This window comes from Afipia felis ATCC 53690 (genome assembly GCF_000314735.2).
GTDB lineage: Bacteria > Pseudomonadota > Alphaproteobacteria > Rhizobiales > Xanthobacteraceae > Afipia > Afipia felis.
Window position 1 is genome coordinate 165,539 of the sequence record NZ_KB375270.1, and the last position, 51,985, is coordinate 217,523.

General features: G+C 61.2%; 66 protein-coding genes and 1 tRNA gene (2 of these 67 cut by a window edge). 32 read left to right on the forward strand and 35 right to left on the reverse strand.

Annotated features, from left to right (window positions below; genetic code table 11):
- Positions 1 to 181, forward strand: partial view of an EF-hand domain-containing protein gene (locus HMPREF9697_RS00800; protein ID WP_040308059.1) — the final stretch only. It extends 569 nt beyond the left edge of the window; only the last 181 of its 750 coding nucleotides appear in the window; its start codon lies off the left edge, out of view; the stop codon is at positions 179 to 181.
- Between the two features lie 157 nt (positions 182 to 338).
- Entirely contained in the window at positions 339 to 1,508 is a 1,170-nt protein-coding gene (locus HMPREF9697_RS00805; RefSeq protein ID WP_002715239.1) for an outer membrane beta-barrel protein, read from the forward strand.
- 46 nt (positions 1,509 to 1,554) lie between these two features.
- Here HMPREF9697_RS00805 and HMPREF9697_RS00810 read toward each other — a convergent pair whose 3' ends face one another.
- From HMPREF9697_RS00810 to HMPREF9697_RS00845, 8 genes are all read right to left on the reverse strand, one after another.
- Entirely contained in the window at positions 1,555 to 1,812 is a 258-nt protein-coding gene (locus HMPREF9697_RS00810; protein ID WP_002715240.1) for a hypothetical protein, read from the reverse strand.
- A 181-nt stretch (positions 1,813 to 1,993) separates the two neighbouring features.
- Entirely contained in the window at positions 1,994 to 2,212 is a 219-nt protein-coding gene (locus HMPREF9697_RS00815) for a KTSC domain-containing protein (RefSeq protein ID WP_002715241.1), read from the reverse strand.
- Positions 2,213 to 2,333: 121 nt separating this feature from the next.
- Positions 2,334 to 3,284 (reverse strand): multicopper oxidase domain-containing protein, encoded by a 951-nt coding sequence (locus HMPREF9697_RS00820; protein WP_002715242.1) that lies wholly within the window; start codon positions 3,282 to 3,284, stop codon positions 2,334 to 2,336.
- 50 nt (positions 3,285 to 3,334) lie between these two features.
- On the reverse strand, positions 3,335 to 3,736 hold the full coding sequence (locus HMPREF9697_RS00825) for a c-type cytochrome (protein WP_002715243.1): 402 nt from the start codon (positions 3,734 to 3,736) through the stop codon (positions 3,335 to 3,337).
- Positions 3,733 to 4,413, reverse strand: coding sequence for a c-type cytochrome (locus HMPREF9697_RS00830; protein ID WP_002715244.1), 681 nt, complete (start codon positions 4,411 to 4,413; stop codon positions 3,733 to 3,735). The genes HMPREF9697_RS00825 and HMPREF9697_RS00830 overlap by 4 nt, the downstream gene beginning before the upstream one ends.
- Positions 4,414 to 4,433: 20 nt before the next feature.
- Positions 4,434 to 5,489, reverse strand: coding sequence for a multicopper oxidase domain-containing protein (locus HMPREF9697_RS00835; RefSeq protein WP_002715245.1), 1,056 nt, complete (start codon positions 5,487 to 5,489; stop codon positions 4,434 to 4,436).
- 244 nt (positions 5,490 to 5,733) lie between these two features.
- A complete protein-coding gene (locus HMPREF9697_RS00840; RefSeq protein WP_002715246.1) occupies positions 5,734 to 6,369 on the reverse strand; it encodes a tetratricopeptide repeat protein in 636 nt (211 codons plus the stop codon).
- 131 nt (positions 6,370 to 6,500) lie between these two features.
- Entirely contained in the window at positions 6,501 to 7,502 is a 1,002-nt protein-coding gene (locus HMPREF9697_RS00845; protein WP_002715247.1) for a P1 family peptidase, read from the reverse strand.
- Between the two features lie 135 nt (positions 7,503 to 7,637).
- Here HMPREF9697_RS00845 and HMPREF9697_RS00850 point away from each other — a divergent pair, with 135 nt between their 5' ends.
- A complete protein-coding gene (locus HMPREF9697_RS00850) occupies positions 7,638 to 8,372 on the forward strand; it encodes a cytochrome c biogenesis CcdA family protein (protein WP_002715248.1) in 735 nt (244 codons plus the stop codon).
- A 35-nt stretch (positions 8,373 to 8,407) separates the two neighbouring features.
- Here HMPREF9697_RS00850 and HMPREF9697_RS00855 read toward each other — a convergent pair whose 3' ends face one another.
- From HMPREF9697_RS00855 to HMPREF9697_RS20770, 7 genes are all read right to left on the reverse strand, one after another.
- On the reverse strand, positions 8,408 to 9,520 hold the full coding sequence (locus tag HMPREF9697_RS00855; RefSeq protein ID WP_002715249.1) for a branched-chain amino acid ABC transporter substrate-binding protein: 1,113 nt from the start codon (positions 9,518 to 9,520) through the stop codon (positions 8,408 to 8,410).
- Positions 9,521 to 9,628: 108 nt separating this feature from the next.
- Positions 9,629 to 10,000 carry a DUF6867 family protein gene (locus HMPREF9697_RS00860; RefSeq protein ID WP_002715250.1) on the reverse strand — a complete coding sequence of 124 codons (372 nt, stop codon included), beginning with the start codon at positions 9,998 to 10,000 and terminating at the stop codon, positions 9,629 to 9,631.
- Positions 10,000 to 10,731 carry an ABC transporter ATP-binding protein gene (locus tag HMPREF9697_RS00865; RefSeq protein WP_002715251.1) on the reverse strand — a complete coding sequence of 244 codons (732 nt, stop codon included), beginning with the start codon at positions 10,729 to 10,731 and terminating at the stop codon, positions 10,000 to 10,002. The genes HMPREF9697_RS00860 and HMPREF9697_RS00865 overlap by 1 nt, the downstream gene beginning before the upstream one ends.
- On the reverse strand, positions 10,728 to 11,564 hold the full coding sequence (locus HMPREF9697_RS00870; protein WP_002715252.1) for an ABC transporter ATP-binding protein: 837 nt from the start codon (positions 11,562 to 11,564) through the stop codon (positions 10,728 to 10,730). Before HMPREF9697_RS00870 ends, HMPREF9697_RS00865 begins: the two co-directional genes overlap by 4 nt.
- On the reverse strand, positions 11,561 to 12,889 hold the full coding sequence (gene livM / locus HMPREF9697_RS00875; protein ID WP_002715253.1) for a high-affinity branched-chain amino acid ABC transporter permease LivM: 1,329 nt from the start codon (positions 12,887 to 12,889) through the stop codon (positions 11,561 to 11,563). Before livM ends, HMPREF9697_RS00870 begins: the two co-directional genes overlap by 4 nt.
- A gap of 8 nt (positions 12,890 to 12,897) precedes the next feature.
- On the reverse strand, positions 12,898 to 13,812 hold the full coding sequence (locus HMPREF9697_RS00880; RefSeq protein ID WP_002715254.1) for an ABC transporter permease subunit: 915 nt from the start codon (positions 13,810 to 13,812) through the stop codon (positions 12,898 to 12,900).
- Between the two features lie 213 nt (positions 13,813 to 14,025).
- Entirely contained in the window at positions 14,026 to 14,256 is a 231-nt protein-coding gene (locus HMPREF9697_RS20770) for a hypothetical protein (protein WP_157223238.1), read from the reverse strand.
- Between the two features lie 117 nt (positions 14,257 to 14,373).
- Here HMPREF9697_RS20770 and HMPREF9697_RS00885 point away from each other — a divergent pair, with 117 nt between their 5' ends.
- A complete protein-coding gene (locus tag HMPREF9697_RS00885) occupies positions 14,374 to 14,901 on the forward strand; it encodes a hypothetical protein (protein ID WP_002715256.1) in 528 nt (175 codons plus the stop codon).
- Here HMPREF9697_RS00885 and pcaD read toward each other — a convergent pair.
- The gene (pcaD, locus tag HMPREF9697_RS00890; protein WP_002715257.1) at positions 14,888 to 15,670 is read right to left on the reverse strand and encodes a 3-oxoadipate enol-lactonase; all 783 of its coding nucleotides are present in this window, start codon (positions 15,668 to 15,670) and stop codon (positions 14,888 to 14,890) included. The genes HMPREF9697_RS00885 and pcaD overlap by 14 nt on opposite strands.
- A gap of 153 nt (positions 15,671 to 15,823) precedes the next feature.
- Between pcaD and HMPREF9697_RS00895 the strand changes: the two genes are divergently transcribed.
- The 4 genes from HMPREF9697_RS00895 to HMPREF9697_RS00910 all read left to right on the forward strand — a co-directional run bounded on the left by HMPREF9697_RS00895 (position 15,824) and on the right by HMPREF9697_RS00910 (position 18,922).
- Positions 15,824 to 16,162, forward strand: a complete 339-nt coding sequence (locus tag HMPREF9697_RS00895; protein WP_002715258.1) for an XdhC family protein — start codon at positions 15,824 to 15,826, stop codon at positions 16,160 to 16,162.
- Positions 16,159 to 16,875 carry an XdhC family protein gene (locus HMPREF9697_RS00900; RefSeq protein WP_002715259.1) on the forward strand — a complete coding sequence of 239 codons (717 nt, stop codon included), beginning with the start codon at positions 16,159 to 16,161 and terminating at the stop codon, positions 16,873 to 16,875. The genes HMPREF9697_RS00895 and HMPREF9697_RS00900 overlap by 4 nt, the downstream gene beginning before the upstream one ends.
- Positions 16,872 to 18,479, forward strand: a complete 1,608-nt coding sequence (locus tag HMPREF9697_RS00905) for an NTP transferase domain-containing protein (RefSeq protein WP_002715260.1) — start codon at positions 16,872 to 16,874, stop codon at positions 18,477 to 18,479. The genes HMPREF9697_RS00900 and HMPREF9697_RS00905 overlap by 4 nt, the downstream gene beginning before the upstream one ends.
- A gap of 62 nt (positions 18,480 to 18,541) precedes the next feature.
- Entirely contained in the window at positions 18,542 to 18,922 is a 381-nt protein-coding gene (locus HMPREF9697_RS00910) for a DUF4189 domain-containing protein (protein ID WP_002715261.1), read from the forward strand.
- 6 nt (positions 18,923 to 18,928) lie between these two features.
- Here HMPREF9697_RS00910 and bcsS read toward each other — a convergent pair whose 3' ends face one another.
- From bcsS to HMPREF9697_RS00925, 3 genes are all read right to left on the reverse strand, one after another.
- Positions 18,929 to 19,681 carry a cellulose biosynthesis protein BcsS gene (gene bcsS, locus HMPREF9697_RS00915; RefSeq protein ID WP_002715262.1) on the reverse strand — a complete coding sequence of 251 codons (753 nt, stop codon included), beginning with the start codon at positions 19,679 to 19,681 and terminating at the stop codon, positions 18,929 to 18,931.
- A gap of 128 nt (positions 19,682 to 19,809) precedes the next feature.
- Entirely contained in the window at positions 19,810 to 20,271 is a 462-nt protein-coding gene (locus tag HMPREF9697_RS00920) for a DUF488 domain-containing protein (RefSeq protein WP_002715263.1), read from the reverse strand.
- Between the two features lie 12 nt (positions 20,272 to 20,283).
- Positions 20,284 to 21,090, reverse strand: coding sequence for a DUF72 domain-containing protein (locus tag HMPREF9697_RS00925; RefSeq protein ID WP_002715264.1), 807 nt, complete (start codon positions 21,088 to 21,090; stop codon positions 20,284 to 20,286).
- A 313-nt stretch (positions 21,091 to 21,403) separates the two neighbouring features.
- Here HMPREF9697_RS00925 and HMPREF9697_RS00930 point away from each other — a divergent pair, with 313 nt between their 5' ends.
- Positions 21,404 to 22,531: a glycosyltransferase gene (locus HMPREF9697_RS00930; protein WP_040307756.1), complete on the forward strand. Its 1,128-nt coding sequence runs from the start codon at positions 21,404 to 21,406 to the stop codon at positions 22,529 to 22,531.
- On the opposite strand, the gene HMPREF9697_RS00935 is transcribed toward HMPREF9697_RS00930, so the two are convergent.
- Complete coding sequence (locus tag HMPREF9697_RS00935) at positions 22,528 to 22,983, reverse strand: carboxymuconolactone decarboxylase family protein (RefSeq protein ID WP_002715266.1); 456 nt, start codon at positions 22,981 to 22,983, stop codon at positions 22,528 to 22,530. The genes HMPREF9697_RS00930 and HMPREF9697_RS00935 overlap by 4 nt on opposite strands.
- Positions 22,984 to 23,127: 144 nt before the next feature.
- Here HMPREF9697_RS00935 and HMPREF9697_RS00940 point away from each other — a divergent pair, with 144 nt between their 5' ends.
- Positions 23,128 to 23,451, forward strand: coding sequence for a hypothetical protein (locus HMPREF9697_RS00940; protein WP_002715267.1), 324 nt, complete (start codon positions 23,128 to 23,130; stop codon positions 23,449 to 23,451).
- A 73-nt stretch (positions 23,452 to 23,524) separates the two neighbouring features.
- On the opposite strand, the gene HMPREF9697_RS00945 is transcribed toward HMPREF9697_RS00940, so the two are convergent.
- Entirely contained in the window at positions 23,525 to 23,773 is a 249-nt protein-coding gene (locus HMPREF9697_RS00945) for a hypothetical protein (RefSeq protein WP_002715268.1), read from the reverse strand.
- 155 nt (positions 23,774 to 23,928) lie between these two features.
- Positions 23,929 to 24,999 carry an acyltransferase family protein gene (locus tag HMPREF9697_RS00950; RefSeq protein WP_002715269.1) on the reverse strand — a complete coding sequence of 357 codons (1,071 nt, stop codon included), beginning with the start codon at positions 24,997 to 24,999 and terminating at the stop codon, positions 23,929 to 23,931.
- A 182-nt stretch (positions 25,000 to 25,181) separates the two neighbouring features.
- Between HMPREF9697_RS00950 and HMPREF9697_RS00955 the strand changes: the two genes are divergently transcribed.
- The 3 genes from HMPREF9697_RS00955 to HMPREF9697_RS00965 all read left to right on the forward strand — a co-directional run bounded on the left by HMPREF9697_RS00955 (position 25,182) and on the right by HMPREF9697_RS00965 (position 27,507).
- Positions 25,182 to 25,604, forward strand: coding sequence for a hypothetical protein (locus HMPREF9697_RS00955; RefSeq protein WP_002715270.1), 423 nt, complete (start codon positions 25,182 to 25,184; stop codon positions 25,602 to 25,604).
- Positions 25,605 to 25,716: 112 nt separating this feature from the next.
- Positions 25,717 to 26,850, forward strand: coding sequence for a transporter substrate-binding domain-containing protein (locus HMPREF9697_RS00960; RefSeq protein WP_002715271.1), 1,134 nt, complete (start codon positions 25,717 to 25,719; stop codon positions 26,848 to 26,850).
- A 93-nt stretch (positions 26,851 to 26,943) separates the two neighbouring features.
- Entirely contained in the window at positions 26,944 to 27,507 is a 564-nt protein-coding gene (locus HMPREF9697_RS00965) for a GNAT family N-acetyltransferase (protein WP_002715272.1), read from the forward strand.
- A gap of 72 nt (positions 27,508 to 27,579) precedes the next feature.
- Here the strand turns inward: HMPREF9697_RS00965 and HMPREF9697_RS00970 are convergent, their stop codons facing one another.
- Complete coding sequence (locus HMPREF9697_RS00970; RefSeq protein WP_002715273.1) at positions 27,580 to 28,332, reverse strand: SDR family NAD(P)-dependent oxidoreductase; 753 nt, start codon at positions 28,330 to 28,332, stop codon at positions 27,580 to 27,582.
- Between the two features lie 83 nt (positions 28,333 to 28,415).
- Between HMPREF9697_RS00970 and HMPREF9697_RS00975 the strand changes: the two genes are divergently transcribed.
- The gene (locus tag HMPREF9697_RS00975) at positions 28,416 to 28,733 is read left to right on the forward strand and encodes an ArsR/SmtB family transcription factor (protein WP_002715274.1); all 318 of its coding nucleotides are present in this window, start codon (positions 28,416 to 28,418) and stop codon (positions 28,731 to 28,733) included.
- Between the two features lie 28 nt (positions 28,734 to 28,761).
- Here the strand turns inward: HMPREF9697_RS00975 and HMPREF9697_RS00980 are convergent, their stop codons facing one another.
- From HMPREF9697_RS00980 to HMPREF9697_RS01000, 6 genes are all read right to left on the reverse strand, one after another.
- The gene (locus HMPREF9697_RS00980; RefSeq protein ID WP_002715275.1) at positions 28,762 to 30,711 is read right to left on the reverse strand and encodes a DEAD/DEAH box helicase; all 1,950 of its coding nucleotides are present in this window, start codon (positions 30,709 to 30,711) and stop codon (positions 28,762 to 28,764) included.
- A gap of 1,017 nt (positions 30,712 to 31,728) precedes the next feature.
- Positions 31,729 to 32,553, reverse strand: a complete 825-nt coding sequence (locus tag HMPREF9697_RS00985) for a TIR domain-containing protein (RefSeq protein ID WP_002715278.1) — start codon at positions 32,551 to 32,553, stop codon at positions 31,729 to 31,731.
- Positions 32,550 to 32,786 carry a hypothetical protein gene (locus HMPREF9697_RS00990; protein ID WP_040307757.1) on the reverse strand — a complete coding sequence of 79 codons (237 nt, stop codon included), beginning with the start codon at positions 32,784 to 32,786 and terminating at the stop codon, positions 32,550 to 32,552. Before HMPREF9697_RS00990 ends, HMPREF9697_RS00985 begins: the two co-directional genes overlap by 4 nt.
- A 215-nt stretch (positions 32,787 to 33,001) precedes the next feature.
- Positions 33,002 to 33,244, reverse strand: coding sequence for a hypothetical protein (locus HMPREF9697_RS20775; RefSeq protein ID WP_002715279.1), 243 nt, complete (start codon positions 33,242 to 33,244; stop codon positions 33,002 to 33,004).
- A gap of 242 nt (positions 33,245 to 33,486) precedes the next feature.
- Complete coding sequence (groL, locus tag HMPREF9697_RS00995) at positions 33,487 to 35,124, reverse strand: chaperonin GroEL (protein ID WP_002715280.1); 1,638 nt, start codon at positions 35,122 to 35,124, stop codon at positions 33,487 to 33,489.
- Between the two features lie 33 nt (positions 35,125 to 35,157).
- Positions 35,158 to 35,472: a co-chaperone GroES gene (locus HMPREF9697_RS01000; protein ID WP_002715281.1), complete on the reverse strand. Its 315-nt coding sequence runs from the start codon at positions 35,470 to 35,472 to the stop codon at positions 35,158 to 35,160.
- A gap of 259 nt (positions 35,473 to 35,731) precedes the next feature.
- Here HMPREF9697_RS01000 and HMPREF9697_RS01005 point away from each other — a divergent pair, with 259 nt between their 5' ends.
- The 4 genes from HMPREF9697_RS01005 (at position 35,732) to HMPREF9697_RS01020 (ending at position 38,571) form a co-directional block, all read left to right on the forward strand.
- Positions 35,732 to 36,427, forward strand: coding sequence for a VIT1/CCC1 transporter family protein (locus HMPREF9697_RS01005; RefSeq protein WP_002715282.1), 696 nt, complete (start codon positions 35,732 to 35,734; stop codon positions 36,425 to 36,427).
- A gap of 242 nt (positions 36,428 to 36,669) precedes the next feature.
- Entirely contained in the window at positions 36,670 to 36,969 is a 300-nt protein-coding gene (locus HMPREF9697_RS01010) for an usg protein (RefSeq protein WP_002715283.1), read from the forward strand.
- Positions 36,970 to 37,160: 191 nt separating this feature from the next.
- Entirely contained in the window at positions 37,161 to 37,823 is a 663-nt protein-coding gene (locus HMPREF9697_RS01015) for a flavin reductase family protein (protein ID WP_002715284.1), read from the forward strand.
- 19 nt (positions 37,824 to 37,842) lie between these two features.
- A complete protein-coding gene (locus tag HMPREF9697_RS01020; RefSeq protein WP_002715285.1) occupies positions 37,843 to 38,571 on the forward strand; it encodes an ArsR/SmtB family transcription factor in 729 nt (242 codons plus the stop codon).
- 32 nt (positions 38,572 to 38,603) lie between these two features.
- Here HMPREF9697_RS01020 and HMPREF9697_RS01025 read toward each other — a convergent pair whose 3' ends face one another.
- Together HMPREF9697_RS01025 and HMPREF9697_RS01030 are read right to left on the reverse strand one after the other, a co-directional pair.
- Positions 38,604 to 39,356: an SDR family oxidoreductase gene (locus HMPREF9697_RS01025; protein ID WP_002715286.1), complete on the reverse strand. Its 753-nt coding sequence runs from the start codon at positions 39,354 to 39,356 to the stop codon at positions 38,604 to 38,606.
- 102 nt (positions 39,357 to 39,458) lie between these two features.
- The gene (locus HMPREF9697_RS01030) at positions 39,459 to 40,205 is read right to left on the reverse strand and encodes a proteasome-type protease (protein WP_002715287.1); all 747 of its coding nucleotides are present in this window, start codon (positions 40,203 to 40,205) and stop codon (positions 39,459 to 39,461) included.
- A gap of 91 nt (positions 40,206 to 40,296) precedes the next feature.
- Here HMPREF9697_RS01030 and HMPREF9697_RS21615 point away from each other — a divergent pair, with 91 nt between their 5' ends.
- The 8 genes from HMPREF9697_RS21615 to HMPREF9697_RS01065 all read left to right on the forward strand — a co-directional run bounded on the left by HMPREF9697_RS21615 (position 40,297) and on the right by HMPREF9697_RS01065 (position 44,145).
- A complete protein-coding gene (locus HMPREF9697_RS21615; RefSeq protein WP_283804937.1) occupies positions 40,297 to 40,428 on the forward strand; it encodes a hypothetical protein in 132 nt (43 codons plus the stop codon).
- Positions 40,425 to 41,171 carry a competence/damage-inducible protein A gene (locus tag HMPREF9697_RS01035; RefSeq protein WP_002715288.1) on the forward strand — a complete coding sequence of 249 codons (747 nt, stop codon included), beginning with the start codon at positions 40,425 to 40,427 and terminating at the stop codon, positions 41,169 to 41,171. The genes HMPREF9697_RS21615 and HMPREF9697_RS01035 overlap by 4 nt, the downstream gene beginning before the upstream one ends.
- A gap of 30 nt (positions 41,172 to 41,201) precedes the next feature.
- Complete coding sequence (gene gpt / locus HMPREF9697_RS01040) at positions 41,202 to 41,705, forward strand: xanthine phosphoribosyltransferase (RefSeq protein ID WP_002715289.1); 504 nt, start codon at positions 41,202 to 41,204, stop codon at positions 41,703 to 41,705.
- 173 nt (positions 41,706 to 41,878) lie between these two features.
- Positions 41,879 to 42,142 carry a PilZ domain-containing protein gene (locus HMPREF9697_RS01045; RefSeq protein ID WP_002715290.1) on the forward strand — a complete coding sequence of 88 codons (264 nt, stop codon included), beginning with the start codon at positions 41,879 to 41,881 and terminating at the stop codon, positions 42,140 to 42,142.
- Between the two features lie 95 nt (positions 42,143 to 42,237).
- Positions 42,238 to 42,324 (forward strand) — tRNA-Leu (locus HMPREF9697_RS01050).
- A gap of 1 nt (position 42,325) precedes the next feature.
- Positions 42,326 to 43,135, forward strand: coding sequence for a glycosyltransferase family 25 protein (locus HMPREF9697_RS01055; RefSeq protein WP_244600265.1), 810 nt, complete (start codon positions 42,326 to 42,328; stop codon positions 43,133 to 43,135).
- Positions 43,119 to 43,718 carry a GNAT family N-acetyltransferase gene (locus tag HMPREF9697_RS01060; protein WP_002715292.1) on the forward strand — a complete coding sequence of 200 codons (600 nt, stop codon included), beginning with the start codon at positions 43,119 to 43,121 and terminating at the stop codon, positions 43,716 to 43,718. Before HMPREF9697_RS01055 ends, HMPREF9697_RS01060 begins: the two co-directional genes overlap by 17 nt.
- 52 nt (positions 43,719 to 43,770) lie before the next feature.
- Entirely contained in the window at positions 43,771 to 44,145 is a 375-nt protein-coding gene (locus HMPREF9697_RS01065) for a hypothetical protein (RefSeq protein ID WP_002715293.1), read from the forward strand.
- A gap of 4 nt (positions 44,146 to 44,149) precedes the next feature.
- On the opposite strand, the gene HMPREF9697_RS01070 is transcribed toward HMPREF9697_RS01065, so the two are convergent.
- A complete protein-coding gene (locus tag HMPREF9697_RS01070) occupies positions 44,150 to 45,331 on the reverse strand; it encodes an FAD-dependent monooxygenase (RefSeq protein WP_002715294.1) in 1,182 nt (393 codons plus the stop codon).
- 6 nt (positions 45,332 to 45,337) lie between these two features.
- Entirely contained in the window at positions 45,338 to 45,583 is a 246-nt protein-coding gene (locus tag HMPREF9697_RS01075) for a zinc-finger domain-containing protein (RefSeq protein ID WP_002715295.1), read from the reverse strand.
- Between the two features lie 310 nt (positions 45,584 to 45,893).
- Between HMPREF9697_RS01075 and HMPREF9697_RS01080 the strand changes: the two genes are divergently transcribed.
- The 4 genes from HMPREF9697_RS01080 (at position 45,894) to HMPREF9697_RS01095 (ending at position 49,133) form a co-directional block, all read left to right on the forward strand.
- Complete coding sequence (locus tag HMPREF9697_RS01080; RefSeq protein ID WP_040308066.1) at positions 45,894 to 47,024, forward strand: hypothetical protein; 1,131 nt, start codon at positions 45,894 to 45,896, stop codon at positions 47,022 to 47,024.
- Positions 47,025 to 47,107: 83 nt separating this feature from the next.
- A complete protein-coding gene (locus tag HMPREF9697_RS01085) occupies positions 47,108 to 47,860 on the forward strand; it encodes an alpha/beta fold hydrolase (protein ID WP_002715297.1) in 753 nt (250 codons plus the stop codon).
- Positions 47,861 to 47,956: 96 nt separating this feature from the next.
- The gene (gene cysE / locus HMPREF9697_RS01090; protein WP_002715298.1) at positions 47,957 to 48,781 is read left to right on the forward strand and encodes a serine O-acetyltransferase; all 825 of its coding nucleotides are present in this window, start codon (positions 47,957 to 47,959) and stop codon (positions 48,779 to 48,781) included.
- 133 nt (positions 48,782 to 48,914) lie between these two features.
- Positions 48,915 to 49,133: a DUF3126 family protein gene (locus HMPREF9697_RS01095; RefSeq protein WP_002715299.1), complete on the forward strand. Its 219-nt coding sequence runs from the start codon at positions 48,915 to 48,917 to the stop codon at positions 49,131 to 49,133.
- Positions 49,134 to 49,194: 61 nt separating this feature from the next.
- Here the strand turns inward: HMPREF9697_RS01095 and HMPREF9697_RS01100 are convergent, their stop codons facing one another.
- Positions 49,195 to 49,899 (reverse strand): hypothetical protein, encoded by a 705-nt coding sequence (locus HMPREF9697_RS01100; protein WP_002715300.1) that lies wholly within the window; start codon positions 49,897 to 49,899, stop codon positions 49,195 to 49,197.
- Positions 49,900 to 50,128: 229 nt separating this feature from the next.
- Here HMPREF9697_RS01100 and HMPREF9697_RS01105 point away from each other — a divergent pair, with 229 nt between their 5' ends.
- Together HMPREF9697_RS01105 and HMPREF9697_RS01110 are read left to right on the forward strand one after the other, a co-directional pair.
- Entirely contained in the window at positions 50,129 to 50,458 is a 330-nt protein-coding gene (locus tag HMPREF9697_RS01105) for a DUF6949 family protein (RefSeq protein ID WP_002715301.1), read from the forward strand.
- Positions 50,459 to 50,531: 73 nt separating this feature from the next.
- Positions 50,532 to 51,062, forward strand: a complete 531-nt coding sequence (locus HMPREF9697_RS01110; protein WP_002715302.1) for a gamma carbonic anhydrase family protein — start codon at positions 50,532 to 50,534, stop codon at positions 51,060 to 51,062.
- Between the two features lie 22 nt (positions 51,063 to 51,084).
- On the opposite strand, the gene HMPREF9697_RS01115 is transcribed toward HMPREF9697_RS01110, so the two are convergent.
- A protein-coding gene (locus tag HMPREF9697_RS01115) for a glycosyltransferase family 9 protein (protein WP_002715303.1) crosses the window boundary here: on the reverse strand, positions 51,085 to 51,985 show its 3' portion. It continues 281 nt past the right edge of the window; only the last 901 of its 1,182 coding nucleotides appear in the window; its start codon lies beyond the right edge, outside the window; the stop codon is at positions 51,085 to 51,087.

Genomic DNA, 51,985 nt, shown 5'->3' on the forward strand with positions numbered 1-51,985 from the left:
TTCTGACGGTTCGACCACCACCACGCTGACCTATGCCGACGGCTCGAAGGTTACCTCGACCAGTGCGGCATCCAGTGCCGGTTCGTCCAGCGCCGCGTCATCCTATAATCTGATCGAAAAACTGATCCAGTCACAGTCTCAGGCGGTCTCCAACGCTTCGACCTCGTCTGTCAAAGTCTAGCGCGTAGAAAACGCGCCTAGCTCACTACCCCGTACGCACACACACGCGGTACCAGTGCGCCCGATGCTTACGTAGCAATACGTGACATCGGGCGATTTTCATATGTCGCTAACGATGCCGTCGCGTAATCGCCGTGAGGTTTGCGTGGCGGAGTGGCATGTTGCGGACGGCGTTGCTGTGCGGAAGTATGATAATGGCCGCGTTCCATCCTGCGTGGGCGGAGGATGAGTTCGTCGCTTCTTTGCGGCTGCGCGGCGGCTACGATTCCAATCCGCAGTTTTCGAACGGCAGCGGCATCGGCGGCTCCGCCTTCATCGGCACCGATGCGTCGATGGCGGCCGCTCACAAGGACGGCGATGCGAGCCTTGGGATCGCGGCGGAAGCGAGCCAGATTCAATACGCCAACCCGCAGGCGACACCGGCCCTGAACGGCAAGGTCATCATTCGCGGCATGCTGGGCAGCGACGATCTGAATGTCAGCTCGGTCACGACGATCTCCGACATCAGTACCTATAACCTGCGTTCGTCCGACCTAATCCAGTCGGTCAAGGGCGAAGCGAAAATTGGTTCATTCAAATTATTCGCGACGGCGGAGGGAGCGCGCTCGAGCCTCAATCAGACCAACGCGATCTTTCAGGATTTTTTGCCCGAGGCGCAGCAGTATCTGCGCGGCACGCTTATTCCCGGCGTCGCCTATGCCTGTGGAAAATTCGAGGTCGGGGCGTCGGTCAACCTGTCGATGCGGCGCTATGCGCAGGAGTTCGATGTGTTCGGTTATCGCCGTGACAATGAACGAATCCAGCCGTTCGTGTTCGCGAAATATGCCGACAAGGATTTCAGCGTCACAGGGTCGCTGTCGCAATTGCGCGGCACCTGGCACGATCCTGATTTCAGCAACGTGAAGGCGTTGCTTTACGAGGGGCATCTTCACTGGCGCCACGATGCCTGGACGCTCGATCTGACGGCGTGGAAACGCGCCAACGAGACCACCTTTCCAATTTCGCCGATCACGATCGATGCGGCCTATACCGGCAAGCTGTCATGGGCCGCGACGCCGCAACTGACGCTGAGTGCGGCGGCGGGTTACACCACGACGCGTTATCTCGAATCGCCGTTCGATGCGCAGACCGCGACGGTCGCGTTCGGCGGCTCCTACGATCTTGGTAACGACTATGCGCTGGGGCTGGATCTCACCTACGCACACGGCGTTCTGATTTCCGGCGACAAGGCGAGCGCCTTGATCCTGTCGTCATCGATCACGAAGAAATTTTCGCCGTTTGCAAAAGCGGCGGTGGAAAAAGATAAGAATCCCAACCGGAAAATATGAGTGCGGATGGGAAACTTCCCCATCCGCGTTGTTGCAGGTGCGGAGCTTAGTAGCCGCAGCCGCAGCCGCCACCATGGCCGCCGCCGAGGATTCCGCCGCGACCAAGCACGGCGCCAAGGATTCCGCCCTTGCCGGTGGTGACCGCCGTGTTGACGACGAGGGCGCTGCGGCCGCTGAGCAGGCCGAGCACGCCGCCTTTTCCGGTCAGCACGTTCGCGCCGATGCCGATGCCACCGCCCTTCGCAAAGCTCGGCGATGCAGCGAGAACGGTCGCGGTGGCGGCGAGGATCAGGATTTTCTTCATGGCGTTTGCTCCACTGTTGGACATGCACGGCATGTGCATGCGCCTCACCGTGGAGACGCAGGAGAGACGCGCCAATCGAAACAGAAAGCTAACCTTAAATCCTACGCGAAGGCGCGTAGATCGTTCAGCTTCGGCGTCACGACGCTACCACCTCCCGTTGAGGTATCGGGAACCGAGTTTGTTAACTCGCCTGACGATGGGGCGCGAGGATTTCGCGATAGCCGTACTGATCGCGGATTTCCCGATTGAAAAATCCGCCGCGAGATTCGGCGTGGCTGAAGGCCGAGAACTTCTCCGGTGGTACGTCGAAATAAACATACTGGCGGCCGGACACGAACGTGACCCACAATTCGCGATCGATCGGATCGTACATGATACGGCGGATGGCGGTCGAAGGCATGGGCGCTCTCCTCTCGGAGAGATAACGCGCCCGCTGCTGCGAAGTTCAAAGTATGCCGGTCAAAAAAGCCCGGCGGGAAGGTCGGATTCCCGCCGGGCTGTAGATCCTTCAAGGGACGCGATTACAGCCTTGGAAGGATCTTGTCGCCATGACCCATCGATGGGTCGGCCTTATTGCTGAACATGATCACCGCGATGGAACCGGAGAGGGCAGCACGCATCGAGTGGTTCACGAGAGCATAAGCGCCTTCCTTCGGCGAAATGACATCGAAGGTCGCTGCGTCGCCAGGGGCGACGGTGTAGTTCTGCATGCCCGTCAGCACGTTCTTCGGGTTGCCCGACGGATAGACGCGGTCCCAGATGCCCGCGATCGGGTGGAAGCCGGAAAATTCGTTCGGGCCGGCGTTGATGAGATAGATACGCACGCGTTCACCCGGCTTGGCTTCGAGCGTCTGCGTGGCGTTGACGTCATGTACGGGATCGTACTGGAAGGGGACGGCGTTGAAGGCGTCGTGCTGCCAGTTGTTGGCCATCATGCCTTTGACGTCTTCGGGATTGTCGAAGGTCTGGTGCTCAACCAGGATGTATTCACGATCCGCCTTTGGCATCGCGTCCGGGTCCTTCGGATCGATGATGATGGCGCCGATCATTCCGCGCGCGATGTGCTGGATCATCGGGTCGGCGCCGCAGTGATAGAAGAATGCGCCGGGATTGTCGGCGGTGAAGGTGAAGGTTTTGGTTTCGCCGGGCTTGATCGGAGCGAACGCGGTCAGCACGTCAGCGCGCGCGGCGTGGAAGTCGATGGAGTGCGAGTTCTTGTTGGCGGGGTCGTTCGTCAGCGTGAACTCGATGGTATCGCCTTCGGTGGCGCGCACGACAGGCCCGGGAATCTGGCCGTCATAAGTCCAGCCGATGGCCTTGTGACCTTCATTGTCGATCGGCACCATCGTTTCCTTGGCCGTGAGATTGACCTTGACGGTCTTGGCCTCGGCATCGCTGGAGATGGCGCTCATGCATGTTGCCATCGCCACCACACCGCCTGCCATCAGCGCGGCCCGCAAAGTTCTGTTCATCATATGCTCCCTTTTGTGAAACTGATTTCGTGAAGTCGTTGCGTGCAAGGTCACTTACCGCAATGGCAAACCGTTCTGAGGTACTTCACCATCTCGGTGATCTGCTTGTCGGAGAGAACCGCGCCCCAGGTCGGCATCAGCACCGACTTGTTGACCGCGAGGCCGCCTTCCTTGATCGCCTTGAACAGTTCGTCGTCAGGCGTGTCGCCCATGCCCTTGCTGTCGGTGTGGTCGCGCGGGCGCACGGACAGGCCAGGTAAATTGACGCCGGTGCCATTGCGCTTCAGCCCATGACACTGCGCGCAATAGATGTTGTAGACCTGCTCGATCGGCGGATCGGCGCGGCCGATGTCCGGCGTAAGAAGCAGAGCTGCGGCCGCAAGCGCGGAGGCGAGCACGAGACTTTTCCACGAGGAGAGGGCAGGAGACGGGTATTTCACGAGCGCATTCATTTGCTGTCTCCCCGGCCTTGTATCGACAGGTACGCGGTGATCCGCTGGATATCCTGATCCTTCAGCGCGAGCATCGGCATCCAGACGTGCGGATCGAAGCGCTGCGGATCGATGGTGTAGGCGGCGATGAAGTCGGGTTGCAGCCGTGCACCGGCGTTGGTGAGTTCAGGCCCCGAGAAACCGCCTTGCCCGTTTTCGCCCTGATGGCAGGTGACGCAGCCGCGCAGTTTGGTGAAGGCGAGAGCACCCATGCGCGCGCCGCCGGTGTCGCCCTTGAAAGTGCCTGCGGCCACGAGGTCGGGCGCTTTCAACGCCATCAACGCAGCAGCGGCGCTTTCGGCGGCGGCTTTCGTGAGTTTGGGATGCGGGGTGATCTTCGATGGATCCGGCACGTCGTGCTCGGGCCCTTCGATGATCGTCTTGAAATAGGGATACCCCGCTGGGCGGATCGGCTTTGGATCCTGCAGCCAGGCCACCAGCCAGTCGGCGTTGAACTTGCTGCCGGCGTACCAGAGGTCGGGCCCCTTGCGGGACATGAGCCGCTCGAGCGACGTGTCAGTCGGCTTGGTGAGGGCGTGGCACGAGGCACAACTGGCGTCGAGTTTGTCGGCGGCCTGCGCCCCGCTGAGCAGAGCCGCGGTCAATATCGCGGTTGCCAAAGGCAGTTTGTATTTCATCTTGGCTTCCTCATTCGACGTTACGGCGCCGGCACTCCCTTGAACGCGGAGCTTTCATGCATGCCGAGCGGCTTCTTCAGCGATTCCTCGTAGTAGAAGTCGGGCACGAATTGCTTGTTCTTCCAGCTGTAGAAGGACTGCTCCTTCACCGGAATTTCCTCGTATTCGATGGTGGTCATCATGCCGCCCATCGGCGACTTGCCGTTCACGGTGTGGCGATCGATGTGATCGTGAACCATCCAGATGCCGGGATTGTCGGCGCGCAGGATCAGGTCGTAGCGCTCACCCGGTCCGAACAGGATGGTGTCGGCGAGATAGGGATTGGCGAGCGGCCGTCCGTCCTTGGCGTAGACCTCGAAGTCGTGGCCGTGGATGTGGATGGAGTGCAGCTCGTCGCCGGCGCCAATCAGGCGAATCCGGATGACGTCGCCCTTCTTGATGCGCAGCGGCTGCGTGTCGGGAAATGCCTTGCCGTTGACGGTGAAGAAATCCGGCTCATCGCCAGGGATGCCGCCCTGGCCGGGCTTGTTCGCCCACTGGGAGACCCAGCTGGAGAACATCATGACGTAGTCTTTGGTGACTTCCTTCTCGACGGCAGGCGGATCGATAGGATCGACGATCAGCGGCCCCCACATGCCGCGCATCGCGACATGCTCGTTCACGTTGACGTGGCAGTGGTACCACATCGTGCCGGATGGCTCGGCCTTGAAGCGATAGGTGAAAGTCTCGCCCGGCGGAATGGCGGGCTGCGTAGTGTCTGGCACGCCGTCGTTCTTCCAGCTTCCGCGCTGAAACATGCCGTGCCAATGGATCGTGTGTGGCAGCGTGGTCTGATTTTCGACGTCGATGACGAGATCATCGCCTTCCTTGACGTGAATCAGTGGCCCCGGCGTCTGGCCGTTGAACGAGAAGGTGTGGAAGGTTTGCTTATCCACCAGCGTGAGAATGGTGTCCTCGATCGTCATCGAGAAATGCCGGGTTTCCGCGATGGCGGGGGACATGAACATCGTCAGCCCCGAAGCGATCATTGCAGAGAGAAGGGTAGCGATAGGCAAGCGTCGTCCGCAGGCAGTCATGGCGAGCCTTTAAGATATATTTATAATAGATGTTTTATGGCGAGAGTGACAGGAAGCGCCCGGCAGGGAGAGGGTCTGCCGGGCGCTCCCTGTCAGGCCCCCGAGGATGTGGAAGGATGTTTCATAATTGATCCCCAAATCGAATTTGATGAAGGCACCCTGTCACTGTTATTGTTTCAAAGCAATATTTAAAATGCATCTTTTAACAACCGGTACGATAAATATTTCGGGTCACGATGTTTCTTTACATTCCTGCAACGCATAGCGCTTCCAGCGCGAGTCGGCTGACGCCGACCTGCTCGGCGGCCTCGGGCATCACCTGCCACAGTCGCGCGTACCAGAGGGGGTCGTTTCCGACGGTGCGCATCAGTCCGACGAGTTTTACAAGTGCGGGCTTGGGCTTGCCGTTCTGCAGCATCCAGTGCGCCATGTAGAAGCGTGCGACCAGATCGTTCGGATTCGACTGCAGCACGCTTTCGAATTCGATGCGCGCGCGGTCGCTGATTTTCCCGCTCGCGGAAAGTGCGAGAGCCTCGCCGAGCGCTGAGCGCAGCGACGTATTGGCTTGGTCATCTGCAACAGCTTGTTCGAGAGCTGGTACGGCGAGAGAGGGCAGGCCGCTGTCGAGCAGAACGCCGCCGAGGATGGTCCATTGCCTGGCTGGGTTCGACAGAAGGAGTTTAGGCAGATCGGGCAGTCCCCCGATGGGCTCCGGCGCAATGGTCGCAGCGCTGTTGAGCGGCGCAGTGATGCGATGTGTCGTGAGCGGAGGCAGGCGAGTCAAAGCGAGCGCCGCGATGGCTCCAATGCCAATGCCTGTCACAGAGACGGTGAGATAAAGTCGCCAGCCGGAGAAAATGCCGCGCAAGGTGAAAGTCATATCCGACTCCCTCGAAAAGGAGCTTGTCTCTTACGGCTTCCGTTTTAAGATGTAAACAAAGTATATGTTATTGAGCTCGCAAAGGGCACGAAGCAAACGTCCGGCAAACTACGATGTTGATGATCTGAATGTCAGTCGCCGTAACGATCTCGCCATGCAGGCAACGCGTCCGCGAAGGGCAGCGCACGCCCCTCATAGACACCGCGGGCAATGGCGCGCGCGACGACGTTGGCCGCTTCCATCCCAAGTTGCGTCAGCCCGTAAAGCGGATCAACCGGCTTGTCGCCGAGCGAGACGGCGAACACGATGTCACCGTCGAGCGGGGCATGGGCAGGATAGATCGCGCGTGCAAAACCGGTCTGGGCAAGCATCGCAAGCCGTCGTGCCTGCGGCTTGGTCAGGGCTGCATCGGTTGCGACGACGACAAGCGTGGTGTTTTCACCGGCGTTGGCACGGTCTGCGCCCTTCAGGCGTGGCGCAAGCATGTCCGGCGTGAAGCTCTGCGGCAGGCCGCGGCCGCCGAATTCGCCATTCTGTTCGAACGGTGCGGACCAGAACCACGGGCCGTCTCCGACAGTGATGCTGCCAACTGCGTTGACCACGGCCAGTGCTGCGACCTTGATGCCGCCGAGCGTGGTCGCGGACGCGGAGCCCAGTCCGCCTTTGAAATTCGCGGTGGTCCCGCCGTAACCGGCGCCGGCGTTGCCGAGCGCGAACATGCCATCCGTCGCGTTCGTCGCTGCGGTGAAGCCGAAATCGCGATAGGGCGCGAAGCGGCCCCATTTCTTGTTGCCGCCATTGAGAAGATCGAACACCACGGCACCCGGCACGATCGGTACGCGCGCGTCACCGATGGCGAAGCCGCGTCCTTGTTCGGCGAGCCATGCTTGGACGCCGCCGCCGGTCTCGAGCCCGAAGGCCGAACCGCCGGAGAGGGCCAGCCCGTCAATCCGCTCCACCGTATTGGCAAGATCGAGCAGCGCGCTGTCGCGTGTGCCGGGCCCGCCGCCGCGAATGTCCAGTGCGGCGACAGCAGGCGTGTCGAACAGGATCGCGGTTGCGCCGGACGCGAGAGTCTCGTCATGCGCGTGGCCGACTTTAATGCCCTCGATATCGGTGAGCAGGTTCTTCATGGTGTGTGATGTCTCCTGGGCTCAGATGAGCGTGTCCATCGCAGGCGGTCAATCGGCTCGCGTTACTAGCAAAGAGGCATTTACACATAAAAGTGAGGCCTTGCGCTCCGACAGGCGATGGAGGCATTTAGGCCCATGATTCAGAACATCTCTATTCCGACAGCCTTGTTCGCAGGCCTTGTCAGTTTCCTCTCGCCCTGTGTGCTGCCTCTGGTGCCGGCCTATCTCGTGTATCTGACGGGCGCGACTGTCGAACACGTTGCGAGCGAGGAAAAGCCTGCGACGTCGCGTCGCGCGGTGTTGCTGTGCGCGCTTCTGTTCGTGCTGGGCTTCTCCACGGTGTTCGTCGGGTTAGGCGCGAGCGCGACCGTGATCGGCGCGGCTCTGCGACGCTGGTCGGCCGAATTGTCGATCGCGGCCGGCGTCGTCATCATCGTGATGGGATTGCACTTCCTGGGGCTGACGCGCATCGGCTTCCTGATGCGCGAAGGACGATTGCCGATCCCCAAGCCGGTCGGGCTATGGGGCGCCTATGTGATGGGGCTTGCCTTCGCGTTCGGCTGGACGCCGTGCATCGGGCCGGTGCTGGCCGCGATCCTGTCGATCGCAGCGTCCGAGAATACCGTTCAGAAGGGTGCGTTGCTGCTTGCGGTGTATTCGGCAGGGCTCGGCATTCCGTTCCTGCTCGCGGCCGTCCTGATTGAGCGTTCGTCGTCGGCGCTCGCGCGGTTGAAGCGTTACCTTCCGACTGTCGAGCGCGTCATGGGCGGGTTGATGGTGCTTGTCGGCATCGCATTCCTTACCGGCGCGGTGTCCAATGTCGGTGTCTGGCTTTTAGAAGCTTTTCCGGCGCTGCAAAGCATCGGCTGAATGAGGCTCTCTCCCGAAGGAGAGAGCCTGCGCATTCAGTTCGGCAGTTCGGCGTAGTTGCCCTTGTCGTCCCACTTATAGACGACGTAACCGGTCTGCTTGATATCGCCCTTGGCATCGAATGACAGCGGACCGATCACCGTATTCCACTCACCGGCCTTGATGGAAGTTGCGACCTTCTGCGGGTCGGTGGTGTTGGCCTTGGCTGCGGCCTGCGACCAGACCTGGAAAGCCGCGTAGGTGTAGAGCGTGTAACCTTCCGGATCGATGTTCTTGGCCTTGAACTTGTCGACGATGGCCTTTGCGTCCGGCCGGTTGCGCGGGTCGGGGCCGAAGGTGAACAGCGTGCCAGCCGCGAGCGGGCCGGTGATGGAAGCGAATTCCTTGTCGTTCATGGCATCGCCCGCCATCATGACGGTCTTCAGACCCTGATCGCGCATCTGGCGCAGGATCAACCCGGCTTCCTGGTGGTAGCCGCCGACATAGACGAGATCGATGTTTTCGCGCTTCAGGCGCGAGACGATGGAATTAAAGTCCTTGTCACCCTTGTTGTAGGACTCGAACATTTTCTCCTGGATGCCGCCTGCGTTGAGCGCTTTCTTTGTCTCATCCGCCAGACCTTTGCCGTAGGTGGTCTTGTCGTTGAGGATCGCGATGTTCTTGCCGGCGTAGTGCTTCAGAAGATATGCCGCCGCAGCGCTGCCCTGCTGGTCGTCACGTCCGCAAACGCGGAACACGTTCCACAATTTACGTTCGGTCAGCAGCGGGTTCGTCGAACCGGGGCTGATCTGGAGGACATTGCCATCGGCGTAAACTTCCGAAGCAGGAATCGATGAGGACGAGCAATAATGTCCTGCGACGAAAACCGAGCCCGCATTGGCGATCTTCTCGGCGATCGAGCGGGCCTGCTTCGGATCGCAGGCATCGTCGCCGACTTGCAGCGCGAGCTTCTTGCCCATCACGCCACCGGATGCGTTGATGTCAGCCACGGCCTGTTCGGCGCCGTTGCGTAGCTGCCGTCCGAAAGCGGATTCACCGCCGGTCATGGGACCGGCGACGGCAACCGGAATGGTTTGTGCCATGGCCTGCGCGGAGAAGCCGAGCAGGGCTGCCGCGCAGGTTACGGCAAGCAAGCGGATAGGGGTCATGCGTGTCATCCCTCGGTGAAATCCAAAGTGTAATGGGACCGTATAGTTGAACGAAATGGCTATTGAGTCACGCCCGGAAAATCGCCGGGTTGCCGTTCACCGGCAATTTTAATGTGACGACGTATGTTGCGGTGCATCTTGTCGCAGCTGCCAGCCTAGCGGGCCGCGGGATTCGTAGAGCCAGTAATATTGCCGCACCATCTGCCGGGCGCGGGTATGCTGGAAGGCAAGGCAGATCACGACAAGCAGAATGCCGGTTTCGGCCAGCCAGGGCATGGGCGATAACAGTGGTTCTTCGAACAGCGCGAAGTGCACGAAGCGCACGGCCATCGCCATCGGGATCGTCGCCAACACCGCGACATGGATGCCGCGCCATGTTCGCGCGATGGCGCGTCCGGCGAGCCATGCGCCGCCGCCTCCGAGAATGAGGGTGAGAATGACCGACTGCCACCAGGCTTCGTTGACGTACAATTGCTGCATCAGTGCCGCCCGCCTTCGAGATAGGCCGTGCGGATTTCCGGCCGCTCCAGCAGCTCGTTCGCCACGCCGGACATAGTGATGAGGCCGTTGACCATAACGTAGCCGCGATGGGCGAGTTTCAGCGCATGGTTTGCGTTCTGCTCGACGAGCAACACGGTGAGACCATCGGTCTGGTTCAGCGCGCGGATGGCGTCGAAGATCTGTCGCGTGATGAGTGGGGCAAGACCGAGCGAAGGCTCGTCCAGCATCAGCAATCGCGGACGGCTCATTAACGCACGGCCGATTGCGAGCATCTGCTGTTCGCCGCCCGACAGTGTGCCGCCGCGTTGTGTCAGGCGTTCCTTGAGACGCGGAAACAGAGTGAGGACGCGCTCGAGATCGGCGGCGTGCTCGCTTTCGCTGGCTTCTGCTGCGTCGGCTCCCATCTGCAGGTTTTCGGCGACGCTCATGCGCGGAAAAATCCGCCGCCCTTCCGGCGATTGAGCAATGCGCAGGCGGGCGAGCTCGTGCGTCGGCGTATGGGTGATATCCTCGCCGTCGAACAGGATTTCGCCCGAGCGCGCGCGGGGGCGGCCGAAGATCGTCATCATCAGGGTGGATTTGCCCGCGCCGTTCGCGCCGATCAGTGCGACGATCTCGCCGCGCTGAACATCGAGGTCGATGCCTTTCAGCGCTTCGATGTTCCCGTAGGCAGCGCGCAGGCCACGGATCGCGAGCAGGGGCGACGTCATGCGTCCTGCTCCATCACTTCGATGGCGGTCTTTTCATCCGCGCCGAGATAGGCGGCGATGACCTTCGGGTCGTCGCGAATCTCGCGCGGCGTGCCCTCGGCGATCTTGACGCCGTAATCCAGTACGACAATGCGGTCGGCAATTTCCATCACCACCGACATGTCGTGTTCGATCAGCAGGATCGACGTGCCATAATCCTTCCGGATCGACAGCAGCAGTTCGCTCAACGCCTCGCCTTCGCGCGCATTCAGTCCAGCGGCGGGTTCATCGAGGCAGAGCAACGCGGGCTCCGCGCACATCGCGCGGGCGATCTCAAGCCTGCGCTGATCGCCATAAGGCAGATTACCCGCCGCATCGTCGGCGCGATCGATAAGACCGATGCGCTCAAGCCAATGACGCGCGCGCTCGACAGCCTGCCGCTCGGCTGCGCGGAAGGACGGCGCGCCAATGAGACCGAGAACGCTCATGCCGGACGCGCGCATCAGGCTGGTGTGTTGCGCGACCATGAGATTTTCGAGTGCGGTCATGCCGGAGAACAGGCGGATGTTCTGGAACGTGCGCGCTACTTTCGCGACTTTGGAGACGCGATAATCCAGAAGCCGCTCGAGCAGGAATTCGCGGCCGTCTTCATGCGTCAGGCGCAGCATGCCGGTGGTCGGCTTGTAGAACCCGGTGATGCAATTGAATACCGTGGTTTTACCCGCACCGTTGGGACCGATCAGCGCGGTGATGTCGCCGCGCTTTGCCTCGAACGACAGGTCGTTGACGGCCACGATGCCACCGAAGCGCATCGACAAATGCTGCACATCGAGGATGGGGCCAGACGCGCTCATCGGCCTTCCTTGACGAGATCGGAGGAGACTCTGGTGCGCGTCGAAAGAAACAAAGACGGCTCGCGATGGGCGATCAGGCCGCGCGGCCGCCAGATCATCAGCAGCACCATCGCGCCGCCAAACGCCAGCATGCGGAATTGCTCGAAGCCGCGGAATAACTCGAACCCGCCGATCAAGGCGAGCGCGGAGAGTACGACGCCGAGCTGGGAGCCCATGCCGCCGAGCACGACGATGGCGAGCACCAGCGCAGATTCCTGGAACGAGAACGATTCAGGGCTGATGAAGCCCTGTCGCGTCGCGAAGAAGGCGCCCGCGAATCCTGCGAACATCGCGCCGGTGGCAAAGGCGGTGAGCTTGGTCGTTGTGGTGTTGATGCCGAGCGAGCGGCAGGCGATCTCGTCTTCGCGCAGGGCTTCCCATGCGCGTCCGATCGGGAGGCGACGCAGGCGGATCGCGACCCAGTTAGTCAGAAGTGCCAGTGCGAGAATGATATAGAACAGCAGCACGAGACGGTGTGTCGGTGAGAACGGAATGCCGAGATGGGCGGCGAGGCCGTTCGGGCCCGGTGTTACCGGAATGCCGAACAATGTGGGGCGCGGAATGCCGGAAATGCCATTGGGGCCGCCGGTGACGTGCTGCCAGTTCAACAGTACCAGACGGATGATCTCGCCGAATGCGAGTGTGACGATGGCGAGATAATCGCCGCGCAGCCGGAGCACCGGGAAGCCGAGCAGCATGCCCCAGAAGGCGGCGAGGATTCCGGCAAGCGGCAGGCAGATCCAGAACGACAGGCCGAAGGTCGTGGACAGGAGTGCATAGGAATAAGCGCCGACCGCGTAGAAGGCGACGTAGCCGAGGTCGAGCAGGCCTGCGAGGCCGACCACGATGTTCAATCCCCAGCCGAGCATCACATAGGTCAGGACCAGAATGCCGAGGTCCAGCATGTAGCGCTGGTTATAGAAAATCACCGGCACGAGGAACGCGAACACCAGCAGCGAGGGCACGACAAGGCGGCCGAGCGTCGACAGCCCGCGTTTCGCGCTTTCCGGCAGAACAGGCGCATGGTGTCTCGCTGCCAGCCACTGCCGGAACAGTTCGGTGAGGATGCTGCCCGCGAAGACGAGGACGACCATGATCGCGAGGTCGCCGAACCGCGTCCAGTAGATCAACTGGCCGGTCGGCCCTGCCTCGGTGCGGATGCCTATCATCAGCGAGAATAGCACCAGCGCGACGAACGCGCTCAGCAGCGACTTCTTCAGGATGAAGGCGGCGCCCGTCTGCGGAGCGCGTTTTGGTTTTGGAGCGGGAGGCGTCGTGTCCGTCACGCCGATGCTCAGACTTTTTCGACTTCGGGACGGCCGAGCAGGCCGGTCGGCAGGAAGATGAGCACGACGATCAAAATCGAGAAGGCAGCGACGTCCTTATATTCGGATGAGAAATAGGCGGACCAGAGCGTTTCGATCAGTCCGATGGCAAGCCCGCCGAGCATGGCACCGGGCAGCGAGCCGATGCCCCCGAGAACGGCGGCGGTGAAGGCTTTGATGCCCGCGACGAAGCCCATGTAGAAATCGACGACGCCGTAATAGAGCAGGTACATCATGCCCGCGACGGCTGCGAGCGCCGCGCCGATCACGAAGGTCATCGAGATCGTGCGATCGACATCGACGCCGAGCAGCGCCGCCATGGTCTGGTCCTGCTCGCAGGCGCGCATGTCGCGGCCGAGCCGCGTGCGAGTCACCACCCACGAGAAGACCGCGAGCAGCACCACGGTGGTGAGGACGACGATGATCTGGATGTTGGACAGGCGCACGACGAAGCCGTCCTGCTCAAACAGCGTGTAGCCGCCGGTCACGATCGGCGGCACTGGCTTCACGCGGGCGCCCTGCGCGACCTGCGAGAAGTTCGACAGTACGAACGACATGCCGATCGCCGAGAGCATCGGGGCGAGGCGGAAGGAATGGCGCAGCGGCCGGTAGGCGATGCGCTCGACCGTCCAGCCGTAAAGCGCGGTGGTTGCCATCGCCACGAGAACCACGAGCAACAGCACGACGGGCACAGCGGTGATGCCGAGCGAGACCAGCACGAGGAAGGAAATCAGGGCGATGAAGCCGCCGATCATGAAGATGTCGCCATGGGCGAAATTGATCATGCCGACGATGCCGTAGACCATCGTGTAGCCGATCGCGATCAGCCCGTAGATCGAGCCGAGCACCAGTCCGTTGATGAGCTGCTGTGCGAAATAATCCATCGGCTGCCGCGGTTGGCGTTGTGGTTGGCGTCTCCGGCTCCGGCAGCCAAGACGTTGGATTGCGACAATTTTTATCAGCGGGAACCGGGTGCGGCAACTGTGGCAGGCGGCTGCGGCTTCGAACGATGGAGGAACCCGCCGGATCACGGGATGCTGAAAAAGAACCGGAGATTCTGCGGAACGTGGTTCAGGGGCAGCCGTTCTAAGGGGCGTTCAAACAGGAGACATGATCCAATGTCGAACCAGAACCAGCAGTCCCAGCAGAACCAGAAACCCGGTCAGCAGCAGCAGCAGCAGGGCGGTGGCCAGAAGGGTGGTCAGCAGCAACAGCAGCAGGGTAAGCCGGGCGGTCAGCAGGGCAGCCAAAAAGGCGGCCACTAGCCGTCTGTGGAAAACTCCGTTGAAAAACTTGAGGAAAACCCCGTTTTCGGCGGGGTTTTCCACTTGGTCTGGGCCATTGGCCTAGTCCGTTAACGTAAACAGACGGTTTAGATTGCCGCTCCTGGGCTCGCGTGGCACTGCGCGAGTGAAGCGCCTTTTTGGTGCGGAAGGAGCGAGACGATGAAGGAATGGCGGCTCGGCATTTTCAACGGTGCGCTGCTGGCCTGCTACTTCATCCCGAACTGGACGATTGCCGCCTTCAAGATCGTGATGTCGCCGGTTCGCGGGATGTACGAGCCCGCCAACATCGCGCCTGCGATGTTCGTGAGCGATCATCTGTCGTGGTCGGCGCTTGGGCTCGTCCGCTTCGCGTGGCTGTTCGCGTTGTCGAAATTTCTGGTCGCAGCCTTTTTCCTTGTCTTCCTGCTTCTGGTGATTCGCGAGGCTCTGTCGCGCAAACGCGGTGCGGAGGAGGCGCTGGCCTTTGCGTTGACGCTTGGCAGTCTCATCAGCTTCGGCAGCATGCTCGCGGCCACCTCGGTCGGCGAGGCTGCGGCGGTCCGGCTCCATGCGACCGAGCTTCTGATGCTGCTCGCGGCAGGCATTGTGCTGCTCGTCGAAAGCGGCGCGCATGAACATGCGAGCGCCGAGGTGCCGTATGTCGGCCGCCAGCCGTCGAGCGTGATTTCGTCGTCTAACGCTGTGTGAGAAAGCCTGTCACCGCTTCGTTGAAGCCATAGGGCGCTTCGACGTTTGACACGTGCGCGGCATCGAGGATCGTGAGGCTCGCGCCGGGAATGCCGGCGCGGATTGTGGCGGCCATCTGCAATGGCGATGAGGTGTCGTAGCGCCCAGCCATGACCAGCGTGCGTGCCTTGATACGCGGCAGCGCTTCCCGCAAATCGAGACCGATCAATGCGCCGCAGCTTGCAGCGTAACCGGCCACCGGATTGGAGGTTAGCATTGTCCGGATGCGGTTGACCGTCTGCGGCTCGCGTTCGCGAAATTCCTCGGTGAACCATCCTGCCATGACGCCATCGGCGATGGCATCGACACCCTTCTCCGTCACCGTCTTGATGCGGGCCTCCCACGGCGCCGGATCAGGAACGTGGCAGGTGGTGTTGGCCAGCACCAATTGATCGATCCGCTCCGGCGCATTTGCCGCGATCCATTGTCCCACCGCGCCGCCGATCGAGAGGCCGCACCAATGCGTGCGGGCGATGTTCAGATCGTCGAGGATCGCCAGCGCATCCCGGCCGAAATCTTCGATGCTGTAGGGGCCGGGCGGCGTGCCCGATTTGCCATGGCCGCGCCGGTCATAGCGGATGACCCGGAAGAACCGGGTCAGGGCGGCCATCTGCGGCTCCCAGATCTGCAGCGTGGTGCCGAGCGGATTGGACAGCATCAGCGTGGGGCCGCCGTCGCGGCCATCCACTGAAACATTGAGCATGCAGCCGTCGGCTTCGATCATCGGCATAATATGAATCCAGCCTTATTTCACAGGACGAAAGCCCAAAGACCCAATGGGCGTAGAGTGAGATGCCAAATCCGGCAAGGGGTGTGTATAATCGGGCCATCCGGGCCGGTCATTGCGGGATTTATACAGGAATATTCCAGAGCAGGACGGATCATGTTGGAGCGTGACGAGGATCTATTGCGGGCTGCGGAAAGTTGGGTCGGTGCCGGTCATGGCGCCGCGCTGGCGACGGTCGTGCAGACCTGGGGTTCGGCGCCGCGCCCGGCGGGTTCGAATCTCGTCATCAAGGATGACGGCGTGTTCCTCGGTTCGGTGTCGGGCGGCTGCGTCGAAGGCGCGGTGATTACCGAAGCGCTCGATGTGATAGAGAGTGGCACGCCGAAGCTGCTTGAATTCGGTGTCGCCGACGAGACGGCCTGGAAAGTCGGCCTGTCGTGCGGCGGGACCATCCGTGTGTTCGTCGAGAAGATCGAAGCGAAAGACCGATCGTGAAGCAGGACACCCTCGCTCAACTCAATGTCGAACGGCTGGCGCGCCGTCCTGTCGTCGTGATTACCAATATCGCGACAGGAGAGCAGCGCCTCGTCAAGGCCGCCGATATCGAGAAGGATCCGTTGCGCGCCGAACTCGACAAGCATTTGCGCATGGGCCGGAGCGAACTGATCCAGGTCGGCGACGACAATCTGTTCCTGAACATCTATGCGCCGACGGCGCGTCTTATCATCGTGGGCGCGGTTCACATCAGTCAGACTCTCGCGCCGCTGGCGCAGTCGCTTGGCTACGATGTCTGTATCGTCGATCCGCGCACCGCGTTTGCCTCGCCCGAGCGTTTCCCCGACGTGCGTGTGATTGCGGACTGGCCGGAGACGGTGCTGCCGCCGATGAATGTCGATCGGTACACGGCGGTGGCGGCTCTGACGCACGATCCCAAGATCGACGATTTCGCGCTGTTGCATGCGCTCGGAAGAGATTGCTTCTATATCGGCGCGCTCGGCTCGCGTAAAACCCATGGCAAGCGCCTCGACCGCCTGAAGGCGGCTGGGGAAAGCGACAATGCGCTGTCGCGCATCCGCTCGCCGATCGGAATGGATATCGGCGCGGTGTCTCCGCCTGAGATTGCAGTGTCGGTCATGGCGCAGATCACCGCAGCCTTGCGTCTGCCGACATCCAGTATCAACGCCCCACGTGTGAGTGTTCCAGCATGAAATTCGGACCCGTTTCGCCCAAGGAAGCCATCGGCGGTGTTGCCGTTCATGCGATCCGGCAGAGCTCTTTTACTCTGAAGAAGGGTACGCTGATTACGCCCGTCGAAGCAGAGGCGCTGGAGCAGGCGGGCATCAAGCAGATCGTGGTGGCGCGCCTCGAAGACGGAGACGTCTCGGAAGACGCTGCTGCCGCGGGCATCGCGCGGATGATCGCGGGCGAAGGTATTCAGGTCGAGAAGGCGTTTACCGGCCGCTGCAATCTGTTCGCCGCGCATCCCGGAATTCTCGTGATTGACCGCGATGCTGTCGATGAACTCAACCGTGTCGATGAATCGATCACCTTCGCCACGCTGCCGGCCTTCAAGGCTGTCGCAGAAGGCGAGATGATCGCGACCGTGAAACTCATTCCGTTTGGAATCGAGCAAGCCGTTTACGACAAGGCGGTGGACGCCGCGAAGCAGCGCCAGATCAAAATCATGCCGTTCTCCGTCAAGCGGGTCGGCGTGGTGTCGACGATGCTGCCGGGTCTCGCGCCCAAGGTGATCGACAAGACGGTGCAGGTGACAAAGGAGCGGCTCGCCCGCGCGGGAGCGTCGATCATCGCCGAGCGGCGCGTCCAGCATAGTGAACCTGCGCTCAAGGCTGCAGTCGAGGAATTGCTGGGTCTTGGCTCCGAGCTGGTCCTGATTTTCGGCGCGTCCGCCATCGCGGATAGGCGCGACATCATTCCGTCCGCGGTCGAGAAAGCCGGCGGCAAGGTCGAGCATTTCGGCATGCCGGTCGACCCGGGTAATCTCCTTCTGGTGGCGCGTATCGGCGACGTGCCGGTGCTCGGCGCGCCGGGATGCGCCCGTTCGCCGAAGGAGAACGGCTTCGACTGGGTGCTGATGCGGCTTCTCGCCAGCCTCAAGGTCACGCGCAAGGAAATCACCGCGATGGGCGTGGGAGGGTTGCTGATGGAAATCATTTCGCGGCCTCAGTCTCGCGAGCCGGAAAAGGAAGTCATCGAGACCGACGTTACCGCTATTATCCTCGCCGCTGGTCGCTCGACGCGCATGGGCGGGCCGAACAAGCTGCTCGCCAAGATCGGCGGCAAACCGTTGGTCCGCATCGCGGCCGAACAGGCGCTGGCCTCGCGGGCGGAATCCGTCGTCGTCGTGACCGGCCATCAGCACGAGCAGATCGAGGAAGCCTTGCAGGGTCTCGACGTGACGTTCGTGCATAATCCTGATTATGCCGAAGGGCTCGCGACCTCGCTCAAATCCGGCATCAATGCTGTGCCTGCTTCCAGCGGCGCGGCGATCGTTTGCCTGGGCGACATGCCGCTCGTCGGCAGCGGTCTGATCGACCGGCTGATCGAGGCTTATGCGCCGGAGCGCGACGGCCTGATCGCCATTCCGGTGGCGGACGGCCGCCGTGGCAATCCGGTGCTGTGGTCACGCAAGCTGTTCAAGGAATTGCTGGCGCTCGAAGGCGATATTGGCGCGCGCCATGTCGTTCAAAAATATGCCGAAATGGTCGTCGAAGTCCCGGCGACCGGCGTCAGCGCTTTCCTCGATGTCGATACCCCCGACGTGCTGGCGAAGCTGCTGGCGAAGCGGTGAAAGTTCATTCACCAAGTTGAAACCGGTTCCCGGTAATTTCGTCCCCGCTTGGGGGAAGCGATATGACTTGCACCTTGATCCGGCATCTTGCCGGATTGTTTTTTGCTGCGATCCTGATTTGCGGCCCAATCGCCGCGCCATCTCATGCAGCAGGCGCACTTGCTGTCGGCAAATGCGGGGCTTACGGACAGGCCTTCGATTACAAACATCAGAATGCGGCGATCGCGGCCGCCCGTAAGCAATGCGACGGTCAGTGCACTGTCGTGACAATGCGACGGGCCTGCGTGGCGCTTGCCATCGACATGAAAAATCCCTGTGGCGCCTTCGGCTATGCCGTGGAGCCGCGTATTTCGAGCGCGCTCAATGCGGCGAGCAAGAAGTGTTACGCCTACGGCGGCAAGGAATGCGTGATCCGTGCCTGGGCCTGTGACGCGCGCGGCTGATAGCGTCTAGCGCCGCGTCAGCAGGCTGAAGCGCCCGTACATCCCCGAGCGTCTGTCGTTATCGCGAACGTAGCCCGCGCCGAGGGCCCATTCGAAGCCGCCGAACTGCAGCGAAGTGACGTGTGCGCCCGCGCGATATTGCCGATAGGTGCGGTCGCCTGAGGTCTCGATTTCCGGCCCGAACCAGAAGCGTTCGAACACGCGCCATCCGGTGGCGGCACGGGCACCGTAATTGTTGCCGATGGTCGAGCCGGTCAGGGTCGCGGCCACCATCATGCGGGCGGGGAGAGGCTCCCACCATGTATCGATGTTGAAGCGCGCGCCCGCATGCGTCCCGTGCAGCTTGTTGGACGGATCGAACGGCAGCGTCCAGTGATGCTGGATGTCGAGGCCCGCGAACATCTTGATTTCGAGATCGCCGCGCTTGATGCGGTAGCCCGGCAGGATAGATGCGACCAGATCGGCGCCTTTGATATCCGTGCCAGAGGATCGATAGAGATAGTCGCCGCCAGCGAGCAGCGCCTTCAGAGTGAAGCCGTCTTTGTCCAGTCCACGGGGCGACCATACCGCGCCGCCATAAGCCGTGCCGCCTTTGTGCCAGAGATCTGCGCCGGTGAAATAAAGAAGGGTTGCGTCACGACTGCTTGGAGGTGGAGCAGCGAACCAGTCGTTCGCAGATAAAGAGTCGGCCATCGCCGGTTCTGCAAGAACCGAGGTTACGCCAATCCACGCAACGGTGAGACCGCGGACGCAACGCATGCCCTGACTCTCGGGCTATGTTGAAACCGATTACGTAAAAATACAGATAGGAGTAAATCGGCAGGTGCTGCCGTCGTCCAGAGGCGGCGTGAGAACGTCTGCGGAACGGATGAGAAAAATCTGATAATCTAGAGTTGCGGTGCAACCAGATTTTCCGTGGTGACGTGATCGCGCTTTTCGATGATCTCGGCGATGAAGTGACGGTGGCAGTTGGTATGATCGCGCTCGAAGCAGAGCAGGCACACTGGCCCCCCGGTTTTGACGAGACCGGCGAGTTCGTCCATTTCCTTTTTCGCCTGCAGCGTTTTCAGGTGCGCGGCGTAGATTTTCTTCATCGTCCCGACATCGCCCTTGCGCACGGCTTCGCGGCCTTCTTTCGGCGTTCCCAATCCGCGCAGATGAATGTAGCCGATGCCGCGGTCGTCGAGGCTCGCGGCCAACTGATTTTTCGAGAACCCTGCACGCCGTGAAGAGGCAATGGCCCGCACATCGACCAGCAGCTTGACGCCAGCCTGCTCCAACTCGTCGAGAACTGCGCGGGAGCTGACCTGCTCATAGCCGATGGTAAAAATCTTTTTCTTCCTTGCCATGATCCCGGCCTTCTATTTTTTGGTGATGCGAGCGATCAACTCCATTGCTCCGGCGGGAGCATGCACCTTTCCGCCGTGGATAATGTAAGCGAAGACGTCGCGTGGCTCTTTCTTCGCAGCCTTCTTGCCGATGCGCGGCAGGTCGTTCGGCCCGCCGCCGTCGGCCCAGGCTTGCAGCCGCTCCGCCCATTCTGCGAGTTGCTTTGGAGGATAGGCGGTCTTCACGCTGTCCTGTCCGGTCTGCAGTCGCGCGTAGACGAAATCGCCGGCAATGTCGCCGATCGCCGGGTAGATGGCGTGGTCGGCATAGACGACCGGGACTGAGAATTCTTTCAGAAGGGCGATGAAGGCCTCGTTCTGGAAGCTTTCATGGCGCACTTCGACCACATGACGCAGCCTGTGTCCGTCGATCTCGCGCGGTAGCAGTTCGAGAAACGCACCGAAGTCAGCCGCGTCGAATTGCTTGGTCGGCATGAATTGCCACAGCACCGGGCCGAGTTTGTCGCCGAGTTCGAGCACGCCGGAATCGTAGAACCGCTTGATGGAGTCGCCTGCTTCCGCGAGCACGCGGCGGTTGGTGGCGAAGCGTGGTCCTTTCAGCGAGAAAACGAAGCCTTCCGGTACTTCGGCGGCCCATTTGCGGAAGCTTGCCGGCTTCTGCGAGCCGTAATAGGTGCCGTTGATCTCAATCGAGGTCAGTTTCGAGGCCGCGTAGCCGAGTTCCTTCGATTGGGCGAGTTTTTCGGGGTAAAATACGCCCCGCCACGGCGCGAAGGTCCAGCCGCCGATCCCGATGTAAATTCTGCCTTTTTGCGCCATGTGGTTCCTTCAAACCCGCTAAGGGCCTCTTGAATATCCGGTTTTAATCCCCATCTCACACCTAACGGCGGTGTTGTTGCCCCTCCCGCACCATCGCCGAAACGGCCACGAAAGACTGGCGGATTCGATCCGCCCCGGGGCGAGCGCCGGATGTACGCGCAGCCTTGGTCATTCGTGGTCGTTACTATTTTCAACCCTAAATTTACTTTGCGCCACCGCCATTTGCGCGGGTTACCTTTCTGGCAATGTGTTGCTGCGAAGGTGCCTGCCATATGGCCCTGCCGCTGTGGCGAGGCCGACCCAATGACCCATCATGGATCGACCTGTTTCGCTAGCTCTTCGGGAGTCTCTTCACACGGATGCGCCGCAGTTGTGCATCGTGGTGCCGACCTTCAACGAGCGTGATAACGCGCCGCTGCTGTTCAGACGGATCGAGGCTGCGCTGGATGGTGTCGCGTTTGAGGTCGTCTTCGTCGACGATAACTCACCAGATCACACCTGGCAGGTCGTGCGCAATCTCGCGCAGGCGGATTCGCGGGTGCGTTGCATTCGTCGGATCGGCCGCCGCGGATTATCCGGGGCCTGCATCGAAGGTATCCTGTCGTCCTCCGCGCCGTTCGTCGCGGTGATGGACGCGGATCTCCAGCACGACGAGACATGCCTTTCCGCCATGCTTGCGCTGTTGCGGAACGGCAAGGCCGATCTTGCCATCGGCAGCCGATATGTCGGCGGCGGTAATGCCGACAGCTTTTCAGGCACCCGCGCGGGCGGCAGCAAATTCGCGACCGAAATCGCCAAGCGATTGTTGCGTGTCGAGGTCGCCGATCCGATGAGCGGCTTCTTCATGGTGCGGCGTGACCGCTTCGAGGAACTGGCGCCTTCGCTTTCGGAGCAGGGCTTCAAGATTTTGCTCGACCTGATCGCAACCGCGAAGGGAGGGCTGCGCACAGTCGAGGTGCCTTATACGTTCGGCACGCGGATGCATGGCGAGAGTAAGCTCGACTCGCTTGTGGTGATGGATTTTCTTGGCCTCGTGCTCGCGAAGCTGACGCGCGATCTCGTTTCGCTGCGTTTCCTGTTGTTCGCTTTTGTCGGTGGCATCGGTCTTCTGGTGCACCTCGCGACGCTTTACCTTGCACTCGCGCTAGGCGCGACCTTCGTGGTGGCACAGGCGACCGCGGCCTTCGTCGCCATGACCGGAAATTTCCTGCTCAACAACCGGCTGACCTATCGTGATCAGCGCCTGCGCGGTGCGCGTCTCGTTCAGGGTCTGATCGCATTCTACATCGTCTGCAGCGTCGGCCTTCTCGCGAATGTCGGCGTCGCATTCTCGGTCTACAATCAGGAGCCGATCTGGTGGCTCGCGGGCGTCGCCGGCGCTCTGATGGGCGTGGTGTGGAATTACGGAATCTCGAACCTGCTGGTCTGGCGCCGGCGCTAGTGGTCCGCGACCTTGGCGGGTGGCGCAAGCCGCTGGCCGATGCCGATCCGGTTCATCGCGTTCATCAGTGCGATCACGACAGTGATGTCGGCGATTTCCTTCTCGCTGAAATGAGGCTTGAGCTGATCGTAGTCGGCATCCGGCGCGCCGGTCTCGGCAACATGCGTGAGGCTCTCCGCCCAGTTCAAGGCCGCGCGTTCACGCTCTGAGAAGAACGGCGCCTCGCGCCAGGTGATGATGCTGTTGAATTTGCGCGCGTCATCGCCGGCCTTCATGGCGTCGCGCCAATGCAGATCGACGCAATAGGCGCAGCCGTTGATTTGCGAAATCCGCATGTAAAGCATGTCCACCAGCGCGCGATCGAGTCCGCTGGCGCCGATATACTGATAGAGCGGGCCGAACGCCTTCATCGCATCCGGAGCGACCTTCTTGATTTCCACGCGGTGAGACATCTTTTTTCCTCAATTCGCTTTTGATGCATCCTAGCATGACGCGGAACCTTCGCGCGGGGTAGGGCTTTCATGACGGCGGGCAGCGTGATTAGCTGACCTGATGCGGGGCAGGGCGCTCAACATCGTAAGCCTTGGGAGAACGCCATGGATTTCGGACTGGGATCTCGTCGTGTCGCCGGCTGGATGGCAGCCTCGATGCTGCTCTGCGCACCGTCATGGGCCTTCGCGCAAGGGACGTCGGACGAACGGCAGGCCTGCACGCCCGATGTTTTCCGATTGTGCGGGCGTTACATCCCCGATGCCGACCGTATCGCGAACTGTCTTCAGCAGGCGGGACCGCGGCTGAGCCCAGCCTGTTATGCGGTATTCTATCCATCGGGCACAAGGACGCGGAATGCGCGTGCGGCGAAGCGGTATTATGACCTGCCGCCGCGCCGGAGTAACGATGACGATGATGACGACGATTGAGCGCGGGTCTTCTGCATAAGCCTAAACGAAGAACGCCACGCGTGAAGCGTGGCGTTCTTTTTTATGGCTGCGATCAGTAGCAGACGCGCTGGGTGGTGACGACGCGACGCCCGTAAGGACCGCGGCGCACGATCTTGCGGACGGTGCAGCGCGGACCGCGACGGACGACGCGGCGCTCCACATAGGCCTTGGTTACGACCGGATGCGCAACATCGGTCAGGCCCGGCGCGGGCACCGCTGCCGGCGCGGCGGAGGCCGGAGCGGCGAGGGCTGCGAAACCGAGCGCAAGGGCAGCGGCAAATCCGAAAGCAATCTTCTTCATGGTTGAATCTCCCTGGTGGATGGAAAGAAGGATCGTGGGGCGACAGTCATCATCACCGTCTGCCATTGTTTCGGACACGCGATGACTGGTGGATGAACCGGGCGTGGCAAGATGACGAAGGCGTGCTTGATGGACAAAATTTCATGTTCGCGCTTTCAGCGCGTCGATGTGGCGAGCTGCATCGCGGCTTTCGTATGCGGTTTGCCGATGCGGCGGCACAGCGCGAGCAGGGGGCGCTCCAGCACGATGTTGAGTGCAAGCCCCGCCGCGATCACCAGTGTGCTTGCCAGCGCGACTAGCGAGAGCGGATGGATTTGCGGAAATATCGCCGCGACGCCCTGTGCTGCGAACACCACCAGCGGTGCCTGAATGAGATAGATGGAGAATGACGCGTCGCCGAGCCGCTCGCATGCGCGCTCTAGCGGCGATGCGTTGGTACGCAAACGGCTGATCCACGCCGCCGCCGCGACCAATGCGGCCGAGGGCAGGCCATAGACCAGCGCGCGGTTCGCCGGGTCCGTCACCAGCAGCACGGCTGTGGTGCAAGTGGCTGCGAGCAGCATCGCGCGCGTATGTTTCTCCCCACTTATCCCACGGACGAACAGCATGCCGACAAGCACGCCGAAGATGAATTCCAGAATCAGCGGATCGGTAAAGAACGTGTAATGGCCGAGCGTGCTCGCCACACCGGGAATCTGCCCGATCATCACGAGGCTGCAGAATGCGACCACGACGGTGCGCCAGACATTCTGCGTCAGCGCCATCAGCAGCGCGAGCGTGAGATAGAAATACATCTCGTATTCGAGCGACCAGCCGACGAACACCACCGGCATCTCGCCGTCGGTGAAGGAGGCGAAAGCGAGAGATTTGAGTACATGGTTCGGCGTGTACCAGCCCGGCGTATCGAAGATAGCGGGAAGAGTCGCTGCAAGCGCCGTCATTGCGAGGATCGCAACGAAATATAACGGTATGATGCGCTCGACGCGGCGGCGCAGGAAGGTTGATGGTGTGAGTGGTTTGCCGCGCGCGGCGGCGGCCTGCGTTGCGTAATAGATAATGAAGCCGGAGATGACGAAGAACAGATCGACCCCGTGGCCGAAATGCCAGAGGCCGAGTGTGGGCGTGTCGGCAGGTACGTTGATATGGTCCGGCGCGATGCCCCAGACATGAAACGCCACCACAGCAGCGGCGGCGAGAAATCTCAGAATCTGGATGTGAACGAGCATGCGCCTCCTAGCGCCCGGAGGGGCACGCAGGGTGAAACCAACGAGGGTGCGCATCGTTCCACGCAAAATTTGTCTGTGATGCTGGAATCAAGGCGATCTGGAAATTCATACCGTCGCCTTCTGCATTGGAGTCTTTTGTTTGCCGGTCTATGTTGGCGTGAAGGGCGCGCGGGTATCCGAAAATGCGTAAAATTGTTGCATTCAACGTCCTGCTGATTGGGATGGCTTTTGCCCCGTTTTCCGCAATGGCGGCCGAACAATGCCCCGTCACCGATGCCGCCATCACTAAAGCGGGCGGCTATATGCTTGCCGTCGAGGCCGCCGTAAGCGCTGCTCCGGATTGCGAGCGTGCGTATAAGACGCTTGAGATTTGCCAACTTGGGTCGTCCGGCGACAATGCGCTCTCTGAGATCGTGCGCGCGAAATGCGAGCCGTTGTTCTTGGGAAAAGCCAGAGCCGGCATGAAGGCTGCCTACAGGAAAAAGCTCGCCGGCTGCGAGAATATCGCGAAGAAGAACGAAGGCACGATGTACCTCGGCCTTGCTGCCGTCTGTCAGGCGAGAGCGGCGCGCGACTTCGCCCGCAAGCAGGCCAAAGCGCGCTAGCGGCCTTTTTCATAAGGGTCGAAGTTGCCTTGTTGGGGCGCGCAGCCGCATTGGCACAAACGCCGGGTTCCCGTAACATGGCCGAATCCACTTCGGCGACAAAGGTTACAAATTGAACATTTCACGGCTGAGCTGCGTTTTCCGGCATTGGTCGGCTCTGGTGCTGTGGCTCGCACTGCTTCCCGCCGTAATCGGCGTGCTGTCGCCGAGGCCGGGCTTCGGCCAGACCCACTCCGTTATTCCCGATCACGAGCTTGTCGTCGGCACCAAGGTCGCGCCACCCTTCGCGATGAAGGACGAGAGCGGACATTGGAGAGGCGTCAGCATCGAGCTGTGGCAACATCTCGCCGACCGGATGAAATGGAATTACCGCTTTGTCGAGGCGGATACGGTGCCGACCCTTCTGGAAGGTGTGCGAACCGGCAAATTTGATGTCGGAATTTCCGCGATCAGCGTGACGGCAGAGCGCGAGCAGACACTCGATTTCACGGCGTCCTATTTTTACGCGGGCACCGGCGTCGCCGTGCAGTCGGATCGGATCACGAACTGGATCCCGGTCATCAAATCGATCGCGTCATGGAGCTTTCTGCAGGCGGCGCTGACCTTGCTTGGCCTCGCAGTGAGTGCAGGCGCGCTGATCTGGCTGTTCGAGCGCAAGGCCAATGACGGATTCAGCGGCAGCGTGGTGCGCGGGCTGTCGTCCGGCGTATGGTGGTCCACGCATACGATGACCCAGCGCGCAGCCGGCGGCATCATGCCCATGACGTTGCCAGGGCGCATCATCGCGATGATCTGGATGGTGACGTCCGTCATCGCGATCGCGGTGTTCACCGCGGGCATTACCTCGACGCTGACGACGAAGCGGCTGCATGGCATGGTCAATTCCGTGGCGGACCTGTCGTCCATTCGGGTCGGCGTCCCGGCGGGCACGTCGTCGGAAGATGGCCTGTCGCGTCTTCGCATTGTGCACTCGGTTCTGCCTTCGCCGGAGGAGGGACTGAAGGCGCTGCGGAGCGGGAAGATCGATGCGTTCGTCTATGATCGCCCGTTGCTTGCGTGGACGATCCGCCAGCGGAATCTGTCGTCGGTCGACCTGACGGACCTGATGCTGGAGCCGCAGCGCTACGCGATCGCGCTGCCGCCCAACAGTCGGTTGCGCAAGCCGCTCAACGTCGCGATGCTTCAAGTCACCGAATCCGACTGGTGGCGCGACACGCTGTTTCGTTATCTCGGCGAGACGCGGTAGCTGCGTGAACGTGTTCCGACGGACAATGATGTGATGAGCCACGCGGGCACGTCGCGTGGTACGATCTGCAGCCGTGACGCAAGGACGAACACTATGCCTCAGCCCGACTTTCAGCCCACTTTGACTGGCGAAACCGTAGTCATCAGGCCGATACGCCCCGACGACTGGCAGGAGCTTTTTGCTGCGGCAGCGGACCCCGAAATCTGGAAGCTTCATCCCGCCCGCATGCGTTATACCGAGCCTGTGTTCAGGGAATTTTTCGACAATGCCATCACCTCGAAGATGGCGTTCGTATTTGTCGAACGCGTGAGCGGCCGGCTGATCGGCTCGAGTCGCTATTTCGGCTATGATGCGCAACAGAGCGAAGTTGAGATCGGCTGGACTTTCATCATTCGCGATCACTGGGGCGGGCAGACCAACCGCGAGGTGAAGCGGCTGATGCTCGACCATGCCTTCACGTTCGTCGACACGGTGATCTTCTGGGTGGGCGAGGCCAATTGGCGTTCGCAGCGCGCGGTCGAGAAGATCGGCGGCGTGAAGCGGGATGGCACCTTCCTGCGCGATGCGACCGGCCCGACGCCGCATGTTGTGTTCGAACTGACCCGGCAACGGTATGAGGAGAGCGGCAGATTGGCGTCAGGGGATGCCGTCGGGTGACAAATTGAACGCTTCATTCAGGTTATAAAATAAGCCCCGGCGGCGATGCCGGGGCTTTCGTTTGCAATGGTGTTATCGCGGGCCACCGGTGACGTGCAGCGTTTCGCCGGTGATGTAGGACGCGCCTTCAGAGGCGAAGAAGGCGACAGTGTTCGCGATCTCCTCGACCTTGCCGACGCGGCCGAGCGGGGTGATCGACTCGACCCACTGGCGCATGTCGCCTTCATCCAGCCCTGCGGCCTTCACACCTTCGGTGATGATCATGCCGGGGTTGACCGAATTGACGCGGATCTTGCGTGGCGCAAGCTCCTTCGCCAGCACGGCGGTGATCGCATCGACCGAAGCCTTGGTCGCGGTGTAGACCGCCGAACCCGGAGGCGTCAGCGTCGAGACGCCGGACGAGATGTTGACGATGCTGCCGCCGTTCGCATTGAAATGCGCGGCCGCTTCCTGCGACACCAGCAAGAGTCCCAGCACGTTCAGGTCGAACTGCTTGTGGAAGTGCTCGGGCGTGATGCCTTCGAGCGGCGCCATTTCATAGATGCCGGCATTGTTGACGAGAACGTCGATCGGCCCGAGCGCCTTCACGGTCTCCGCCACCACCGCTTTCGCGGCCTTCGGGTCGGAGAGGTTGCCGTGAACGGCGATTGCCTTGCCGCCTTTGGACGTGATCTTCGCCACCACATCGTCCGCACCTTTTTTGCTCGACGAATAGTTCACGGCAACGGATGCGCCTTGCTCCGCGAGCTTCAGTGCGATCTCGGCGCCGATGCCCTTGGATGCTCCGGTGACCAGTGCCACCTTGTTTTGCAGTGTCTTGCTCATGGGAATTACCCTTGGTTGATGTTCCAATAGTTCGGAAATATTGAACTATTGAACCAATTCAAGAGGGCGCCTATATTTTTTTCATGGCACGGTTCGTTCACCCCTCGAAAGACGACATCACGCTCGAAGGCGTGCTCGCGGCGCTGGCTGATCCGATGCGGCTGCGCATTGTCAAGTCATTGCTAGAAAAGAAGAATTGCAGCCTGTCGTGCTCGGCCGCGGCGCCTTGCCCGGAGATGGCGAAATCGACCCTGTCCCATCACTTCCGCGTGCTGCGCGAGGCCGGGCTGATCCACACCACCAAGCAGGGGGTGGAAAACCTCAACTGCGTGCGCGAGGCGGACCTCAACGCGCGGTTTCCGGGGCTGTTGAAAGGGATCCTGAAGCACGCGGAGGGGTAGGGCGTTGTCACGCGCCGCTTCGCAAGTATCAGCCGCGACGTTTCTTCGGTGCCTTTTTCCCGAATGCGCGTTTGGCAGGTGACGCGCTGCCACGATGCGGTTGTTCAGCGTAGCCGGACTTGTCCTTGTGCTGCTTTTTCTTTTTGGAACCTGCGTCCTTGTGAAATTCCGAATGAGACTTGCCGTGGTGCCTCACGCTTCTCTCATCACGTGCTTTGTCGGTCTGACGCGCGCGGTGGCCGGTGTCCTCGCTTTCGCGCCGGGGTTTATGCGGGCGCTTTTCGGACGGCGCATGATCCCGAGGGGCGTCTGCCAACGGATCAATGCGGATGTTGTCCTCCTTATCGGGACGCCGGATCTTAACGGCGAACGACTCTGCCGCGCGCTCGGAAATCTCAAACTCGGTGCTGGTGTCACCAATAAGAATGCGGCCGATGTCCTGCTTGTCGATGCCGCCACGGCGACAAATCATCGGCAGGAGCCAGCGGGCTTCTGCCTTCTTCTTGCGTCCGATAGCGGCGCGAAACCACACGCTGCCTTCTGTCATGCCGTGGCGCGGCGATGGCTTCCTCGCCTTCGATTGTGATCCGGCACCACGATCGTCGTCGCGCGCCGATCGGCCGTCTTTTTCCCGACCGCGATCGTCACGGGATCGGCGCGTGTCTTGGCCGGGATCGAGAATGTCTTCTGGCGCTGGAAGCCGCGCCCGGTAGAGCCGCGCCAGTGCAGCGGCAATATCCTCGGGCGACCGCTCGGCGAGCAACGCACGCGCCAGGTTCAGATCATCAGCGGTCACTTCCTGCGCGAACAAATCATCCTGCAGCATGCGTTTCTGATCGAGTTCGCGGATTTCATCGGCGGTCGGCGCCATGCTCCAGTCGACATCGACGCCTGCCAGATTCAGCAAAACCTCCGCACGCCGCCTGCGCGCGGGCGGCACCAGAAGGACGCTCACGCCCTTGCGGCCGGCGCGCCCGGTGCGGCCGGAACGGTGCTGCAGGACCTCGGCATCGTTTGGAATGTCCGCGTGGATGACAAGATCGAGCTTTGGCAGATCGATGCCGCGTGCAGCAACGTCAGTGGCGACGCAGACACGGGCTCGCCCGTCCCGCAAAGCCTGAAGTGCCTTTGTGCGCTCGTTCTGCGTCAGTTCTCCGGAGAGGGCGACCACCGAGAAGCCGCGCTCCATGAGAGCCACCTGCAAATGATTGACCGCATTTCGGGTGTTGCAAAACACCAGAGCGCTCGGCGATTCAAAAAATCGCAGCACGTTGACGACCGCATGCTCGACATCGCTCGCCGCGATCCTGATGGCCCGGTACTCAATATCGGCATGGCCGCCTTCGTCGCCCGCGACCTCGACGCGAAAGGCCTGCTGCTGATACTGCTTCGCCAGCGCAACGATGCCGCGCGGGAATGTCGCCGAGAACAATAATGTGCGGCGGGTCTCCGGCGTGGTTTCGAGGATGAATTCCATATCCTCGCGAAATCCGAGATCAAGCATTTCGTCGGCTTCGTCGAGCACGACGGCCTTCAACTCAGAAATGTCGAGGCGGCCGCGACGCAGATGATCGCACAGCCGTCCCGGCGTGCCGACCACGATGTGAGCGCCCTCGGCAAGCTCGCGCTGTTCGCGGCGCGGGTCCATGCCGCCGACGCAGGACACGATGCGCGCATCCGCATGGTGATAAAGCCAGGTCAGTTCGCGATGGACCTGCAGGGCGAGTTCGCGCGTCGGCGCGACGATCAGGGCAAGAGGGGCCGCGGCGCGCGGAAACCGTTCCGCAGCGCCCAGAAGATTCTTTGCAATTGCGAGCCCATAAGCGACTGTCTTGCCCGAACCGGTCTGCGCGGACACAAGGAGGTCGCGGTCGGCAGCCTCGTTCGCAAGGACGGCGGTCTGCACGGGGGTGAGCTTGTCGTAGTTGCGCTCCGCCAGGGCCCGGGCGAGCGGCGAACTTGTCGTCGGGAATGTCACGAAATGGCCGATCTTGGTTTGGCCGGGGGAACATCGAGCAGGGGCCTCAAACTGATGGGGCCGCGCCGCGCTCTTTAAGAAATCCGCCCGGCGGATTTGAGCGGGGTTGTCTTAGACCAAGTGAGGCCAAAGCGCCATGGCCGGGTTCTGGGCGAAATCCAATATCCGATTGTCAAACAGCCACGTTCGTTGAGGATAAACGCCCGCGTTCTCGCGGCGCGTTTTGCGCCCGAGGTGTGCGTCCCGGGCGTTGGGCTTGCCCAATTCCCGGCAACATAAATCCTGCGCTCTCACAGAATGAGGGCGCGCGGAACGCCGGATGCGCGAACGCATCCGCAGCCTCGTGCGCAAATGGTTGTTTGGCACACGAGCATAGTCACCACGGTTACGCCGCATCATCCGGCGTTCCGCACGCAATGGTTTTAACGGCTTGCTTCGCGTCTACCCCCGGTGTTCGACCCTTGGGTTGAACCACCGCTCCAGGGGACTGACACGCCGCGTCTCTCCCTCTGTACGAGGAGAGAGATCTGGCGCTGCCCCATGGCGCAAGGCGATGCGCCGGGATAACGCGACTTGGGCCGTCTGCTTGCGATGTTCGCCGTCAGCCGGGCAACAAAAAAGGCCCGGGACCTTTCGGCACCGCGCCCGATCAATCGCCCGCGCATCGAACACCGTGCGCAGCCACCGCATCCCGCCTCGCGTTCGTGACGATCGCGAGCGCCCCTCAAGTGAGGCGGGATAGATAGGAATATAAACCTAAAGAAAGAATTGTCAAGTTGGAATAAGGTGAGTTCGCCAATAATGGAGCAAGCAATGGTCAAAGTTTGGGGGTCGGACAAAGGGGACGATTTTACGTGCCCAAAATGCGGTTCGGTGTATGAGACCGAGTTGCATCGTTCTCCCTTCAGAGACAGTGACAGTGCGAATTGCAGTGTTTGCCACGAGGAAATGGCGCGTTGGAATAGTACGACCTACCCCGTTTACACCCTCAAAACTGCTCGAAAGCCTAAGTAGCGGTCAACGATCAAAATTACCTTCGGTGATCCAAGAAGTACCGCTCAAATCAACTTTGAACTTCAACTTCGATAAACGTTGAGCAAGCTCTTTCCGGCTCGAAGCCGAATTGGATAAATGGAGCATGTGCTTCCCAGCGATATCGCTGATTGCGCGTGTATCGCCAACTTGAATGAGTAAAGTCTTGTCTGGGTGTGCACCCAAAGCTAGCCCAGCTTCGAAAATTACGTTTGGTCGCGCTTGAGATGCCAATTTTCCAGCGGTCGTTTTTTCTTTTTGCGAACAGAAATTAGACTTTAAGCGAGCCTCTTCGTCAGGCGAAAACATTACGATAACCGCTTGAACTTGTTTCATGGCATTGTTGATGACGTCACCTACATTAGGATTCGCGCCTTTCGCCGCAGCAATGGCTTTGCTCCATTCCATCGGATTTAGACCCATGGAGCGAAGCAAAGCGAACATATCCTCGTTTAGTTTACTATCTCGGCCATGAACGACAAAAACTGAGTTATTTCTCGTCGTTTTGATTTTGATTGGTTTGGCTGCAGGTACCGACGGTGTTGATTTTGGCGTCCGTGAACTCGCTATCTCGTCCGGTGTCATATGAACTGCTGGAGCAGGCGCGCCTCGAATTTCTGCCAAGTCAGCCGCAGATGCAAATTGTTGAAAATTTATTTTTAGGTCTCGAGCGAGAAGAAGTGCACCAGCACGATTTGAAACAAATGACTCGCTAGCACGCTTATTTATTAGTCGATGCACATGGCGCGGTGTTACTTGCAGCCGACTTTCAAGTCGTTTCAACAGCGCCTTTGGAACGCTTTCTGTCATGATCTAATGGCTTTCTTCTTCTTGGTCGACTTCAATCGGCTCTTAAGTGCGTGAATATAATTTTCGTTTACATGAAGCATTTGACTGATTTCACGAGCATCAAAACCTGCGCCATCAAGAGTTAGCGCGGCTTTGTCATCTTTCATGTCTTTAATTGTTAGTGCTGCCAATAACCGGGCAATTTTTTCTAACGTGTCAATTTTAGCAGATTCAATCTTTGCTTTTTTTGCCATGTGATTTCTTCGTCCTCTCTCGCTGACGGAGGTTTGTCTTTACGGAGTTTGCAGTAGTTCCAAGAATGGAGGCTGCATCAGCGGTCGAAATTCCAAGGCTCTCCAAAAATTTCACTCTCGCGGGAAGATCCGCGACACGTTTTGGCTCGTGCTGAGAGGCTTGCTGCATGCACAAATAAGCAAGTGATCTTCCAATGATCTCTAACCAATCGTTTTCATTTTCTTGAGGCACGTTTCCCACCCTTTGCTTTCATTACGCGAACGGACTCCGCTGTGCTGCCAGCAGCACCTGCAGCCTCCTTTGCGGGAACGCCAAGTCCTTGAAGAAATTTTACCTTCTTCAAAACGTTGTCGGCCTTGTCGGGATTCTTCTCTGCAAATTTGTCGAGACACAGAAACGCTAGACAATTGCCAATAACAGGCAACCAGGTGTCCAATGTTGAATTGTTTTCGGCCATTTTCACCTCAAATAATTGGGTAACGAATCACCTGCTGATTCCAAAACTTATCGAATACAATGGGCGGATGGCTGTGCAAGGCGGCCAAACGGGGTTATCCCATTATAAATTTTGGGAGTGAGACAAACAAAAAAAACCCGGCATCGCTGCCGGGGTTTTGCATTTCGTAGTTGCGTTGCGAGATCCCGGCTCTGCGGAGCGGCATGAAGAATGCCGCACCGCGTCCGGGATGACGTGGATTATCAGAAATCCATGCCGCCCATGCCGCCGCCCGGCATGGCCGGAGCAGGCGAGTTCTTCTTCGGCAGTTCGGCGATCATCGCTTCCGTGGTGATCAGGAGCGAAGCAACCGAGGCTGCGTTCTGGATCGCGGCGCGCACGACCTTGGTCGGGTCGATGATGCCCTTCGAGACCATGTTGACGTATTCGCCGGTCTGCGAGTCGAAGCCGTACGAATACTGATCCTTCTCGAGCACCTTGCCGACGATGACGCTGCCGTCCTCGCCCGCGTTGATGGCGATCTGGCGGGCCGGAGCGGAGAGCGCCTTGCGGACGATCTCGACGCCGGTCTTCTGGTCGTCGTTCTGGGTCTTGATGCGCTTGAGCTGCTCGGACGCGCGGAGCAAGGCGACGCCGCCACCCGGCAGGATGCCTTCTTCCACCGCAGCGCGGGTCGCATGCATCGCGTCATCAACGCGATCCTTGCGCTCCTTCACTTCAACCTCGGTCGCGCCGCCGACGCGGATCACCGCGACGCCGCCCGCGAGCTTGGCGAGACGTTCCTGCAGCTTCTCGCGGTCGTAGTCCGAGGTGGTCTCCTCGATCTGCGCCTTGATCTGCGCCACGCGCGCCTCGATGTCGGCCTTCTTGCCGGCGCCGTTGACGATCGTGGTGTTCTCCTTGTCGATCATCACCTTCTTGGCGCGGCCGAGCATCTGCAGGGTCACGCTTTCCATCTTGATGCCGAGGTCTTCCGAGATCGCCTGGCCGCCGGTCAGGATCGCGATGTCCTGCAGCATGGCCTTGCGGCGGTCACCGAAGCCCGGTGCCTTGACGGCTGCAACCTTCAGGCCGCCACGCAGACGGTTGACGACGAGGGTGGCGAGAGCTTCGCCTTCGACGTCTTCCGCGACGATGACGAGCGGCTTGCCGGTCTGCACGACGGCTTCGAGCAGCGGCAGCATTTCGTTCAGCGAGGAGAGCTTCTTCTCGTTGATGAGGATGTAGGCGTCGTCGAATTCAACGCGCATCTTGTCGGCGTTGGTGACGAAGTAGGGCGAGATGTAGCCGCGGTCGAACTGCATGCCCTCGACGACGTCGAGTTCGGTGTCGAGCGACTTGGCTTCTTCAACGGTGATGACGCCTTCGTTGCCGACCTTGGCCATCGCCTTGGCGAGGAAGTCGCCGATTTCCTTGTCGCCGTTGGCCGAGATGGTACCGACCTGGGCGATCTCCTCGTTCGAGGTGACCTTCTTGGAGTTCTTCTGCAGGTCCGCGACGACGGCTTCCACAGCGAGGTCGATGCCGCGCTTGAGGTCCATCGGGTTCATGCCGGCGGCAACCGACTTGGCGCCTTCCTTCACGATGGCGGCGGCGAGAACGGTCGCGGTGGTGGTGCCGTCACCGGCGAGGTCCGCCGACTTCGAAGCCACTTCGCGCACCATCTGGGCGCCCATGTTCTCGAACTTGTCGTCAAGCTCGATGTCCTTGGCGACGGTGACGCCGTCCTTGGTGATGCGGGGCGCGCCGAACGACTTGTCGAGCACGACGTTGCGGCCCTTCGGGCCGAGCGTGACCTTCACCGCGTTGGCGAGGATGTCGACGCCGCGCAGCATCTTGTCGCGCGCGTCAACGCCGAATTTCACTTCTTTGGCTGACATTGATTGATTCCTTCAGTGTGAGGGGAGACGCGCTCAGGCGGCTTTCTTCTTCGAAGCGCCATCGGTGATGACGCCCATGATGTCGCTTTCCTTCATGATCAGGACGTCCTGACCATCGATCTTCACTTCGGTGCCCGACCATTTGCCGAACAGCACGACATCGCCGACCTTGAGGTCGATCGGGATCAGCTTGCCGGCTTCGTCGCGGCCACCCGGGCCGACGGCGACGATCTCGCCCTGCGACGGCTTTTCCTTCGCGTTGTCGGGAATGATGATGCCGCCCTTGGTTTTCTCCTCGGCGTCGATGCGCTTGACCACGACGCGGTCGTGAAGCGGACGGAATTTCATGCAGTCCTCCTAAGATACTGGAATTGCTGTATATCTTTAAATTGGCAGTCAGCTTCATGGAGTGCCATGGCTGACCTTGGCGGGAGATAGGCGGGCCTTCCGGAACAGGCAAGAGGTCCTAGCAAATTTTCTGGCACTCACAAATGACGGCTGCCAGAAATCGTTAACAGCGGTGGCCGACCATCGGCGCAAGACGCTCTTCCAATTTAGAATGATTCTAAATATAGCATGCGGTGCCTTTTACTCCGGAGACGCACCCATGCCTGCCACCCCTCATGTCGAACGTCATTTTCTTGGCTCCGAAACCGTGCGCGACGTGGTGATCGGCATGGCCGACGGCCTGACGGTGCCGTTCGCGCTGGCTGCAGGTCTTTCGGCCGCGGTGACCTCGGCGCAGATCATCGTCACCGCGGGACTGGCGGAGATCGCGGCCGGCGCCATCGCGATGGGGCTCGGCGGCTATCTCGCGGCCCGGACCGATCAGGAGCACTTTGCTTCGGAAGAGCGCCGCGAGGCGTGGGAAGTCGACAACATGCGCGAGGCGGAAGTCGCCGAGGTGCGCGATATCTTCAGCAGCTATGGACTCACGGGCGAGGCACTGGACTCGGTGGTGACTGCACTGTCCGCGGACAAGAAACGCTGGGTCGATTTCATGATGCGTTTCGAACTCGGCCTTGAGAAGCCCGACCCGAAGCGCGCGCCGATCAGCGCCGCAACCATCGCGGTCTCATATCTTGTCGGCGGTCTGGTCCCGCTGGTGCCTTACATGATCTCCGGCGATCTTCGCACGGCGCTGCTGTACTCGATCGTCTGCACGGGCGTTGCGCTGATCGTCTTCGGCGGCGTCAAAGGCAAGCTGACGGGCATCAGCGTGGTGAAATCCGGTTTCCAGACATTGCTGGTGGGTGGCCTGGCCGCCAGTGCTGCGTTCTATCTGGCGCATCTCTTTGGATGACGGCGTTTGTCAGCAGATCCGCCTCGCTGCTGCTAGCGCCTTGATAATTAACAGTTTATTCAATCTTTAGGCTTGAGATCGCGGAAGTTCATGCGTCAGATTTCACCTGTGCTCCTTGAGGCGGCACGAGTCCGAAGACAGACGCTGGGGCGGGTTTTCGAAAACCGGTCCTTTCGAAAAACGCTCCGCGCGCCCATCGGCGGCCCGCCGCTTCACGGATGCACTCCCTTACGGAGGTTGGCATGGCGTTGCAGAAGGCGGCATCGGGCACATCGGTCAGTCCCGATTTTCGGAAACAGCTCCTGGGCTATGGCCTGACCACGGCGGAGATTCTCTATCGCCGCCCGGATCATCACTGGCTGCTGCAATCCTATGTCTGGCAGGAGTACGACCTGTTTCCGAACTTTCCCGCGCTGAATGCCTTTCTCGAATTCTGGCGCGCAAAGCTCGAAGGGCCGCTGTTCGCGGTGACGGTCGCGCACTCGAAGCTCATCAAGCCCGCGGAGATGCGCGCCATCGACGGCGAGTTCAGGCTGCATTGAAACGGATTGTTGTTTGCAATCATCTCTGCGTTGTCCCCGCTTGCGCGGGGACGACACTGAATGAACGGCACGTTGCCGAACAGCGTTCGCGTTGCCATGAACACGACGGCAATATGGTCGACACTTCGGTCGCGGCCGAAACGTCGATCCGCTTCGGGGGGATATGATGCGCTTTCCATAGGAGAGCTGCGATGTCCCACAGTGCCGAATTGCTTGCGATGCCTCAACCTGACGCCGGGCACATCGAGATCACGCCGTCAGTTCTCTATGTGGGGACTCCCGTCGCGCTGATAACGAGTCTCAACGCTGACGGTACGACGAACATCTCGCCGATGTCCTCGGCCTGGACGCTATTCGATCGCGTCGTCCTCGGGATGACATCGACAAGCAAAGGCCGGGAGAATGCGGTGCGCGACCCTCAGATCGTCATCAATTTTCCCTCGCCGGATCTCTGGCCGAAGGTTGAAGCGATCGCGCGCGGGACCGGTCGCAATCCCGTTCCTCCTCATAAGGAAAAGATCGGTTACAGATTCGAGCCGGAAAAGTTCGAAGTGTCCGGCTTCACGCCGCAAGAATCGACCGTGGTCAGGCCGTTACGGATCGCGGAATGTCCGATCCAGTTCGAGGCCGAGGTCGTGGCCTGTCATGATCCGGGAGGTGACTGGCCCCGGGAACGGCCGGAGGCTTTTCAGATCATCGAGACCAGGGTGCTGCGGGTTCATGCGCATCGCAGCGTCGTTGTTCCCGGCACAAGCCATATCGACACCGCGAAATGGCAGCCATTGCTCTATGTGTTTCGGCACTATTTCGGAACAGGTTCCGATCTCGGACGGACGTTCAAAGCAGAAGCATAAGGGTGTAAGAACAGGAGCCATGTCGAACGTCGCTTCGGGAAATACGATTGCGGAGGTGGCAAGCCTGATCGGGGATGCCGCGCGCGCCAACATGCTTTCCGCGTTGATGGGCGGACAGGCATTGACGGCGGGCGAACTGGCGCGACATGCCGGTGTTAGCGCCCAGACCACGAGTGGCCATCTTGGCAAGCTGACCGAAGCTCAATTGATTGCCGTCGAGAAGCAAGGGCGGCATCGCTACTATCGGCTTGCCTCGCCCGATGTGGCGCACGCTATTCATGCTCTGATGGCTGTCGCGGCGAGTGGACCGAAGCGTTATCGCCCAATTGGCCCGAAGGATGAGGCGCTGCGACTTGCCCGTACCTGCTACGATCATATGGCGGGCCGGCTCGCCATCGCCCTTGCGGATGCCTTGACCGGCAAAGGCTATGTGTTGCTCGCGGATGGAGCTGGCCTTGTGACCGAGGAAGGCCAGCGCTTCTTCTGCGATTTCGGCATCGATCTTGATGAAGCGGAGCGTTCCAAACGCCCGCTTTGCCGGACCTGCCTTGATTGGAGCGAGCGTCGGCCGCACTTCGCCGGCCGTCTTGGCGCGGCCCTTCTTGACCGGGCCCTTACGCTAGGCTGGGTCGGCCGTACGCACGAAAGCCGTGCTCTGCGCATCACCCGGGCCGGAGAGGCTGGGTTCAGCGGCACATTCGATCTTCCGTCGGACTGGCGCACGCCACTGCCGTCGCGCGGTTTCTAAAAACCTGCACCGCGCGCTCCGAATGATGCGAATTATCCCCGTCCGACGAATGGCATCTTGGTCGCCATCACGTTCAGGAACAGCACATTGGCGTCCAGCGTTCGCGTTGCCATGAACACGATGGCGTCGGCGACGTTCTGCACGTCCATGCGCGGTTCGACCATCTTCTCGCCGTTCGGCTGCAAAATGCCGTCGGCCATGCGCGTGGTGAGATCGGTCGCGGCGTTGCCGATGTCGATCTGTCCGCCCGCGATGTCGTAGGCGCGGCCGTCGAGCGCGATCGATTTTGTCAGGCCGGTGATGGCGTGTTTGGTCGCGGTGTAGGCGACGGTGAACGGGCGCGGCGAATGCGCCGAGATCGATCCGTTGTTGATGATGCGGCCGCCGCGCGGGGTCTGCTCCTTCATCATGCGGAAGGCATGCTGCGTGCACAGGAACGGCGCGGTGAGGTTTGTCGCAACCACCGTCTGCCATTTGTCGAACGGCAGATCCTCCAGCGGCATCGCTGGCGCGCCGACGCCTGCGTTGTTGAACAGCAGATCGAGCCGTCCGAATTTTTCCTTCACGGTCGCGAACAACGCGGCGATAGATTGCGGGTCGGTCATGTCGGAGGGCACAGCGAGACATGTGCCGAGCTTGGCTCCCTCGGCCGCGGCTTCGTCGAGCTTGTCCTTGCGGCGTGCTGTCAGCACCACCGTGAAGCCCGCCTTGATAAGGGCGAGCGCGCTGGCCTTGCCGATGCCGGCGCTTGCGCCGGTGACGAGAGCGACTTTGGTGTGCGACATGACGATCCTCCCCGATGTTTATGATGTCATCCCCGCGAAAGCGGGGATCTGTTTTTTCTCAAAAAGGCTGGGCTCCAGTTTTCGCGGGAGCGACACTGGATTTCAATTCTTCCGCCCATAAGGCGGCGGTGGAATGCTCTGGTGGGCCGCGCGCAGGGCCTCGCTCCATCTTGCGCGCAAACCGCGAAAATAGGGGTCGTCGTCCTCGATCCGCATATTGAGCTCGGTTTCGCAGACATCCGGCCGCAGCACCATGATGTCGATCGGCGGGCTGACGCCGAGGTTGGAGCGCATGGTCGAATCCATCGAGATCAGTGCGATCTTCAGCGCGTCATATAACTCGACGTCGTAGGTGATGGCGCGATCCAGCACCGGCTTGCCGTATTTGTGCTCGCCGACCTGGAGATAGGGCGTGTCGGTGGTGCATTCGATGAAATTGCCGGCGGGGTACACCATGAACAGGCGCATCCGTTCGCCCTTGATCTGGCCGCCGAGCAGGAACGAAACATCGAAATTGATATCCTCGGCCATTAGTGCCGCGCCCTCGGTGCGGCTGACACTGCGAATGGCGCGGCCAAGGCGTTGTGCCGCCTGAAACAGGCTCGGCGCATTCATCAGGGTTTCGATCTCGCCGGTGATGGGATTTTCGACACCTTCGGCGAGGGTCGAGAGAACCGACTGGCTGATGGCAAGATTACCGGCGGAGGCGACGGCCATGACGCGTTCGCCGGGATTTTCGAACATATGCAGTTTGCGGAAGGTGGAGATGTTGTCGAGCCCGGCATTGGTGCGGGTATCGGCCACCATGACGAGGCCCTGTTTCACCAGAATTCCGCAACAATATGTCATTCAGATCTCCGCATGCACGGTGCCATTTTTACGCAACGTCGCGGAAGGGGGCAACCGCCGGTCCTGCCGGTGTGGCGGATAAGGAGGTGGAATGACCGAAACTGATGGTGGCGAGATCGCCGCCCGCGCGATATGCATGAGCTGGAACAATTGTGAATTTCCTCCCCTCCCGGCGCGCGCAAGCGAAGAAATCGCCGCCCGCCTGAAAGAGACGCGACAATGACCGAGATCGTCACGGCCGGCATTCTGGTGATCGGCGATGAAATTCTCTCCGGCCGGACCAAGGACAAGAACATCGGCTTCATCGCCGAGTATCTCACCAATCTCGGCATCGACCTGAAAGAGGTCCGCATCGTCGCCGACGACGAGGACGACATTGTCGCGGCGCTCAACGCGGTGCGCGAGCGCTACGATTATGTATTCACCACCGGCGGCATCGGCCCGACGCATGACGACATCACCGCCGACAGCGTGGCAAAGGCTTTCGGCGTCGGCATCGATCACCATCCCAGCGTGGTGGCGCGCTTCAAGGAACGCTTCGGCGATGCGCTCAACGAGGCACGGCTGCGGATGGCGCGGATTCCCGACGGCGCGGAGCTGATCGAAAGCGCGACCATTCTCGCGCCCGGATTCAAGCTCGGCAACGTCGTCGTGATGGCGGGCGTGCCGTCGATCATGCAGGCGATGATGGACATCATCGCACCGAAGCTGCGCACTGGCCGCAGGATGCTGTCCGATTCCGTCCGCGCCGACGCCAAGGAGGGCGACATCGGCTCGCCGCTGCGCGAGATCGCGGCTGCGCATCCCGACACCAGCATCGGCAGCTATCCGTTTATCGACGACGATGGAAAGCCGAACACCAATGTCGTGGTGCGCTCGCGCGATCAGGACAAGCTGGCCGCGGCGATGGCGGATGTGAAAGCGATGCTGGCGACGCTGCATGGTTCGAAGAATCCGGTGCAGTAAACGGCGCGAAGTAAAATTCGGAGTCGCACGATGAGTGAAGAAACCGCGCGCAAACCGTTTCCCGTTTCATGGGATCAGTTTCACCGCGACGCCCGTGCGCTGGCGTGGCGGCTCAACGGCGCGGGTCCGTTTCAGGCACTGGTGGCGGTGACGCGCGGCGGCCTCGTGCCGGCGGCGATCGTCGCGCGCGAGATCGGCCTGCGGGTGATCGATACGCTGTGCGTGGCGAGCTACGACCACACCACGCAGGGCGAGATGCAGGTTCTGAAAGGCCTCTCGGATGCGATCATGAAAGTCGGCGGAGAGGGCGGCAAGGGCCTGTTGATCGTCGACGATCTCGTCGATACCGGCAAGACCGCGCGCGTCGTCCGCCAGATCGCGCCGAAGGCGCATATCGCCGCCGTCTACGCCAAGCCGATGGGCAAGCCGCTGGTCGATACCTTCATCACCGAAGTCTCGCAGGACACCTGGATTTTCTTCCCCTGGGACACCGGGCTGTCGTTCCAGCCACCGATCCGCGACGGCGCGGCGTGAAGTTTTCACGCGTCTGACAACAATATTGTTGCTGTGGTCATTCGCCACATAACCGGCCGGCCGATCATCGGCGCGTGACCGATTTATTAGCGAACAATTAAACGACCGGGAGCATCCTACCGTATCAGGTCAACCCGTGCCGACACCAAGAGGTGTGCAGGGAGTCTGATGCGATGACCGAGACAAGGTATGCGCCACGCTACCGAGTGTCGAAACCGGCCATGATCGGCAGCGGCAAGAACGCCATTGCCTGCGTCATTCGCAATCTATCGACGACCGGCGCGGCAATAGAGGTCGAAAACCAGATCAATATTCCTGACAGCTTCGTGATGTTCGTGTCGGAGGACGACTTGCATCTGCTTTGCCATGTAGTTTGGCGGAAAGATTACAGGATCGGTGTGGCCTTCGATTGGGAAAGCCCGATGCCGGTTGATTGACCGGCTTCTCCATTATGGCGGTGGAAGCGTGGGCCGGGAGTGTTTTTCAAGGACCCGGTTGCATTTCGTCGCTAAGTAACTGAAAAGAAAAGCGCGCGGACGTGGCGGAATTGGTAGACGCAAGGGACTTAAAATCCCTCGATGGCAACGTCGTGCGGGTTCGATTCCCGCCGTCCGCACCAAATGCCCGTTGCTGCTATTCCGGACCACATGTCGATCACCGCCTACCTCATCAATCTCGATCGCAGCCCTGATCGTCTGGTCAGGATGCAGGCGCGGTTCGATGAGATCGGGGCGGACTTTGTCCGTATCCCGGCTGTCGACGGCAAGACGCTGAACGATGCCGCGCGCAAGGCGGCCTGCGTGCCGCATAAGGCGTGGCTGCCGCTCACTGCAAGCGAGATCGGATGCTTTCTCAGCCATCGCGCGTGCTGGCAGCAAATCGCGGACGGGCCAGCGCCTTATGGCTGCGTGTTCGAGGATGACATGCTGCTGGCGCCGCGTTTGCGGGATTTTCTTGCCGATCGGTCCTGGATTCCGGCGGACGCGGAGATCGTCAAGATCGAGGAGGGCCACAACCGCGTGTGGCTTGACATGCCGCTGTGCGATGTGACGGCCGGCTTCAGACTAGGACGGCTGCGCAGCACGCATTACCGCGCGGGCGCTTATATCGTGTCGCGCGATGCGGCGCGGCGGTTGCTCGCGATGACGGAGCGGTTCGGCCTGCCGGTCGATCTGTTCCTGTTCGATGCCGCGGTGGGCGAGCCGTCACGGTTCGTCATCTATCAGTTGCTGCCCGCGCTGGCGGAGCAGGAGAAGGGCGCCGCGCTGGAAGTGAAGGGTGGTGGCGGCACCATCGTGCGCAGCGGTTTCCGCCGTGAGGATGAATTTGCGCGGCAGCGCCGCCGTTATGCGGACGAACTTCGCAAATTGTGGCATCGTCTGCGCGGCCGCCAGCGCATGGCGGTCGGTTTCGATGGATCTGAAAGCTGACACCATGACGGCCCCCGATTTGACTGGCTCCCACGTTCGCCTGCGCATGATGCGTGATGACGACGCGCACACGCTGGTGCGCGCGGCTTCCGACGGGCAACTGTGGACACTCTGGGTGACCTTCGTGCCGTCGGCAGATACGGTCGCCGCCTACATGAAGCCGGCGATGGAGGGCGCGAAGGCGGGCACGGTCATTCCCTACGTCATCGAGAATATTGCGACCGGCGAGCCGATCGGTTCGACGCGGTTCTGGAAGCTCGACCGCGCCAACCGCACGGTGGAGATCGGTCACACCTGGATTTCGGCCTCCTACCAGCGCACCGCGGTCAACACCGAGATGAAGCTCCTGATGCTGACCTATGCGTTCGAGACGTTGAACTGCGTGCGGGTGCAATTCCAGACCGATGAGCTGAACGCGAAATCCCGCGCGGCGATTGTGCGGCTCGGTGCGAAGGAGGAGGGCATCCTGCGCAACGAGCGGATCATGCCGGACGGGCGTGTGCGCAATACCGTGATGTTTTCCATTCTCGACAGCGAATGGCCGGGGGTGAAAAGCAACCTCCTTGCCCGGCTGGCGGGGTAAAGCCGCATCGGGTAGGGTGCGGCAACTCAAGATATCCCGGATGTTCGAACGCATGCTTCATCGCGCTCAATTGTATCTCGCCGCCGCCATTCTTCTCGGCTCATGCGGCTTCGCCCAGGCGGCGAGCTTCTTCGTCGACCCCTCTCATTACGCGCTTTACAACTGCGATCAGTTGAACACTGCGCACCAACAGGTCGGCGCGCGCGTCGCCGAACTGAAGGGTCTGATGGCGAAAGCGGAGAGTGGCTTCGCGGGTGCGCTGATGTCAGGTCTTGCGTATCAGAGCGAATATGTCACGGCGCGCGGCGAACTCGAGCAGATCGAAGAGAACCGGCAGAAGCTGAACTGCGGGCCGCTGCCGGTGGAGAAGCCGGCGCAGTCTGCTGCGCCCGCCGCACCGAAGCAGAAGCATCACAAAAGGCATTGAGCCTTTACACGCGCCAGCCGTAAATCCAGTCCAGCCGCGCGAGCAGCCGCGCACCGCCGAGAAGCTGCATGGCGCTGTCGCGCGCGAAACCAGCCGCGCCCTTGAGGTGATAGATCCGCCCGTTGCGGTGTGACGCGCGCTGCACCCGTTCAACGCGGTCGCGTCGCAAGTGTTCGTACCGGAGGAACGCGGCGGGCAGGTCGTCGGACTGAGTCTCGATGCAGCGCGCGAGCACGGCCGCATCCTCGATCGCCATGGCGGCGCCTTGCGCGGCGAACGGCAGCATCGCGTGCGCGGCGTCGCCGAGCATCGCGACGCGATCTTTGGCGAATGTGCTGACGGGCACCTCGAACAAGGCCCATTTGCGCCAGTTCGCGACGGCTCCGATCATCGCGCGTGCATCGTCGTGCCATGCTGCGAAATACCGGGCGATCTCGGCGGCATCGCCGGTCTCGTTCCAGCCGGGCCTGCGCCACTCATCGTTGACGATGGCGACGAGGTTGACCTTGCCGCTGTCCGCCATCGGGTAGGCGACGAGATGCGCATCGGACCCCATCCGGAGCTGTACGCGGTGCCGGTCGAATCCGGCCGGCACATGTGCGGCGTCGATCATCCCCCGCCAAGCGATGCGGTGGGTGAATTGCGCGCGGATATCCGGAAACACCTGGCTTCGCACGGCGGACCAGACGCCATCGGCGCCGATCAGGGCCTGCGCGTGATCCCCTCTGCGTGACATGCCGCGGCGCTGCATGACGGCGACACCGTTGGCGTCCTGTGAAACCTCTTCGAATTGCCAGCCCAGGCGTAATTCGATGCCTGGCGTGCTTTCGACTTTCGCCAGCAGGGCGGCCTGCAGGTCGGGACGATGCAGCAGCCAGTAAGGCGCGCCGTAACGCGCGCGAACGCTGTCGCCGAGCGGAATGCGGGCGGTTTCCCGGCCGCTGCGTGCGTTGATGATGCGGATGGCGTCCGGCGCGACCGCGGCCGCGGACAACGATTGTTCAAGACCGAGATCGATCAGGATGCGGCTGGCGTTCGGCGAAAGCTGGAGGCCTGCGCCGGTTTCCGCGAGATGGGCCTCGCGTTCGAACAGGATGATGCGGTAGCCGATGCGGTTGAGCGCTAGCGCAGCCGTCAGGCCTCCGATGCCGGCGCCTGCTATGGCAAGCGTGCGCGCGGACGTCACGGCTGATCAGACGACCTTGTCTTCCACCACGCACTGCGCCGGACGCGCGGCGCCGGGCGCGAGATCGCCCGCGAAGCGGTACAGCGTCGAGCAGTACGGGCAGATGATCTCGTCATCGTTGCCGAGATCAAGGAAGACGTGGGGATGATCGAACGGCGGGTTGGCGCCGATGCACATGAATTCCCGAGAGCCGATTTCGATGACGCTCACACCAGGGCCATTGTGGAAGTGCGGAACGATGTGGTCGGCCATGAGATTTACCTTGGGAGTTACAGTGCGGAAGTCGGAAGCGGTTTTGTTTTGGTTTCAGATTTTATTCAGCAAGCGCGGCAATCTATTATCTCCGGTGCGCGCGGTTAGCCAGATGGTTCAACGCGCACAACGGCAGATTCACAACAGAAAATGACGAACTGAGGTGTAGGCGCCGGACAGGACTCCATACGCTATTTGTTGTTGCGGAAAGCCCTTCTTTCGGAGGGCTCTTCTTTCGGTGTACGACTTCCATCTGGTGAAATTTCTGCCGCAAAATCGCTATACGGTCGGGCGTAACGCGGATTTGTGCATGCAATATGGAAAAACCAGTGCGGCAATTGGATGCGCGGCCCTCTGTGCCGCGGCATTCGGGCTGCTGGCGCCGCGGGCGCACATGGCTGCCACCACGCTTCTGGTGCAGGACGATCCCGCGCAATTGTCGGATATCCGTATTGAATCAACACTGCCCGGCGAGAACAGTGCACGGGCGACGACTCTTGCCCGGCAGATCCAGCAGGCGCTGGACGCGGGCGATCCGGAACTCGCCGATAGTTTTCTTGTCCTGGCGCGGCATAAAGACATCCCCGTCGCGCCGGATATGGAGGAGCGCGTTCAGGCGGCGCTCAACGTGCATAATTCGACGAAAGCGGTGGCCGGGCGGTTCGTGCACGGACTTGTGACCGGCGAGGGCGACGACGGGGCGAGCCTCTCGGGCACCTTGGCGGGAGACCTGTTCGTGCTGGGCGACGTGCGCGACGTGGTCCGCGAGGGCAAACGGCTGGCGATGGGCGAGGATGCCGACCGGCTTGTGCTCGGTCTCGCAAGCGTCGGCATCGCGGTGACGGCGGCGACCTATGTTTCGGTCGCGGGCGCGGCACCCTTGCGGGCCGGGCTCACGCTCGTGAAGGATGCACGCAAGGTCGGACGCCTCGGCGCGGGACTGACCGAGTGGACCGGACGCGCGGTCCGCAATGCGGTCGATACGCCCGTGCTCACGCAGGCCGTTCAGAACGCCTCGCTCACGCGGCCGGTGCAAAGCGTCGGTGCGTTGAAGGCGGCGTTCAAGGCGGAGAAAGCGGGCGCGCTTGTGCGTCTCGCCAAGGATACCGGCCGGATCAGCGAGAAGATCGGCACCAAGGGTACGCTCGACGTGCTGCGCATCGCCCACGGTCCGCAGGATGTCGCGCGCGCGGCAAGGCTCGCGGAATCGAAGGGCAAGGAAACACGCGCGATCATCAAGCTGATCGGCCGCGGCGCGCTGCTGCTTGCGACAGGCGCGTTCAATCTCGCGTGGTGGGTATTCGCCGCGCTCATCGCGCTCGCTGGTTTTCTCGCCTCGATCAAATCCACGACCGAACGGCTGACATATGCGTGGCTCGCCCGCCGCAAACGCAAAAGAGCCAGCCGTGCAATCGCGTCAGCGCAGGCCTCATCTGCATAAATTGATGGCCGTCAAGCACTGGCAATGCTGCCGCGACGCGGTTAGAACGGCGGCCGTTTGGTTCCCTTACACTGGAATTTGTCATGCCGAGCTTCCACAACGGCTCCGTCGAGATCGCTTACATCGATGAAGGCGAGGGCGATCCCATCTTTCTCGTTCACGGCTTCGGTTCGACCGCGGGCGTCAACTGGGTTTATCCCGGCTGGGTCTCGGCGCTGACCAAAGCGGGGCGGCGCGTAGTCGCGCTCGACAATCGCGGGCATGGCGCATCAAGCAAACTCTACGACCGCGCGGAGTATTCGCTCGATATCATGGCGGGCGACGTGCGCGCGCTGATGGATCACCTCAACATCGAGCGCGCCGACATCATGGGCTATTCGCTCGGCTCGCGCATTTCGTGCAGGGTGGCGCTTCATCATCCCGAGCGGCTCCGTTCGCTGATCATCGGCGGCCTCGGCTATGGCCTGATCGAAGGCGGTGGTCCCGGTGAGGACGTGGCGCTGGCGTTGGAAGCGCCGTCGCTCGAGGACGTGACCGACCCGATGGGCCGCATGTTCCGCGCCTTCGCTGATCAGACCCGCTCCGACCGCCGCGCGTTGGTGGCGTGCCTGCGCGGCTCGCGGCAATGGCTGACGCCGGAGCAGGCGGCATCGATCAAGTTGCCGACGCTGATCGCCGTCGGCACCAAGGACGATGTCGGCGGTTCGGCGGAAAAGTTGCATCAGGTCATGACTCACGCCGAAGTGCTCGACATCCCGGATCGCGACCACATGCGGGCCGTGGGTGATCGTGTTTACAAAGAGGGCGTATTGGCCTTTTTGGACCGGCAGGGCTGAGAAGAATATTATCCCTGTCGGCACAAGGGCGGGATTGCAGCCTCGACGTGTCTCATTATGTGGTAATCTCCGGAGCCTGAAAGCTGGAAGCTGCTCATGCCTAAGCCACACGTCGATCCGAAAGCTGCCCTCTCGACGGTCGATCCGGTCTGGTCGCGAATTCGCGACGAGGCCGAGGAGGTCGCGCGCCGCGAGCCCGAGCTTGCAACCTTCATCTATTCGTCGGTGCTACATCACGACCGGCTGGAAGCTGCGGTGGTGCATCGCGTTTCCGAGCGCCTCGATCATGATGCAATGTCGGCGGGGCTGATCCGGCAGGCCTACAGCGAAGCGCTGCGCGACGATCCCGATATCGGCAACGCCTTCCGCGCCGATCTTGTCGCCGTCTATGACCGCGATCCGGCGACCTCGCGTTTCATCGATCCGCTTCTGTACTTCAAGGGCTTCCACGCGCTTCAGGCGCACCGCCTCGCGCACTGGCTTTACAAGCAGGGCCGCAAGGATTTCGCCTATTACATCCAGAGCCAATCGTCGTCGGTGTTCCAGACCGACATCAATCCGGCGGCGCAGATCGGCCGCGGCATTTTCCTCGATCATGCGACGGGATTTGTCGTCGGCGAGACCGCGGTGATCGAGGACGATGTCTCGATCCTGCACGATGTCACGCTCGGCGGCACCGGCAAGGAGAACGAGGATCGCCATCCGAAAATCCGTCGCGGCGTGATGATCGGCGCAGGTGCGAAGATTCTCGGCAATATCGAGATCGGGCATTGCGCGCGCATCGCGGCGGGCTCCGTCGTCGTCAAACCTGTGCCGAACAACGTCACGGTCGCAGGTGTTCCAGCGCGTGTCGTGGGCGAGGCGGGCTGTTCCGAGCCGTCGCGCACAATGGACCAGATGCTCAACACGACCGGTCTGTAAAGTCTTCTCTGCTCTTTTTTCGAGATGCGCGTTGCGCTATTGGCTCATGACGCGCGCTGCGCTATTGGCGTGCGGAAGGCTCCGCGCTAGGCTTAAGCGCGCGAGGCAGACATAATCATCATTGGAGACTGCCGTGGACGTTACCGAAGTCAGAAAGCTCGACGCTTATCTCAAGCGCACGTTCGGCAATCCGAAAATCCGCGTCGTACCGCGTCCGAAAAAAGACGACTCCGCCGAGGTTTACATCGGCGAGGAATTCATCGGCGTGCTGTTCGTCGATGACGAGGACGACGATCGCTCCTATCAGTTCCAGATGGCGATCCTCGAGGACGACCTCGTCGAAGAGGATTGATTTTTCTCATCATGAAACGATGCGATGGCCGGCTATGCCGGCCATTTTCGTTTGCGGGCGGTTACTTCCCCGGCCCCTGAAGCTGGTCGGCGAGCTTGTCCATCGCGTCCGCGACATCCCGCCAGTGCTTCAGCCACGCGCGCGGAAAGCGGAAGTCAAGATCGGCATCGCCGATCCGCCGTTCGCTCAGGCACATGCCGGGCGTCTGCGCGTCGCGCGAGCAGCGCGCAGTGAAACTCGCGCCATCGGCCATGAAGAGGTCTTCGCCCGCATAGGGGGTGCCCGTGCGGAACGTCTGCACCATCAGCGTATCCTCGACCGTCGAGGCGTCGGATTCCAGATAGCGCGGATAGATCGTCTTGGTGCGCTCGTCCGGCGACACCGTGCCATGATGGGCGATCAGGGAGACGAAAATCCGGTCGATTGGCTCGACCTTCGAGGCGCTCTCGACCTCGGCGGCGGTGAGATGCTTCTGCGCGGACGGCGGCTCGAGCGACGGATAGAGGAACGACATGTCGACGCGTTCCTGCGGGCCGGCGTGTTTTTGCAGTTTCACCCGGATCGAAGCGGTCGGCACGTTGAACAGCGTCTGGCCGATGGTGACCGGCAGGGTGGCGGGATCGCTGCCACGTTGCCGCGGGCTCCAGGTCGGCTGAAGCAGGTAGACCACGGAGGCGAGGGCGGCCGACCCGATCACGATCGCGGCGAGGGCGGGAAGGTAGGGGCTGTGGCGTTTGGGGCGGCGGGGCGGCAGAGGGGCAGCCATGAGAGGCGGGTTCCAGAATGTTTCGAATCGCAAATGTCTCGGCGAGGATTGTCATGTCATAGGGCGGCTTGTGTGGCGATGGCGAGGCCTGTGGAGGCCCTCACACGGCGTTTTTGCGGATCTGCCGCGTCGGACGGGTGGCGCGGAATTAACCCTTTCTTAAGGATAAAGTGGCGGCCGCGGCGAGGTTCTGCGAAAGCGGAGACCACGTATTGCGTGAGGCCTCACCATGTCGCCGGATGCACTGAATTCCTTCTTCGCCCTGATGATCGGATTTGCCTTCGCGGGCGCGCTGTCGAGCGGCTATCAGGCCCTTGTCGATCGTCCCGTCGGTTTCGGCCTCCTGGAAAAAAGCGATGCCCCGCGCGCGGTGGTGACCGTGCCGTTCCTCGTGTTCGCGGCACCCTTCATCATCATGCGCAACACCATCCGCGGGCGGCGGATCGAGAACCGCCGCTTCGCATTCGTGATGATCGCGACCGTGCTTGCCGGTATCTGGAGCCTGATGTCCGGCACCTGTGTCGTGATGTTTTTGCAGGCGACCGGCATCGTCGCTTAAAGCGCATCGCGAGGCTGCGGGCCTCGCTTCCATTTTCCGTTCGTGGCATGGTCGTCTCGCTAAGGAGACACGAATGGCTACCTACGAACTCGACGGCGTCAGGCCGCAACTTCCCGCTGACGGCGACTATTTCATCGCGGATTCCGCCCAGGTGATCGGCAACGTTCGGCTGCAAAAGGGCGCCAGCGTGTGGTTCGGTACCGTGATCCGTGGCGATAACGAACTGATCGACATCGGCGAAGGTTCGAGTGTTCAGGACAACTGCACCTTCCACACCGATCCCGGTTTTCCGATCACCATGGGGAAGAACGTTTCGGTCGGCCACAACGCCATCCTGCACGGCTGCACCATCGGCGATGGTGCGCTGGTCGGCATGGGCGCGATCGTGATGAACGGCGCGAAGATCGGCAAGGAGAGCGTCGTCGGCGCAGGCGCGCTGGTGCCGGAGGGCAAGGAATTTCCCGAGCGCTCGCTGATCGTGGGATCGCCCGCGCGTGTGATACGGACGCTGGATGACGAACAGGTCAAGCGCCTGACCCGCGCCGCGCCGCATTACGTCAAGAACAGCAGGCGCTTCAAGGCGGGTCTGAAGAAGATCGATTGATCGCGGGCACGGGGTTACGGCGTCAGGATTTGTTGGCGCTGATGCCGTGCGGCTTGCTCTCCAGCGCCTCGCCGACCGCCTGCCACACGGCTTCGACACCGATCTGGCTCACGCAATAGAGCGGCTCGTCGGCTGCGCGTGGGTAGATGCATTTCCAGCTGCAGTTGAAGCACGGCATTTGCTCGAACACCGTGAACATCACCGGCGACTCGCCGTCGTTGAGTTGCGGATAGGGCAGGAAGCGGCCGTAGTGATAGCCGCCGCACGGCACCACGACCGGACAGTCCACCGCCGCCGCGATATGGGCCGCGCCCGTGTCGTTGCAGAGCAGGAGTTCGGCATCGCGCAACACGCCTGCGAGTGCACCGAGATCGGTGCGGCCGCAGGCGTCGATGATGCGGTGACGGCCGGTAAGATCGAGGATCGCCTGCGCGTCCGGCTTCTCCGCGTTGGTGCCGCAGATCACCGCGATCCAGCCGGTGCGCTGCTGCAGGCGCGTGAGGATGGCGGCGAAGCGATCCGCCGGCCATTTCTTCTTCACCGATGCGCTGCCGGGAAACACCACGAAATAGGGCTCGCGTGGCAGCCAGTCCGGGCGTGAGATGAGATTCCTGTCGAGACGCGGTCGTGACGGTGGTGCGGACGGATCGAAATAATGCGCGACGATGGCATTGGCCTCGATCTCATGAATGCCGGGCGTGATTTTGATCAGATCGGTGTACCAGCGATCCGACTGCCGCTGCTTCTTGTCCGTCTGCGCTTCGGGATCGCCGTCCACGCCGATGCGCGTCGTCGCGCCGCTCGCAAGAACGAGGCGGTCGCCATAACGGTCGCGCGAGATGCCCGGATTGATTGCGACCTCCGCGCGCAACGCCGCGACATTCCGGAGCGTGGCGCGGCTATAGGCGTTGTCCTCGACATAG

Bases quoted from the DNA above. Each gene is read 5' to 3' on its own strand.
- HMPREF9697_RS00805 (WP_002715239.1), top strand. From the start codon at position 339: ATGTTGCGGACGGCGTTGCTGTGCGGAAGTATGATAATGGCCGCGTTC.
- HMPREF9697_RS00810 (WP_002715240.1), bottom strand. From the start codon at position 1,812: ATGAAGAAAATCCTGATCCTCGCCGCCACCGCGACCGTTCTCGCTGCA.
- HMPREF9697_RS00815 (WP_002715241.1), bottom strand. From the start codon at position 2,212: ATGCCTTCGACCGCCATCCGCCGTATCATGTACGATCCGATCGATCGC.
- HMPREF9697_RS00820 (WP_002715242.1), bottom strand. From the start codon at position 3,284: ATGAACAGAACTTTGCGGGCCGCGCTGATGGCAGGCGGTGTGGTGGCG.
- HMPREF9697_RS00825 (WP_002715243.1), bottom strand. From the start codon at position 3,736: ATGAATGCGCTCGTGAAATACCCGTCTCCTGCCCTCTCCTCGTGGAAA.
- HMPREF9697_RS00830 (WP_002715244.1), bottom strand. From the start codon at position 4,413: ATGAAATACAAACTGCCTTTGGCAACCGCGATATTGACCGCGGCTCTG.
- HMPREF9697_RS00835 (WP_002715245.1), bottom strand. From the start codon at position 5,489: ATGACTGCCTGCGGACGACGCTTGCCTATCGCTACCCTTCTCTCTGCA.
- HMPREF9697_RS00840 (WP_002715246.1), bottom strand. From the start codon at position 6,369: ATGACTTTCACCTTGCGCGGCATTTTCTCCGGCTGGCGACTTTATCTC.
- HMPREF9697_RS00845 (WP_002715247.1), bottom strand. From the start codon at position 7,502: ATGAAGAACCTGCTCACCGATATCGAGGGCATTAAAGTCGGCCACGCG.
- HMPREF9697_RS00850 (WP_002715248.1), top strand. From the start codon at position 7,638: ATGATTCAGAACATCTCTATTCCGACAGCCTTGTTCGCAGGCCTTGTC.
- HMPREF9697_RS00855 (WP_002715249.1), bottom strand. From the start codon at position 9,520: ATGACCCCTATCCGCTTGCTTGCCGTAACCTGCGCGGCAGCCCTGCTC.
- HMPREF9697_RS00860 (WP_002715250.1), bottom strand. From the start codon at position 10,000: ATGCAGCAATTGTACGTCAACGAAGCCTGGTGGCAGTCGGTCATTCTC.
- HMPREF9697_RS00865 (WP_002715251.1), bottom strand. From the start codon at position 10,731: ATGACGTCGCCCCTGCTCGCGATCCGTGGCCTGCGCGCTGCCTACGGG.
- HMPREF9697_RS00870 (WP_002715252.1), bottom strand. From the start codon at position 11,564: ATGAGCGCGTCTGGCCCCATCCTCGATGTGCAGCATTTGTCGATGCGC.
- HMPREF9697_RS00880 (WP_002715254.1), bottom strand. From the start codon at position 13,812: ATGGATTATTTCGCACAGCAGCTCATCAACGGACTGGTGCTCGGCTCG.
- HMPREF9697_RS00885 (WP_002715256.1), top strand. From the start codon at position 14,374: ATGAAGGAATGGCGGCTCGGCATTTTCAACGGTGCGCTGCTGGCCTGC.
- pcaD (WP_002715257.1), bottom strand. From the start codon at position 15,670: ATGCCGATGATCGAAGCCGACGGCTGCATGCTCAATGTTTCAGTGGAT.
- HMPREF9697_RS00895 (WP_002715258.1), top strand. From the start codon at position 15,824: ATGTTGGAGCGTGACGAGGATCTATTGCGGGCTGCGGAAAGTTGGGTC.
- HMPREF9697_RS00905 (WP_002715260.1), top strand. From the start codon at position 16,872: ATGAAATTCGGACCCGTTTCGCCCAAGGAAGCCATCGGCGGTGTTGCC.
- HMPREF9697_RS00910 (WP_002715261.1), top strand. From the start codon at position 18,542: ATGACTTGCACCTTGATCCGGCATCTTGCCGGATTGTTTTTTGCTGCG.
- bcsS (WP_002715262.1), bottom strand. From the start codon at position 19,681: ATGCGTTGCGTCCGCGGTCTCACCGTTGCGTGGATTGGCGTAACCTCG.
- HMPREF9697_RS00920 (WP_002715263.1), bottom strand. From the start codon at position 20,271: ATGGCAAGGAAGAAAAAGATTTTTACCATCGGCTATGAGCAGGTCAGC.
- HMPREF9697_RS00925 (WP_002715264.1), bottom strand. From the start codon at position 21,090: ATGGCGCAAAAAGGCAGAATTTACATCGGGATCGGCGGCTGGACCTTC.
- HMPREF9697_RS00930 (WP_040307756.1), top strand. From the start codon at position 21,404: ATGGATCGACCTGTTTCGCTAGCTCTTCGGGAGTCTCTTCACACGGAT.
- HMPREF9697_RS00935 (WP_002715266.1), bottom strand. From the start codon at position 22,983: ATGTCTCACCGCGTGGAAATCAAGAAGGTCGCTCCGGATGCGATGAAG.
- HMPREF9697_RS00940 (WP_002715267.1), top strand. From the start codon at position 23,128: ATGGATTTCGGACTGGGATCTCGTCGTGTCGCCGGCTGGATGGCAGCC.
- HMPREF9697_RS00945 (WP_002715268.1), bottom strand. From the start codon at position 23,773: ATGAAGAAGATTGCTTTCGGATTTGCCGCTGCCCTTGCGCTCGGTTTC.
- HMPREF9697_RS00950 (WP_002715269.1), bottom strand. From the start codon at position 24,999: ATGCTCGTTCACATCCAGATTCTGAGATTTCTCGCCGCCGCTGCTGTG.
- HMPREF9697_RS00955 (WP_002715270.1), top strand. From the start codon at position 25,182: ATGCGTAAAATTGTTGCATTCAACGTCCTGCTGATTGGGATGGCTTTT.
- HMPREF9697_RS00965 (WP_002715272.1), top strand. From the start codon at position 26,944: ATGCCTCAGCCCGACTTTCAGCCCACTTTGACTGGCGAAACCGTAGTC.
- HMPREF9697_RS00970 (WP_002715273.1), bottom strand. From the start codon at position 28,332: ATGAGCAAGACACTGCAAAACAAGGTGGCACTGGTCACCGGAGCATCC.
- HMPREF9697_RS00975 (WP_002715274.1), top strand. From the start codon at position 28,416: ATGGCACGGTTCGTTCACCCCTCGAAAGACGACATCACGCTCGAAGGC.
- HMPREF9697_RS00985 (WP_002715278.1), bottom strand. From the start codon at position 32,553: ATGACAGAAAGCGTTCCAAAGGCGCTGTTGAAACGACTTGAAAGTCGG.
- HMPREF9697_RS00990 (WP_040307757.1), bottom strand. From the start codon at position 32,786: ATGGCAAAAAAAGCAAAGATTGAATCTGCTAAAATTGACACGTTAGAA.
- HMPREF9697_RS20775 (WP_002715279.1), bottom strand. From the start codon at position 33,244: ATGGCCGAAAACAATTCAACATTGGACACCTGGTTGCCTGTTATTGGC.
- groL (WP_002715280.1), bottom strand. From the start codon at position 35,124: ATGTCAGCCAAAGAAGTGAAATTCGGCGTTGACGCGCGCGACAAGATG.
- HMPREF9697_RS01000 (WP_002715281.1), bottom strand. From the start codon at position 35,472: ATGAAATTCCGTCCGCTTCACGACCGCGTCGTGGTCAAGCGCATCGAC.
- HMPREF9697_RS01005 (WP_002715282.1), top strand. From the start codon at position 35,732: ATGCCTGCCACCCCTCATGTCGAACGTCATTTTCTTGGCTCCGAAACC.
- HMPREF9697_RS01010 (WP_002715283.1), top strand. From the start codon at position 36,670: ATGGCGTTGCAGAAGGCGGCATCGGGCACATCGGTCAGTCCCGATTTT.
- HMPREF9697_RS01015 (WP_002715284.1), top strand. From the start codon at position 37,161: ATGTCCCACAGTGCCGAATTGCTTGCGATGCCTCAACCTGACGCCGGG.
- HMPREF9697_RS01020 (WP_002715285.1), top strand. From the start codon at position 37,843: ATGTCGAACGTCGCTTCGGGAAATACGATTGCGGAGGTGGCAAGCCTG.
- HMPREF9697_RS01025 (WP_002715286.1), bottom strand. From the start codon at position 39,356: ATGTCGCACACCAAAGTCGCTCTCGTCACCGGCGCAAGCGCCGGCATC.
- HMPREF9697_RS01030 (WP_002715287.1), bottom strand. From the start codon at position 40,205: ATGACATATTGTTGCGGAATTCTGGTGAAACAGGGCCTCGTCATGGTG.
- HMPREF9697_RS21615 (WP_283804937.1), top strand. From the start codon at position 40,297: ATGACCGAAACTGATGGTGGCGAGATCGCCGCCCGCGCGATATGCATG.
- HMPREF9697_RS01035 (WP_002715288.1), top strand. From the start codon at position 40,425: ATGACCGAGATCGTCACGGCCGGCATTCTGGTGATCGGCGATGAAATT.
- gpt (WP_002715289.1), top strand. From the start codon at position 41,202: ATGAGTGAAGAAACCGCGCGCAAACCGTTTCCCGTTTCATGGGATCAG.
- HMPREF9697_RS01045 (WP_002715290.1), top strand. From the start codon at position 41,879: ATGACCGAGACAAGGTATGCGCCACGCTACCGAGTGTCGAAACCGGCC.
- HMPREF9697_RS01055 (WP_244600265.1), top strand. From the start codon at position 42,326: ATGCCCGTTGCTGCTATTCCGGACCACATGTCGATCACCGCCTACCTC.
- HMPREF9697_RS01060 (WP_002715292.1), top strand. From the start codon at position 43,119: ATGGATCTGAAAGCTGACACCATGACGGCCCCCGATTTGACTGGCTCC.
- HMPREF9697_RS01065 (WP_002715293.1), top strand. From the start codon at position 43,771: ATGCTTCATCGCGCTCAATTGTATCTCGCCGCCGCCATTCTTCTCGGC.
- HMPREF9697_RS01075 (WP_002715295.1), bottom strand. From the start codon at position 45,583: ATGGCCGACCACATCGTTCCGCACTTCCACAATGGCCCTGGTGTGAGC.
- HMPREF9697_RS01080 (WP_040308066.1), top strand. From the start codon at position 45,894: ATGCAATATGGAAAAACCAGTGCGGCAATTGGATGCGCGGCCCTCTGT.
- HMPREF9697_RS01085 (WP_002715297.1), top strand. From the start codon at position 47,108: ATGCCGAGCTTCCACAACGGCTCCGTCGAGATCGCTTACATCGATGAA.
- cysE (WP_002715298.1), top strand. From the start codon at position 47,957: ATGCCTAAGCCACACGTCGATCCGAAAGCTGCCCTCTCGACGGTCGAT.
- HMPREF9697_RS01100 (WP_002715300.1), bottom strand. From the start codon at position 49,899: ATGGCTGCCCCTCTGCCGCCCCGCCGCCCCAAACGCCACAGCCCCTAC.
- HMPREF9697_RS01105 (WP_002715301.1), top strand. From the start codon at position 50,129: ATGTCGCCGGATGCACTGAATTCCTTCTTCGCCCTGATGATCGGATTT.
- HMPREF9697_RS01110 (WP_002715302.1), top strand. From the start codon at position 50,532: ATGGCTACCTACGAACTCGACGGCGTCAGGCCGCAACTTCCCGCTGAC.